Origin of the sequence: Kitasatospora sp. NPDC059599 (assembly GCF_042735125.1) — a bacterium.
GTDB lineage: Bacteria > Actinomycetota > Actinomycetes > Streptomycetales > Streptomycetaceae > Kitasatospora.
Map to the genome: position 1 here is coordinate 1 of NZ_JBHWCL010000028.1, position 57,671 is coordinate 57,671.

General features: G+C 74.3%; 32 protein-coding genes (1 of these 32 running past the window's edge). 15 read left to right on the forward strand and 17 right to left on the reverse strand.

From position 1 onward, the window contains the following. Window positions 1-37: 37 nt before the first annotated feature. Window positions 38-199: a hypothetical protein gene (locus tag ACFV04_RS13000; protein WP_380528856.1), complete on the reverse strand. Its 162-nt coding sequence runs from the start codon at window positions 197-199 to the stop codon at window positions 38-40. A gap of 206 nt (window positions 200-405) precedes the next feature. On the opposite strand from ACFV04_RS13000, the gene ACFV04_RS13005 reads away from it, so the two are divergent. Then, window positions 406-1,473: a YhjD/YihY/BrkB family envelope integrity protein gene (locus ACFV04_RS13005; protein ID WP_380528858.1), complete on the forward strand. Its 1,068-nt coding sequence runs from the start codon at window positions 406-408 to the stop codon at window positions 1,471-1,473. A 19-nt stretch (window positions 1,474-1,492) separates the two neighbouring features. Here the strand turns inward: ACFV04_RS13005 and ACFV04_RS13010 are convergent, their stop codons facing one another. Continuing rightward, window positions 1,493-2,371 (reverse strand): SigB/SigF/SigG family RNA polymerase sigma factor, encoded by an 879-nt coding sequence (locus ACFV04_RS13010; RefSeq protein ID WP_380528860.1) that lies wholly within the window; start codon window positions 2,369-2,371, stop codon window positions 1,493-1,495. Window positions 2,372-2,761: 390 nt separating this feature from the next. On the opposite strand from ACFV04_RS13010, the gene ACFV04_RS13015 reads away from it, so the two are divergent. Then, window positions 2,762-3,085 (forward strand): plasmid stabilization protein, encoded by a 324-nt coding sequence (locus tag ACFV04_RS13015; protein ID WP_380528862.1) that lies wholly within the window; start codon window positions 2,762-2,764, stop codon window positions 3,083-3,085. A 31-nt stretch (window positions 3,086-3,116) separates the two neighbouring features. Here ACFV04_RS13015 and ACFV04_RS13020 read toward each other — a convergent pair whose 3' ends face one another. The 10 genes from ACFV04_RS13020 to ACFV04_RS13065 form a co-directional block, all read right to left on the reverse strand. Next, on the reverse strand, window positions 3,117-3,989 hold the full coding sequence (locus ACFV04_RS13020) for a hypothetical protein (RefSeq protein WP_380528864.1): 873 nt from the start codon (window positions 3,987-3,989) through the stop codon (window positions 3,117-3,119). A gap of 174 nt (window positions 3,990-4,163) precedes the next feature. Further along, a complete protein-coding gene (locus ACFV04_RS13025; RefSeq protein ID WP_380528866.1) occupies window positions 4,164-5,105 on the reverse strand; it encodes a TIGR01777 family oxidoreductase in 942 nt (313 codons plus the stop codon). A 300-nt stretch (window positions 5,106-5,405) separates the two neighbouring features. Next, window positions 5,406-5,606, reverse strand: a complete 201-nt coding sequence (locus ACFV04_RS13030; protein ID WP_380528868.1) for a hypothetical protein — start codon at window positions 5,604-5,606, stop codon at window positions 5,406-5,408. Between the two features lie 7 nt (window positions 5,607-5,613). Beyond that, complete coding sequence (locus tag ACFV04_RS13035) at window positions 5,614-6,357, reverse strand: SRPBCC domain-containing protein (protein ID WP_380528870.1); 744 nt, start codon at window positions 6,355-6,357, stop codon at window positions 5,614-5,616. 33 nt (window positions 6,358-6,390) lie between these two features. Continuing rightward, on the reverse strand, window positions 6,391-7,656 hold the full coding sequence (locus tag ACFV04_RS13040; protein ID WP_380528872.1) for a cytochrome P450: 1,266 nt from the start codon (window positions 7,654-7,656) through the stop codon (window positions 6,391-6,393). A gap of 11 nt (window positions 7,657-7,667) precedes the next feature. Further along, window positions 7,668-7,883: an MbtH family protein gene (locus ACFV04_RS13045; RefSeq protein ID WP_380528874.1), complete on the reverse strand. Its 216-nt coding sequence runs from the start codon at window positions 7,881-7,883 to the stop codon at window positions 7,668-7,670. Window positions 7,884-7,886: 3 nt separating this feature from the next. Further along, on the reverse strand, window positions 7,887-32,063 hold the full coding sequence (locus ACFV04_RS13050) for a non-ribosomal peptide synthase/polyketide synthase (RefSeq protein ID WP_380528876.1): 24,177 nt from the start codon (window positions 32,061-32,063) through the stop codon (window positions 7,887-7,889). Between the two features lie 103 nt (window positions 32,064-32,166). Beyond that, window positions 32,167-34,425: an ATP-binding cassette domain-containing protein gene (locus ACFV04_RS13055; RefSeq protein ID WP_380528878.1), complete on the reverse strand. Its 2,259-nt coding sequence runs from the start codon at window positions 34,423-34,425 to the stop codon at window positions 32,167-32,169. Window positions 34,426-34,676: 251 nt separating this feature from the next. Further along, window positions 34,677-35,042 (reverse strand): DUF5132 domain-containing protein, encoded by a 366-nt coding sequence (locus ACFV04_RS13060; protein ID WP_380528879.1) that lies wholly within the window; start codon window positions 35,040-35,042, stop codon window positions 34,677-34,679. Window positions 35,043-35,356: 314 nt separating this feature from the next. Then, on the reverse strand, window positions 35,357-37,063 hold the full coding sequence (locus tag ACFV04_RS13065; RefSeq protein WP_380528881.1) for a DUF885 domain-containing protein: 1,707 nt from the start codon (window positions 37,061-37,063) through the stop codon (window positions 35,357-35,359). Window positions 37,064-37,281: 218 nt separating this feature from the next. On the opposite strand from ACFV04_RS13065, the gene ACFV04_RS13070 reads away from it, so the two are divergent. The 5 genes from ACFV04_RS13070 to ACFV04_RS13090 are packed head-to-tail and all read left to right on the forward strand — an operon-like array spanning window position 37,282 to window position 43,815. Beyond that, entirely contained in the window at window positions 37,282-38,862 is a 1,581-nt protein-coding gene (locus ACFV04_RS13070; RefSeq protein ID WP_380528883.1) for an ABC transporter substrate-binding protein, read from the forward strand. A 30-nt stretch (window positions 38,863-38,892) separates the two neighbouring features. After that, the gene (locus ACFV04_RS13075) at window positions 38,893-39,861 is read left to right on the forward strand and encodes an ABC transporter permease (RefSeq protein ID WP_380528885.1); all 969 of its coding nucleotides are present in this window, start codon (window positions 38,893-38,895) and stop codon (window positions 39,859-39,861) included. 2 nt (window positions 39,862-39,863) lie between these two features. Further along, complete coding sequence (locus ACFV04_RS13080; protein ID WP_380528887.1) at window positions 39,864-41,747, forward strand: dipeptide/oligopeptide/nickel ABC transporter permease/ATP-binding protein; 1,884 nt, start codon at window positions 39,864-39,866, stop codon at window positions 41,745-41,747. Beyond that, a complete protein-coding gene (locus ACFV04_RS13085) occupies window positions 41,744-42,517 on the forward strand; it encodes an ABC transporter ATP-binding protein (RefSeq protein ID WP_380528889.1) in 774 nt (257 codons plus the stop codon). The genes ACFV04_RS13080 and ACFV04_RS13085 overlap by 4 nt, the downstream gene beginning before the upstream one ends. Continuing rightward, complete coding sequence (locus ACFV04_RS13090; RefSeq protein ID WP_380528891.1) at window positions 42,514-43,815, forward strand: NAD(P)/FAD-dependent oxidoreductase; 1,302 nt, start codon at window positions 42,514-42,516, stop codon at window positions 43,813-43,815. Before ACFV04_RS13085 ends, ACFV04_RS13090 begins: the two co-directional genes overlap by 4 nt. Here ACFV04_RS13090 and ACFV04_RS13095 read toward each other — a convergent pair. Next, window positions 43,805-44,872, reverse strand: a complete 1,068-nt coding sequence (locus ACFV04_RS13095) for an alpha/beta fold hydrolase (RefSeq protein ID WP_380528893.1) — start codon at window positions 44,870-44,872, stop codon at window positions 43,805-43,807. The two genes, ACFV04_RS13090 and ACFV04_RS13095, sit on opposite strands and share 11 nt — an antisense overlap. Window positions 44,873-45,127: 255 nt before the next feature. On the opposite strand from ACFV04_RS13095, the gene ACFV04_RS13100 reads away from it, so the two are divergent. Next, window positions 45,128-46,411 (forward strand): amidohydrolase family protein, encoded by a 1,284-nt coding sequence (locus tag ACFV04_RS13100; RefSeq protein ID WP_380528895.1) that lies wholly within the window; start codon window positions 45,128-45,130, stop codon window positions 46,409-46,411. 200 nt (window positions 46,412-46,611) lie between these two features. Here the strand turns inward: ACFV04_RS13100 and ACFV04_RS13105 are convergent, their stop codons facing one another. After that, window positions 46,612-47,073: a MerR family transcriptional regulator gene (locus ACFV04_RS13105; RefSeq protein ID WP_380528897.1), complete on the reverse strand. Its 462-nt coding sequence runs from the start codon at window positions 47,071-47,073 to the stop codon at window positions 46,612-46,614. Window positions 47,074-47,166: 93 nt separating this feature from the next. Between ACFV04_RS13105 and ACFV04_RS13110 the strand changes: the two genes are divergently transcribed. Continuing rightward, the gene (locus ACFV04_RS13110) at window positions 47,167-48,378 is read left to right on the forward strand and encodes a CynX/NimT family MFS transporter (RefSeq protein WP_380528899.1); all 1,212 of its coding nucleotides are present in this window, start codon (window positions 47,167-47,169) and stop codon (window positions 48,376-48,378) included. Between the two features lie 346 nt (window positions 48,379-48,724). On the opposite strand, the gene ACFV04_RS13115 is transcribed toward ACFV04_RS13110, so the two are convergent. Further along, a complete protein-coding gene (locus ACFV04_RS13115) occupies window positions 48,725-50,110 on the reverse strand; it encodes a rhodanese-like domain-containing protein (RefSeq protein WP_380528901.1) in 1,386 nt (461 codons plus the stop codon). A 384-nt stretch (window positions 50,111-50,494) separates the two neighbouring features. Between ACFV04_RS13115 and ACFV04_RS13120 the strand changes: the two genes are divergently transcribed. The 5 genes from ACFV04_RS13120 to ACFV04_RS13140 all read left to right on the forward strand — a co-directional run bounded on the left by ACFV04_RS13120 (window position 50,495) and on the right by ACFV04_RS13140 (window position 55,765). Next, on the forward strand, window positions 50,495-50,974 hold the full coding sequence (locus ACFV04_RS13120; protein ID WP_380528903.1) for a rhodanese-like domain-containing protein: 480 nt from the start codon (window positions 50,495-50,497) through the stop codon (window positions 50,972-50,974). Beyond that, on the forward strand, window positions 50,971-51,720 hold the full coding sequence (locus ACFV04_RS13125) for a sulfite exporter TauE/SafE family protein (protein ID WP_380528905.1): 750 nt from the start codon (window positions 50,971-50,973) through the stop codon (window positions 51,718-51,720). Before ACFV04_RS13120 ends, ACFV04_RS13125 begins: the two co-directional genes overlap by 4 nt. Window positions 51,721-51,816: 96 nt before the next feature. After that, on the forward strand, window positions 51,817-52,383 hold the full coding sequence (locus tag ACFV04_RS13130) for a rhodanese-like domain-containing protein (RefSeq protein ID WP_380528907.1): 567 nt from the start codon (window positions 51,817-51,819) through the stop codon (window positions 52,381-52,383). Between the two features lie 296 nt (window positions 52,384-52,679). Next, entirely contained in the window at window positions 52,680-55,094 is a 2,415-nt protein-coding gene (locus ACFV04_RS13135) for an RICIN domain-containing protein (RefSeq protein ID WP_380528909.1), read from the forward strand. A gap of 227 nt (window positions 55,095-55,321) precedes the next feature. Then, the gene (locus ACFV04_RS13140; RefSeq protein ID WP_380528911.1) at window positions 55,322-55,765 is read left to right on the forward strand and encodes a hypothetical protein; all 444 of its coding nucleotides are present in this window, start codon (window positions 55,322-55,324) and stop codon (window positions 55,763-55,765) included. Window positions 55,766-55,842: 77 nt separating this feature from the next. On the opposite strand, the gene ACFV04_RS13145 is transcribed toward ACFV04_RS13140, so the two are convergent. Further along, window positions 55,843-56,247, reverse strand: coding sequence for a hypothetical protein (locus tag ACFV04_RS13145; RefSeq protein ID WP_380528913.1), 405 nt, complete (start codon window positions 56,245-56,247; stop codon window positions 55,843-55,845). A gap of 191 nt (window positions 56,248-56,438) precedes the next feature. Between ACFV04_RS13145 and sigJ the strand changes: the two genes are divergently transcribed. Then, a complete protein-coding gene (gene sigJ, locus ACFV04_RS13150) occupies window positions 56,439-57,395 on the forward strand; it encodes an RNA polymerase sigma factor SigJ (protein WP_380528915.1) in 957 nt (318 codons plus the stop codon). A gap of 8 nt (window positions 57,396-57,403) precedes the next feature. Here the strand turns inward: sigJ and ACFV04_RS13155 are convergent, their stop codons facing one another. After that, on the reverse strand, window positions 57,404-57,671 hold the 3' portion of the coding sequence (locus tag ACFV04_RS13155; RefSeq protein WP_380528916.1) for a saccharopine dehydrogenase family protein. 944 nt of this gene lie beyond the right edge of the window; only the last 268 of its 1,212 coding nucleotides appear in the window; its start codon lies beyond the right edge, outside the window; its stop codon occupies window positions 57,404-57,406.

Below are 57,671 nucleotides of genomic sequence, written 5' to 3' on the forward strand. Positions count from 1 at the left end.
CCCTGGGGCCACGCCCGATCACGCCGGACGAGCCGCGTCACGGCGCCTGGCTGTCGGCCGCCGGCGGCTCGGGCTCGTCGTCCTCGGCCCTGTCCCGGACGTCCGGCGGCGTGGGGGCGGTGATGTTCCGCTGCTCGGACGAGCGCTCGCGCGTCTGCTCGTCGGCCTGCGGGGTGTCCTTCTCCTCGGGAACGCTCATGGCGGTCGTCCTTCCGTAGCGGTGTCGGTCAGGGTGCCGGCCCGGCGAGGTGCCGGCCGGGCCGGGTGCGGGGCTCCGCAGCCCTCGCGTATCCCCGCCTCCGGCGAAGTCATGCGGTCGACGGGCGGTGCGCCGTCGGCAGGTGTCGCCCGGTGCCGCGCGGGCAGACGCCGTGTGTGAACCCGATCGAACGAGCCCTTCGGGGCGTGGACCGCTTCCAGCAGCGGCACCGGCCCACCGGTGTGGTGATCGGCGTCGTCCGCAAGTACGGGGACGACCGGGGCGGGCTGCTCTCCGCCCTGATCACCTACTACGGCTTCGTCGCGCTGATCCCGCTCCTGCTCCTGCTCAGCACCGTCCTCGGCTTCGTCCTGCACGGACACCCCGGCGCCCAGCGCTCGGTGGTGGACTCCGCGCTGGCGGACTTCCCGATCATCGGTGACCAACTGCGCCAGAACGTGCACTCCCTGCAGGGCAGCGGCCTGGCCCTGCTCATCGGCGCGCTCGGGATGCTGTACGGCGCGCTCGGCATCGCCCAGGTCCTCCAGCACGCCATGGCCGAGGTCTGGAACGTCCCCGGCGTCCAGCGCCCCGGCTACTGGCCACGCCTGGCCCGCAGCCTCCTGCTGTTCGCCGTGCTCGGCGCCGGGCTGGTGCTGGGCACCGCCGCCGCGTCGCTGGTCGGCACCGCCCTGGGCGGGGTGCCCGCCCGGGTCGGGGGGCTGGTCGTCTCGGCGCTGCTGAACACCGCGCTGTGCCTGGCCTGCTTCCGGGTGCTCACCCCTCGTGAGGTCCCCACCCGGGCTCTGTGGCCGGGCTGCGCGATCGCCGGCCCGCTGTTCACCGCCTTGCAGGCGTTCGGCGCGCTGCTGGTCGCGCACGAGCTGCGCCACGCGGGCCAGGTCTACGGCTTCTTCGCGACCGTGATCGGCCTGCTGTTCTGGCTCTACCTGGCCGCGCAGGTCACCGTGTACGCGGCCGAGACCAATGTGGTGCTCGCCCGTCGGCTGTGGCCGCGCAGCCTGCTGCAGCCGCCGCTCACCGACGCCGACCAGAAGGTGCTGTCCTCCGTCGCCCGCCAGGAGGAGCGTCGGCCCGAACAGCGCGTCGACGTCTCCTTCCGGGCCGATGACGAGCCCGCCGGCGGCCGGCCTGCCGACGGCCCGCCCGCCGACACCCCGCTCCCCGACGGCCGGCCTGACGCCGGGGCCCGGCCGGGGAAGGGCGGCGACCGACGTGACGGCCCCCCGGACACCGACGGGCGGATCCGGTGAGGGCGGCGGCCCGGCGGACTCAGGCCGGGGCCGCCGACACGTCCGGGGCGTCGCCGCCACCGGGGCCGTCAGGGGCGCCGTCAGGGGCGCCGACCGGATCCTCGGCCCATCCGGGGGCTTCCCGGTCCTCCAGCTGTTCGCGCAGGTGGGCGAGGGTGGCACCGAGCAACCGCGAGACGTGCATCTGGGAGACGCCGATCCGTTCGGCGATCTGGGACTGGGTCCGGCCCTCCCAGAAACGGAGCTTCAGGACGGTCTGCTCGCGTCGCGGCAGTCCGGCGATCAGCGGGCGCACGGCGGTGCGGAAGTCGGCGAGGTCGATCCCGGGGTCGCAGCTGCCGAGCCGGTCGAGCAGGGAACTGCCCGTCTCGTCGGCGTCCTGGTCACGCAGGGCGTCCAGGGAGTCGGGGCGGTAGACCCGGCCCGCCAGCAGTCCTTCGGTGGCCTCCTCCACGGTGAGGTGCAGGCCCTCGGCGATCTCCTGGGGTTGCGGAAGCCGGCCGAGCCGCTGTTCGAGGCGGTCGGAGCCGCGGGCGACGGTCAGGTACAGCTCCTGCATGCTGCGCGGCACGCGCACCGGCCAGGAGGTGTCGCGGAAGAACCGCTTGATCTCGCCGGTGATGGTCGGGATCGCATAGGTGGGGAACTCGACGCCGCGCTGCGGGTCGTAGCCGTCGACGGCCTTGATCAGGCCGATCGTGCCGACCTGGAGGATGTCCTCCAGGTCCTCGGCGCGGTGCCGGTAGCGGGCGGCGATGAAGCGCACCAGCGGCATGTTGAGTTCGATGATCGTGCCGCGGACGTAGCTGTAGGCGTGGGTTTCGCGCGCGAGCCCTGCCAGGCGTTCGAACAGCGCGTCGCTGAGTTCGCGTGCCTCGGTCTTCCCCATCGACCGCATGTCGGCCTCCGTCGGTCGCGGCGGGAGGTCGGCGGGCAGGCCGACGGGCAAGTCGGCGGGCAGGTCGGGCGACGTGGCGGCATCGCGGCGGACTGATTCCCGTGAGGTGGACACGTGACTTCTCCTGGGCATCGGGGTGAACGCCCGGCGGGGGTGGCGAGCTGCCGCTCGCGCGCGTCGCGGGCTTCGTTCCCCAGGACCTGTGCCCGGCTTCAAGCGCGGTCCCGGTGGCACCCGGTCGGGTGCTGGAGCGACCGGATCCGATCGTGGTCGCTGCATCGGTGTCCTACCCGACATACGACATTGAATTCATGTTTATATCGTTTTCTTCCGTTTCATCCGGGTATCCGTGCCACGGCAACCACCTCGGCCACGAGAGGAGGGGTCGCCATGCCCCGAGGATCCAGCCCCAAGCGGGAGCGCCAGTACGAGCACATCAAGGAGAGCGCACTCGACCGGGGCGAGAGCGAGAAGCGCGCTGTGGAGATCGCCGCCCGGACGGTGAACAAGGAGCGCGCCCGGCACGGCGAGTCGAGGACCGCGAGCCGCACCTCGATCCAGGACGTGTCCTCCGGCCACCGCGGCAGGAAGCGCTCGCACAGCGGTTCCCGGGGCCCGACCTACGACCAGCTGTACAACGAGGCCAAGCAGCGCAACATCGAGGGCCGCTCAAGGATGAACAAACGTCAGTTGGCCGACGCGCTCGGACGCTGAGCGGCGGCGACCGCGGCCGCGCCCCGGCGGATCAGCGGCCGCGTCGCCGGGCGGAGCTGTCGCGGCGCCACTGCGCGTACTGCTGCCGGACGTACCCGCGAGCGTCGCCCTCAGCAGGCGTGACGCCGTCGTGTTCGGCCAGGTCCCGGGCCGCGATCCGCGCGCTCGACACCTGGCCCGGGTCGGCGTCCGCACTCCCCACCGCCACGCGGTCGCGCAGGGCGGCGAGGCGCAGCAGGAACTCCCGGCGCCGCCGGGGCGGCTCGGTGCTCCGGGACCGGTGCGCGTCGACGTACCGGGTCTCCTCCGCGACGGCGGGCGCGTCCGCGTACGCCTCCTCGGGCGTGGGCACCGGTCCGGTGGGTACGGTCCGGGCCGGCGGGGGCGGCAGCGGCGGAAGTCCGTGCACGGAGAGCACGGCGTTCGCGAACTCCGGCCGGTCGACCGGGAGACCGTGCCGGCCGAACAGGGCGAACAGCTCGGCGAGGGCCCGCGGTTCGACGTCACGCGGCCCGTCGTCGTCCTTGACGGTGAGTTCCCCGAGGAACGGGCCCCAGAACCGGCCGGGCGGGTCGACGAGGCGCAGCCGGAGGCGGACCAGGTGGGCGCCGGTCTCCGTCTCCTCGCCGAACTCCATGGCCAGCCCCCGGATCTCGGCCCAGGTGTAGTGCTTCGGCACGAGCAGGCGCACCACGGTGAGGCCGGTCCCGTGCTCCCGCACCCAGAAGGTGCGCGGCGCGCAGGCCGTCACGGCGACGACGACGGCGGCGCCGGTCAGCATCGTCGTCCCGACGCCCGCGGCGCCGGTCCCGCCCAGCACGATCACCGTGATCAGGGCCGGTATGCAGCCGACCCCGATGATGTCCACCCACCGCCGCATGAACGCCAGTCGTACCGTCGTCATCCCGCACCTCCCCGCGCGTGCTCCCACCCTCGCGGGCGGTGCGCGGCCCGGACAAGCGCGGGCCCACAGCTGTGACGGCCCCGTGACGAACCCGCCGCCCGGGCCGCTGCGGTCCCGCCCTGGGCTCCTGGCTTCGCAGGCTTCCCCGCCTTCGCGGCCTTCCGCCGCCTTCCGCTACCGCCCGCGCAGGCGCCGGACGAGGTCGCGGGCGGCGGCCGGCCAGTGCGGGTGGTCGAAGGTGAAGCCGGCGTCGAGCAGACGGGTCGGGACGACGCGGCGGCTCTTCAGCAGGAGTTCGGACTCGGAGCGCAGGGCGAAGGCGCCGACCTCGGCCATCCAGCGCGCGGCGGGCAGGGCCAGCGGCATGCCCCAGGCGGTGCGCAGGTCGCGCATGAACTCGCGTTGGGGCAGCGGGTTCGGGGCGGCGAGGTTGACCGGGCCGGTCAGCTCGTCGTGGGCGATGAGGAAGTCGACGGCGCGGGCGAAGTCGCGTTCGTGGATCCACGAGACGTACTGCGCACCGCCCGCGATCGGGCCGCCGGCGCCGAGGCGGGCCAGCCAGGAGAGCGAGTCGAGGGCGCCTCCGCGGTCGGGGCCGAGGACGACGGCGGTGCGCAGCGCGACCTTGCGGGTGGCCGGGGTGTCGGCCTCCTCCTGGGTCTCCTCCCAGGCGCGGGCGATGTCGATGCTGTACCGCCAGGAGGCCGGCGCGTCGGGTTCGGTGCCGCCGATCAGGCCGTCGTGTTCGCCGTTCGGGGCGTCGTGGCGGTGGGCGTAGACGGTGGCGGTGCTCATCTGCAGCCAGACGGCGGGTGGGCGCCGGGCGGCCGCGACGGCCTGGCCGACGACACGGGTGGAGCGGACCCGGGAGTCCATCATCTCGCGCCGGTTCTCCTCGGTGTAGCGGCAGTTGACGCTGCGCCCGGCGAGGTTGACCACGACGTCGCTGCCGTCGACCTCCTCCGCCCAGGCGCCGAGCGTCCGCCCGTCCCAGCCGATCTGCCGGGGTCCGGCGGGCCTGCGGCTCAGGGTGACCACCTGGTGCCCGGCGGCGGTCAGGCCGCGGTCGAGCAGCGCGCCGAGGGCTCCGGATCCACCGGGAATGACGACCTTCATGCGTTCCCCCTCTTCTCCGCGCTCCAGCCTAGCCCAGAGTTCTGAACGTGTTCAATTACCTGGGCTCCCCCGCCGTGCGGCCGCCGATCAGGGCGTGGACGCCCGCGCAGTGCAGGACGCTCCGTCGGCGACCGGCATCTCGACCGGGGCGGACTCTGCAGGTGACTCGCCCGACTACTCCCGGCGGCCGATCGGCTCACCGTGCACGAGCTGGTCCTCCGACACGTTCTCCGTGGTGGGGCCGGCACCGTCCGGGTCGCAGCGGCTACCGGACGGTACGGGCCTCGTGCCGGGCTACGTCTACCAACCGCGGCGTGGTGGTACCGGGTTGAGCTTGGCCGTGAGCGTCGAGAGGAAGACGGGGAGCTTGTCGACCACGGTCTTGGGGACCGGCGCGGTCTGGACGCTGCCCCGCCGCACGTCCTCGACGACGAGGGTGTAGGTGCCGTTCTCCTCGACGAGTTCGGCGGCGAAGAGGAGGGTTCGGGTGGTGGTTTCCATCGGGGTCCTAGGCTTGGGTGTCGTTGAGCCAGGCGGTCCACGCCGCGGTGGCCTGCTGCTCGTCGGCGTCCTCGGCGAACAGGTGGTGACCGAGCCAGATCGGCACGTTCCAGGTGCTGCCGTTGAAGAACCGGTAGAGCCCGTCCGGGCCGCGCAGGCCGACGAATTCGGGGCTGAGCCAGTCCACGACCACCTCCGCCGGACGGCCGTCCGTGCCCGGGAGGTGGAGCGACAGCCGGTCGCCGACTGCCGCGTCGGCCGCGAGGCCGAGGCGTCGGCGCAGGGCGGCGAAGTCGTCGGGGTCGGAGGCGGGTTCGGGGCGCCCGGCCTTGACGTAGACGGCGGGGCGGCCGGCGAAGTGCCGCAGGTACTCGGCGAGGCTGTGCTGGTAGAAGTGGACGTGCTTCTCGGCCGCGTCCGCCTTCCTGTCCCAGACCTCGTCCCAGACGCCCTCGTGCACCCAGTGGATTCCCATGCGCAGGTGGGTCGTTCCGCCGTCCACCGGCTCGATCCGGTAGCTGAGCGTGTTGGAGAATTCGTCGCCGAGGGTCGCCCGGGCGGCGAAGTGGTGCGGCGGCTCCCACGCCACGACGGTGCTTTCGGCCCGGGTGATCTTTCCGCCGACGCGCGGCTCGACCTCCATCGGGTACAGCCAGCCCAGGTTGCCGGCGCCGGTCGCGACCGCGGCCCAGACCTGTTCTGGTGACGCGGGCAGGTCCTGTTCCTTGCGGACCTCGAACTCTCGGGCCACGGTCGGTTCTCCTTCGTCGTCATTCATCAGGTGTCAGTGGGTGACCGGGAGGGCGCACAGCCGCCGTTGCAGCGGGTTGGGCCGCCAGTCCAGCGCCGCGCCGTCGGCCAGCCGCAGTTCGGGCAGCCGGCGGACCAGCGTGCCGATCGCCACTTCGGCCTGGAGCTTGGCCAGCGGGCCGCCGAGGCAGAAGTGCGGGCCGTGGCCGAAGCTCAGGTGCCGGTTGCCGGGGCGGGTCAGGTCGAGCCGGTCGGGGTCCTCGAAGCGCTCGGGATCGCGGTTGGTCGCGCCGAGGAACAGGTACGCCAGCTCGCCCTCGCGCAGGGTCCGTCCGCCGATGTCCAGGTCCTCCGCGACGACCCGGACGATCGCCTGGGTCACCGTGTCGTAGCGGGCGAGCTCCTCGACGGCGCCTCGGATCAGCTCCGGGTCCGCGCGCAGCCGGGCCAGTTGGTCCGGGTGGCGCAGCAGGGCGAGCACGCCGTTGCCGATCAGGTGGGTGGTGGTCTCGTCGCCGGCGGTGATCAGGACGAAGCAGGTGGACAGCAGTTCGGAGTCGGTGAGCCGGTCGTCCTGCGTCTGGGTGGCGACCAGGGCGCTGATCAGGTCGTCGCCCGGTTCGCGCCTGCGCTGCCGGATGAGACCGGACAGGTAGTCCTCGTACTGTTCGATCGCCGCCTCGGACCTGTCGATGTCCTCGCTGAGCCGGCCGAAGCGGCGGAACCAGCCCTTGACCCGTGGCCGGTCCTCGTCCGGAATGCCGAAGAGCTCGCAGACGACGGACATCGGCAGCGGGGCGGCGACCGCCTCGATCAGGTCCATGGTCGGGCCGGCCGCGACCGCCTCGTCGACGAGGTGGTCGACGATGCGCTGGACGCCGTCGCGCAGGGCTTCGACCCGCCGGGCGGTGAAGGCCCGGTTGGCCAGCTTGCGCAGCCGGGCGTGGTCCGGCGGGTCGGTGTTGGTCATCACCCGGCCGAGCCGGTCGGTGAGCCGGCTGATGGCCTTGAGGTCACCGCCGAGCCCGACGTAGGCCCGGGTCATCCGGTCCCGGTCGTTGGACAGCCGGAGGTCGCCCAGGGCCGCCTCGACGTCGGCGTGCCGGGTGAGGTACCAGATGCCCTGGGCGCTGCGGTGGACGGGGCTCTCGCGCCGCATGCGGGCGTAGCACGGGTACGGGTCCCGCCGGGCCTCGGGGGTGAGCAGGTCCGCGGCGAGGTCGTGGGGCGGGGCGGGGTCGTGGGGCGGGGCGAGGCCCGCCGTGGGGCGGGCCTCGTCCGTGGTGTCGGTCGGGTTCACTACGGGCCGCGCTACCGCTGGGTGTCCATGGCGTCGGCGAGACTCCTGGGCCGCATGTCGGTCCAGGACTGCTCGACGTACTCCAGGCAGGCGGCGTTGGTGTCGGGGCCGTGGACGATCGTCCAGCCGGCCGGAACGTCCGCGAACTGCGGCCAGAGCGAGTGCTGGTTCTCGTCGTTGACGAGCACGAGGAAGGTGCCGTCCTGGTCGTCGAAGGGGTTGGTCATGGGTCAGTCCTCCTGGTGGGTAGGGGTGGTGGTGCCATCGGTGTCACCGATGGCCTCGGTGAGCCGGGCGGCCAGGATCGGTCCGATCTGGGCCAGTGAGCCGGCTTGGGTCATCCGGTCGTGCCGGGTGGTGATCTCGTGCGATTCGATCCGGCCGGTGACGTAGGGGCGCCAGGTCTCGGGCCCGGCGTCGTCCTCGCCCCGGTCGATCGTGGAGTTGAACAGCAGCAGGTCCCCGTCGAAGCCGCCGGGGACGAAGTCGACCGCCAGCTTCGCGTTGTTGATCATGATCTCGACGATCACCTCGACCTGTCGCTCGTTCAGGCCGGCCAGCGCGCTGCCCCGCCGGTTCAGCACCTCGGCGACCTCGGCGTAGGTGATCTCCCGGTCGCCCAGCTCGTCCGGATCGACGTCGAGCACACCGACGAGGACGTCCCGCACGGTGGGCACCGGAGCCACCTCGAACCGCACGTCCTTCACCGGGTAGGCGTCGAGGATCGCCAGCAGCGCGGTCCGTTCGCCGCGCGACTGCAGTTCGCAGGCCAGCGCGTGGGCGATCAGCCCGCCCGCGGACCAGCCCAGCAGCAGGTACGGGCCCTCCGGCTGGATCTTCTGGATCTGGTCGGCGTAGTCGGCCGCCATCTCCTCGTAGGACGTCGGCAGGGCTTCGGGCCGACCGAGGCCGCGCGCCTGGATCGCGTAGACCGGGTGCTCAGGGCCGACGTGGTTCAGCAGCCCGCTGTACGACCAGCTGATGCCGCCGCCGGGGTGGATGCAGAACAGCGGTGTGCCGGTCCCGGTCGAACGCAGCGGCAGCACCACGTCCAGCGCGTCCTCGGGATCGTCCATGAGCAGACGCTCGGTGAGACCGGCCACCGTCGGTGCCTCGAACAGCATGCGCAGGCCCAGCTCCAGGCCCAGGGTCTCGCGGACCCGGGAGGCCAGGCGGGCGGCCAGCAGCGAGTGCCCGCCGAGGTCGAAGAAGTTGTCGTCGATGCCGACCTGCTCCCGGCCGAGGACCTCGGCGAAGAGGCCGCACAGCAGCTGCTCCTGCGGCGTCCGGGGGCCCCGCCCGGCGTCCGAGGCCCCGTACTCGGGGGCGGGCAGCGCGGCACGGTCGAGCTTTCCGTTGGCGGTCAGCGGCAGTGCGTCCACGGTGACGAACGCCGCCGGCACCATGTAGTCCGGCAGGTCGCGGCGCAGCCGGCCGGACAGCTCGCCCGCGTCCGGCACCCCCTCCCGGGTCGGCACCAGGTAGGCGACCAGCCGCTTGTCGCCCGGCCGGTCCTCGCGGGCGACCACGGCCGCCTGGGCGACGCCCGGGCAGCCCGCCAGGACGGCCTCGATCTCGCCGGGCTCGATCCGCAGGCCGCGCAGCTTGACCTGGTGGTCGGCGCGTCCGGCGAAGTCCAGCGTGCGGTCGGCCCGCCACGACGCGAGGTCGCCGGTGCGGTACATCCGGCTGCCGGACGGCCCGTAGGGGTCGGCGGTGAAGCGCTCCGCCGTCAGGCCGGCCCGGCCGTGGTAACCGCGGGCCACGCCCGTCCCCGCGAGGTACAGCTCGCCCACCATGCCGGTCGGCACCGGGCGCAGCCTGTCGTCGAGCACGTAGGCGCGCATGTTCGCCATCGGTCGGCCGATCGGCACGGTCGCGGCGTGTTCGGGCAGGTCGCCCACCGGGTGCCAGGTGGCCAGGGTGGTGGCCTCGGTGGGCCCGTAGCCGTTGACCACCTCGATGCCGGGGCAGGCCGCCAGCACCCGGGCGACGGCGGCCGGCGAGACCACGTCGCCGCCGGTCCACACCTCGCGCACCCCGGCGAGCAGCCCCGGGCGCTCCTCGGCGACCAGGCGGAACAGTCCGGCCGTGAGCCACAGTCCGGTCACCCCGTGCGAGGCGACCGTGTGCTGGAGCAGGTCGAGGTCGAGTTGCTCCGGCGGTGCGACCACGACCCGGCCGCCGTTGAGCAGCGGCACCCACAGCTCGTAGGTGGAGAGGTCGAAGGCCGTCGGGGAGTGCATCAGCACCCGCTCGTGTCCGCCGCCGCGGAATTCGGGAGTGAGCGCGAGGCCCACCACGTCACGGTGGGTGACGGCCACGCCCTTCGGCCGGCCGGTCGAGCCCGAGGTGTACATGATGTACGCCACCTGCCCGGGTGCACAGGGGACGTCGACCTCGGACGGATCGGCGGCCTCGGACCGCACCAGCGCGGTGAACACCTCCCGGGTGAGCACCAGGGCGGCCCCGCTCTCCCGCAGGATCAGGTCGATCCGGGAGGCGGGGAAGCGCGAGTCCAGCGGCACGTAGACGCCGCCCGCCTTGACGATCGCCAGGATCGCCACGACCAGCTCCGCCGAGCGGTCCAGCATGACCGCGACCGGCGTCTCCGGCCGTACGCCCTGGCGGATCAGCGCCCGCGCCAGGCGGTCGGCCCGCAGGTCGAGTTCCGCGTAGGTCAGCTCGGTGCCGCCCGCCACGACCGCGACGGCCTCCGGGGTGGCCCGCACCTGGCGGGCGAACAGCTCCGGCACCGCGGCCCCGGGCAGCTCGGCCGCGGCACCGCTTGACCCGGCGAGCAGTCGGCGGCGTTCCTCGACGGGCATGATGTCGATCCGGCTGATCGGCCGGTCAGGGTCGGCGGCCGCCGCGCGCAGCAGCCGGGCCAAGCGCTCGAACAGCAGCTCCACGGTGGGCGCGTCGAACAGGTCGGTGGCGTACTCCACCGCGCCGACCAGGCCGTCCGGGCCACCGTCCGGGCGGAACTGCTCGGCCAGGCTGAACGTCAGGTCGACCCGCGCGGTCCCGGTCGGCGCCTCCAGGTGGACGGTCTCCAGCCCCGGCAGTGCGAACTCGCCGACCGGTGCGTTCTGCAGGGCCAGCATGATCTGGAACAGCGGGTGGTGGGCCAGCGACCGCGCGGGGTTGACCACCTCGACCAGGTACTCGAACGGCACGTCCTGGTGGTCGTACGCGGTGAGCGCCTTCTGCCGGACCCGGCCGAGCAGTTCGGCGAAGCCGGGGTCCCCGCCGGTGTCGGTGCGCAGCACCAGGGTGTTGACGAAGAACCCGACGAGTTCGTCCAGCGCCTGGTCGGTTCGGCCGGCGATCGGGCTGCCGATCGTGAGATCCGTGCCGGCTCCGAGCCGGGTGAGCAGGGCGGCGAGGCCGGCCTGGAGCACCATGAACATGCTGGCGCCGCGCGCGGCGGCCAGGTCCCGCAGGGCCTGGTGCAGTTCGGCGTCCAGTCGGACCACGACCCGGTCGCCCCGCTGGGAGGCCACCGGCGGGCGCGGCCGGTCGGCGGGCAGCTGCAGCTGCTGCGGGATGCCGGCCAGCTCCTCCTTCCAGTAGGCCAGTTGCCGGGCGAACAGGCTGTCCGGGTCGGCGGCGTCCCCCAGCAGGTCCCGCTGCCAGGCGGTGTAGTCGGCGTACTGCACCGGCAACGGGGACCACTGCGGGGCGTCGCCCCGGCAACGGGCCGCGTAGGCCGCGGCGAGGTCACCGGAGAGCGGGCCCATCGACCAGCCGTCGGCTGCGATGTGGTGCACCACGACCAGCAGCACGTGCCGGTCGGGGGCGAGGGCGTACAGCTCCGCCCGGACCGGCGGTTCCGCGGCCAGGTCGAAGCCGCGTCGGGCCGTCTCGGCCAGCCGCTCGGGCAGCCCGCTCTCGTCCAGCTCGACCAGCGGCAGCGCCGGGTGCGCCCGGGCGGTGCTCAGCACGACCTGGTACGGCACGCCGGCGATCTCGTGGAAGACCGTCCGCAGGCTCTCGTGCCGGGCGATCACGTCCGCGAGCGCGGCGTGCAGGGCCGGGCGGTCCAGTTCGCCGGTCAGGCTCAGCGCGAGCGGCATGTTGTAGGTGGCGCTCGGTCCGTCCATCCGGTGCAGGAACCACAGGCGGCGCTGGGCGAAGGACAGCGGCACCCTCTCCCGGCCTTGGTGGCCGGGAGGTGCCCCCACGGGCCGTGGCCGGGCGGTGAGCGCGGGCCGCGCCGTTCCGGAGCCGTCCATGCGGGCGGCCAGCCCGGCCACGGTCGGGGTCTCGAACAGTGTCCGGACCTCCAGCTCGGCGCCGAGGGTGGCCCGGACCCGGGACGCCAGCCGGGTCGCCAGCAGGGAGTGTCCCCCGAGGTCGAAGAAGCTGTCGTCGACGCCGACCTGCGCCAGGCCCAGCACCTCGGCGAACAGCTCGGCGAGGAGCTGCTCCTGCGGGGTGCGCGGCGCCCGCCCGGCCGCGACCGGGCCGAGGTCGGGTGCGGGCAGCGCGCGGCGGTCGAGCTTGCCGTTGGCCGTCAGGGGCAGCGCCTCCAGCGCCACGAACGCCGACGGGACCAGGTAGTCGGGCAGCCGGCCCCGCAGCCAGTCACGGAGTTCGCCGAGGAGGGCGCCGGTGCCCCGGCTGCCGGTCGGGCGGTTGGTCAGCGCGGACAGCGCGGACGGCGTCCCGCCCGTGGCCCGGGCCGACCGGTACGCCTCGACCGGGGAGCCGTGGAGCGCCTGCGGGTCGGTGAAGACGACGTCCACGGCGTCCGCCGCGGTGGCCGACCAGGTGACGACCGCCGGGCGGCCGAACTCCGCCCCGAGGGAGCGGAAGTCCTCCGGGTCGGGGAGGGAGTCGGCGTCCTCCGGGGCGTGCAACCGTTCCAGCAGCTCGGCGAGCGAGCCGTCCCCGTTCTGCACCGCCCGGGCCAGGGCGGCCTCCCGCACCACGCGGCGGTTCGGCACCCCGGTGATCCGCAGCAGGTCGGCGGGCGGCTGGGCGAGCAGTGCGCGAAGCTCGGCCGGCCCGGCGACCTGCCGTCCCCACGCCAACTCCACGGACCGCTGCGGGACCGCCGGGGTGACCGGTGACCGGTGCAGCGTCACGTCGTACCGGTAGCGGCTCAGTTCGTTGTGGTGACGGCCGCTCCTGACCTCGACGGCCACCGCGCCGATGTCCGTGCCCATGTCCGTGCCGTGCTCCCGCAGGGCGGTGAAGAAGTCCGGGTCGACCAGGAGTTCCTTCTCCACCCGGACGGCCTGCTCGACGGCCCGGCGCACCGCGCCGAGGTCGGCGCCTTCGCCGATCCGGTGGAGTCGGACGGCGGTGGCCAGCGGGCGCAGCAGCCGGAGGTTGCGGACGTCGCCGACGAACAGCACACCGCCGGGGGCGAGCAGCCCCATCAGCTTCCCGATCACGTCGGCGAGGTACTCGGCGGACGGGAAGTACTGCACCACCGAGTTGATCACGACGGTGTCGAACTGCCCGGCCGGCAGCCCGTCGGTGTCGTGTGCCGGGCGGGTCTGCAGCACCACGCGCCCGGCCAGGTCCTCCTGCCCGGCCACCTGGGCGGTCAGTGCCTCGATCGCGGTGGCGGAGAAGTCGGTCGCCCAGTACGTCTCGCAGTGCGGTGCGACCTGTGAGAGCAGCAGACCGGTGCCGACGCCGATCTCCAGTACCCGGCGGGGGCGCAGGGCCAGGATGCGGGAGACGGTCGCGTCCCGCCACTCCCGCATCTGCTCGACGGGGATCGGGCTCGCGTCGTAACTGCTGTTCCAGCCGACGAAGTTCTGGCCGAAGCCGGCGTCCTCGGGCGCGATGGGCAGGGCGTCGTAGATGTCCTGCCACTCCCCCACGTGGTCCGCTTCGAGGCCGCTGTCCCGGGACCCGTCCCGGCGCGGGACGACGTAGCCGACGAGCCGGTCGTCCTGGGCGAGGACCGCGGCCCGGGCGACGGCGGGGTGCTCGGCCAACGCGGACTCGATCTCGCCGGGTTCGATCCGGAAGCCGCGGACCTTCACCTGCTGGTCGGCTCGGCCGACGTACTCCAGCTCGCTGTCACTGCGCCGGCGCACCAGGTCACCGGTGCGGTACATCAGAGCGCCCGGAGAGCCGAACGGGCAGGCGACGAACCGTCCGGCCGTCAGACCGGGCCGGTTCAGGTAGCCGCGGGCCAGACCCGCGCCCGCGACGTACAGCTCGCCGGGCACGCCGGGCGGCACCGGCCGCAGCCGGTCGTCCAGCACGTACACCCGGGTGTTGGCGATCGGCCGGCCGATCGGCGGTGCGCCGCCCGTTCCCGGGGACAGCGGGTCGCTCATCGTCGCGCACACCGTGGTCTCGGTCGGACCGTACGCGTTGATCATCCGCCGGCCCGTGGCCCAGCGGTCCACCAGCTCCGGCGGGCACGCCTCGCCCGCCACGACCAGCGTGGACACGGTCACCGCGCCCTCCGGCACGGCGGCGAGGACGGACGGGGGCACGGTCACGTGGGTGACCGCGAGGCCGGGGTCGGTCAGTGCGGCGACCGGGTCCGCCGCCGGGGGCAGCACCAGGGTCGCGCCGCGCAGCAGGGCGGTGTAGATCTCCGACACCGAGGCGTCGAAGCTCGGTGAGGCGAACTGGAGCACCCGGCTGCCGGGTTCGATCGCGAACCGCTCGATCTGGGCGGCGACCAGGCTGGCGACCCCGCCGTGGGCGACCACGACGCCCTTGGGGCGGCCGGTCGAACCCGAGGTGTAGATCACGTAGGCGGGGTGCCGGACGTCGAGCGCGACGACCGGATCCGTGCCCGGCCAGTCGCCCTCGCTCACCATGGCGGGGTCGTCGACCATCACCGTCGGCCGGGCGTCCGCCAGCATGAAGTCGATCCGCGCCTGCGGGTACGCCGGATCCACCGGCAGGTACGCCGCCCCGGCCTTCAGCACCCCCAGGACCGCCACCACCGACTCCACCGAACGCGGCAACGCCACCGCCACCAACCGCTCAGGACCCACACCCCGCGCGATCAACGCATGCGCGAACCGGTTCGCCCGAACATCCAACTCTCGGTACGTCAATGCGACATCGCCGCACACCAGCGCCACCGCATCCGGCGTTGCCGCCACCCGGGCGGCGAAGGCCTGCGGCACCGGAACGGCGCCCACCTCGCGGGCGGTCTCGTTGCCCCGTTCCAGCAGCCGGTGCCACTCGTCGCCGTCGAGGAGGTCGATCCTCCCGATCGCCCGGTCCGGGTCGGCGGTGACCGCCTCCAGCAGGAGCGTCCAGCGTCGGACCAGGGCCTCGACCGTCGAGCGGTCGAACAGGTCGGTGGCGTACTCCGCCGCGCCGAGGATCCCGGCCGGCTCCCCGTCCGGACCGAACTGCTCGACCAGGCTCACCCCGAGGTCGAACTTGGCGGTTCCGGTGGCCACCGCGTAGGTGGCGACCTCCAGGCCGGGCAGCGAGAAGCGGCCCATCGGGGCGTTCTGCACGGCCAGGATGGTCTGGAACAGCGGGTGGTGCGACAGCGACCGGGACGGGTTGAGCACCTCCACCAGGTGCTCGAAGGGCACGTCCTGGTGCGCGTACGCCGACAGCGCCGTCTCCCGCACCCGCCCCAGCAACTCGGCGAAGCTCGGATCACCGCTCGTGTCGGTGCGCAGCACCAGCGTGTTCACGAAGAACCCGACCAGCTCGTCCAGCGCCTCGTCGGTCCGCCCGGCGATCGGGCTGCCGATCGGGATGTCCGTGCCCGCACCCAGCCGGGTGTACAGCGCCGCCAGCGCGGCCTGCAGCACCATGAACAGGCTGGTACCGGTGTTCCGCGCCAGCTCGGTCAGTGCGGTGTGCAGCTCGGGGCTCAGCTTCAGGCCGACGTGGTCGCCGTGCCGGCCGGCGACGGCCGGCCTCGGCCGGTCGGCCGGCAGCCGGAGCAGCTCCGGCAGGTCGGACAGCTGGCGCTTCCAGTAGTCGAGCTGCTCGGTGAACCGGCTCTGCGGGTCGGTGGCGTCGCCGAGCAGGTCGCGCTGCCAGAGCGTGTAGTCGGCGTACTGCACCGGCAGGTCCGACCAGCTCGGCGCGCGGCCCTCGCTCCGGGCGGCGTACGCCTCGGCGAGGTCGCGGGCCAGCGGGCCGGTGGACCAGCCGTCACCGGCGATGTGGTGCATGACCAGCAGCAGCACGTGTTCGTCCGGCGCGAGTGCGAACAGCTCCGCCCGCAGCGGCGGCTCCGCCGCCAGGTCGAAGGGCCGCCGGGCGAACTCGGCGAGCCGATCGTGCAGTTCGGGCTGCGAGACCTCGGTCAGCCGGGCCCGGGGCCGGGCCGCGACCGGGCCCAGGACCCGCTGGCAGGGAACGCCGTCCACCTCCGGGAACACCGTCCGCAGGCTCTCGTGCCGGGCCACCACGTCGGCCAGCGCCTCGTCCAGTGCCGACCGGTCGAGCGTTCCGGTCAGCTGGAGGGCCAGCGGGATGTGGTAGGTCGCGGCCGCGCCGTCCATGCGGTGCAGGAACCAGAGCCGGCGCTGGGCGAAGGACAGCGGTACGGCCTCCGGCCGCTCCCGGGCGGCCAGTGTCGGGCGAGTACGGCCGGCCTCCGCCAGTGCCCCGGCCAGACCCGCCACCGTGGGCGCCTGGAACAGCGCGCGCAGCCCCAGCTCCACGCCGAGCACCGAGCGCACCCGAGCGGCCAGCCGGGTGGCGAGCAGGGAGTGCCCGCCGAGGTCGAAGAAGTCCTCGTCGACCCCGACCTGCGGCCGGCCCAGCACCTCGGCGAACAGCTCGCACAGGATCTGCTCCTGCGGGGTGCGCGGGGCCCGGCCCGCCCCCCTGGCCGTGGCCTCGGGCACGGGCAGCGCCGCCCGGTCCAGCTTCCCGTTCGGTGTCAGCGGCAGTACGTCCAGCAGCACGAACGCCGACGGCACCAGGTAGTCCGGCAGTCGCTCGCGCAGGTACGCCGCCAGCTCCGCCGCGATCACCCCGCTTCCCGCCACGGGGACGACGTACGCGACGATCCGGTCCTCCCGGGCCAGGACCGCCGACTGCGCGACGGCGGAGTGACCGGCCAGGGCCGCCTCGATCTCGCCGGGTTCGATCCGGAAGCCGCGCACCTTCACCTGCTGGTCGGCGCGGCCGACGTACTCCAACTCGCCTCCCCCAGCGCCCCCAGCCTGGAGGCTGGGAGGTGCCCCCACCGGCCGGGGGGACCCCCAGGTGCGCCGGCGCACCAGGTCACCGGTGCGGTACATCAGGGCGCCCGGAGAGCCGAACGGGCAGGCGACGAACCGTCCGGCCGTCAGGTCCGGCCGGTTCAGGTAGCCGCGGGCCAGACCCGCGCCCGCGACGTACAGCTCCCCCGTCACCCCCGGCGGCACCACGCGCAGCCGCTCGTCGAGCACGTACACCCGGAAGCCTGCGACCGCACGGCCGATCGGCGGCAGGCCGCCCGTTCCCGGGGACAGCGGGTCGCTCATCGTCGCGCACACCGTGGTCTCGGTCGGACCGTACGCGTTGATCATCCGCCGGCCCGTGGCCCAGCGGTCCACCAGCTCCGGCGGGCACGCCTCGCCCGCCACCACCAGGGTGGTGGCCGTGACGTCGGTACTGTCCACCGCTGCCAGGGCCGACGGCGGCAGCGTCACATGGGTGACGCCGAGCCGCTGGTCCGTCAGGGCCTCCAGCGGGGCGTCCGCCGGGGCCAGGACGAGGGCGGCACCGCTGAGCAGGGCGCTGCACAGGTCCCAGAAGGACGCGTCGAAGCTGGGCGAGGCGAACTGGAGCACCCGGCTGCCGGGCGCCACGCCGAGCCGCTCGACCTGCGCCGCCACCAGGCCCGACACGCCGGAGTGGCTGACCACGACGCCCTTGGGGCGGCCGGTCGAACCCGAGGTGTAGATCACGTACGCCGGGTGCCGGACGTCGAGCGCGACCACCGGATCCGTGCCCGGCCACTCGCCCTCGACCACCACGGCGGGGTCGTCGACCACCAGCACGGGCCGGGCGTCCGCCAGCATGAAGTCGATCCGCGCCTGCGGGTACGCCGGATCCACCGGCAGGTACGCCGCCCCGGCCTTCAGCACCCCCAGGACCGCCACCACCGACTCCACCGAACGCGGCAACGCCACCGCCACCAACCGCTCAGGACCCACACCCCGCGCGATCAACGCATGCGCGAACCGGTTCACCCGAACGTCCAACTCGCGATACGTCAACTCCGCATCACCACACACCAACGCCACCGCGTCCGGCGCCACCGCCACCCGGGCGGCGAACAGCTCCGGAAGGCTCACCCCGACCGCCCCGCCCTCGACGGCGGGCAGCAGCTCGCGGCGCTCCTCGGCCGACAGCAGGTCGATCCCGCCGATCGGCTGGTCGGGCGCGGCGGCGACCGCGGCCAGCAGCCTGGTCCACCGGGCGACCAGGTCCTCGACCGTCGAGCGGTCGAACAGATCGGTGCTGTACTCGACCGCACCGCTGAGCCCGGCCGGCACGCCACCGGGCCCGTGCTCCTCTGCGAACCCGAAGGTCAGGTCGAGCCGGGCGGTCCCGGTGAGCACGCTCATCCCGGAGACCCGCAGACCCGGCAGCTCGAAGTCACCGGTCGGCGCGTTCTGCACGACCAGCCCGGTCTGGTACAGCGGGTGGTGGGACAGCGAGCGGGACGGGTTCACCGCCTCCACCAGGTGCTCGAACGGCACGTCCTGGTGCGCGTACGCCGACAGTGCCGTCTCCCGCACCCGCCCCAGCAACTCGGCGAAGCTCGGATCACCGCTCGTGTCGGTGCGCAGCACCAGGGTGTTGATGAAGAACCCGACCAGGTCCTCCAGTGCCTCGTCGGTCCGCCCCGCGATCGGGCTCCCGATCGGAATGTCCGTCCCCGCACCCAGCCGGGTGTACAGCGCCGCCAATGCCGCCTGCAGCACCATGAACAGGGTCGCACCCGAGCGGCGCGCCAACTCCACCAGAGCCGCGTGCAGTTCGGCTTCGATCCGGAGCTCCAGCAGGTCACCGCCGTACGACATGGCGGCCGGGCGCGGCCGGTCGGCGGGCAGCTGCAGCTGCTCGGGCAGCCCGGCCAGCGCCTGCGTCCAGTAGGCGACCTGGCGGGCGAACACGCTGTCCCCGTCGTGCTCGTCGCCCAAGACCTCGTGCTGCCACAGCGTGTAGTCGCCGTACGTCACCGGCAGCGGCGGCCAGGCGGGTGCCCCGCCATCCCGCCGGGTGGCGTAGGCGGTGGCCAGGTCGCGGGCCAGCGGGCCCATGGACCAGCCGTCACCGGCGATGTGGTGCATCACCACCAGCAGCACGTGCTCGTCCGGCGCGAGTGCGAACAGCTCCGCCCGCAGCGGCACTTCCGAGGTCAGGTCGAAGCCGCGCACCGCCGCCTCGCGCAGCAGGGCGGGCACCTCCGCCTCGCCGGCCGCGCGCACGGCCAGCGGGACCGGCACCTCGGCGGGGTCCAGCACCCGCTGGTGCGGGACGCCCGCGATGTGCGGGAACACCGTCCGCAGGGTCTCGTGCCGGGTCAGCACGTCGGTGAGCGCGGCGCTCAGCGCGGCCCGGTCGAGGTCGCCGGACAGCCTCAGCGCCAACGGCATGTGGTAGGTGGCGCTCGGCGCCCCGAACTGCTGGAGGAACCAGAGCCGGCGCTGGGAGAACGACAACGGCATGGGCTCGCGGCGGGGCCTGGGCACCAGGGCCTGCCGTGCGGTGCCGGCGCCGGGCAGCCCGGTCGCCAGCCCGGCGGGGGTCGGGGTCCGGAACAGGCTTCGCAGCTCCAGCTCGACCCCGAGGGTCGCACGGATCCGCGAGACCAGCCGGGTGGCGAGCAGGGAGTGCCCGCCGAGGTCGAAGAAGTCCTCGTCGACCCCGACCCGTGGACGGCCCAGCACCTCGGCGAACAGCTCGCACAGGATCTGCTCCTGCGGGGTGCGCGGCGCCCGGCCCGCCCCCCTGGCCGTGGCCTCGGGCACCGGCAGCGCCGCCCGGTCCAGCTTCCCGTTCGGCGTCAGCGGCAGTACGTCCAGCAGCACGAACGCCGACGGCACCAGGTAGTCCGGCACCCGGTCGCGCAGGTACGCCGCCAGCTCCACCGCGGTCACCCCGCTTCCCGCCACGGGGACGACGTACGCGACGATCCGGTCCTCCCGGGCCAGGACCGCGACCTGGGCGACGCCCGGGTGCGCGGTCAGCTCGGCCTCGATCTCGCCCGGCTCGACCCGGAAGCCGCGCACCTTCACCTGGTGGTCGACCCGGCCGGCGAACTCCAGCTCCCCTTCGGCACGCCAGCGGGCCAGGTCGCCGGTGCGGTACATCAGCGCGCCCGCCGGACCGTACGGGTCGGCGACGAAGCGCCCGGCGGTGAGCCCGGGCCGGTTCAGGTAGCCGCGGGCCAGGCCCGTCCCGGCCAGGTACAGCTCACCCAGCACACCGGGGGCCACCGGTCGCAGCGCCGAATCCAGCACATACACCCGGCAGTTGGCGATCGGACGGCCGATCGGCACCGGCAGCGGGCAGTCGGCGGGGTCGGCCGGCAGCGGGTAGGCGGTGATCACATGGGTCTCGGCGGGCCCGTAGTGGTTGTGCAGCACCCGGCCCGGCCGGCGGGCCTGGAAGCGGCGCACCGCACCGCTCAGCCGCATCGCCTCGCCGGCCTGCGCGACCAGCCGCAGGCTCGGCAGCGCCAGCCCGGCCTCCTCGGCGGCCTCGGCCAGCGCCTCGACCACCAGGTTGGGCGCGAACAGCTCCTCGACCCGGTGCCGGTCCAGCCAGTGCGCGAACAGCTCGGCGCTGCGCCGCTGTTCCTCGGTCGGCACCACCAGGGTCTTGCCGTACAGCAGCGCGGAGAGCACCTCCTGCACCGAGACGTCGAAGCTGATCGCGGTGAACTGCGCGGTGCGCGTGCCGGGTTCCCCGCCGACGGCCCGGTGGTGCCACTCCAGCAGGTTCAGCAGCCCGGCGGCGGGCATCACCACGGCCTTGGGCCGACCGGTCGAGCCGGAGGTGTAGATGACGTAGGCCGGGTGCCGTGCGTCCACGGGGACGGCCGGATCGTGCTCCGGCTGCACGTCGGACGGTGTGACGGCCGCGAGGTCGTCGAGCACCACGGCCGGGCGCGCGTCCTCCAGCATGTACGCGATGCGGGCGGCCGGGTAGTCCGGGTCGACCGGCAGGTACGCCGCGCCCGTCTTGAGCACGGCGAGGACGGCGACCACCAGCTCGGCCGAGCGCGGCAGCCGCAGGGCGACGGTCCGCTCCGGTCCGACCCCGCGCGCGATCAGCGCGTGGGCCAGGCGGTTGGCCCGGCGGTTCAGCTCGCGGTAGGTCAGCGCGGTGTCCTCGAACACCACGGCCGGGGCCTCCGGGGTCGCCCGGACCCGCGCCTCGAACAGCGCGGGCAGATCAGCCGTGGCGACCGGGCGGGCGGTGTCGTTGCGGGCGACCAGCAGCTCGTGCCGCTCCTCGGCGGTGAGGACGTCGATCCGGCTCAGCGGCCGGTCCGGCTCGGCGGCCACCGCGGCCAGCAGCCGCAGCCACCGGTCGACCAGCGTCTCCACCGTGGTGTGGTCGAACAGGTCGGTGCTGTACTCGACCCGCCCGACGATGCCCTCGGCCGGCCCGCCGGTGCCGCCGCGTTCCAGCAGGTGGAAGCCGAGATCGAACATCGCGGTGGGCGTGCGCACCAGGAGGATCTCGGAGCCCAGGCCGTCCAGCGCGAACTCGGTGCGGGGCACGTTCTGCAGCGCCAGCAGCACCTGGAACAGCGGCTGCCGGGCGAGTGACCGGGACGGGTTGAGGGCCTCGACGACGTGCTCGAACGGCAGGTCCTGGTGGGCGTAGGCGGCCAACGCGGCCTCCCGGACCCGGGCCAGCAGCTCCGCGAAGGTCGGGTCGCCCGAGGTGTCGGTGCGCAGCACCAGGGTGTTGACGAAGAAGCCGACGAGTTCGTCCAGGGCCTGGTCCGTCCGCCCGGCGATCAGGCTGCCGACCGGGATGTCCGTGCCCGCGCCGAGCTTGTCGAGCAGCGATGCCAGGGCGGCCTGCAGCACCATGTACACGCTGGCGCCGTGCTCCCGGCCCAGCCGGACCAGGCCGGCGTGCAGGTCGGGGTCCAGTTCGACGTCGAGGTGCGCGCCGGCGTAGGTGGGGGTCGCGGGGCGGTGGCGGTCCGCGGGGAGCCGGAGCTGCTCCGGCAGGTCGGCCAGCGTCCGCGTCCAGTGGTCCGTCTGGCGGGCGAACAGGCTGTCCGGGTCGGCCGCGTCGCCGAGCAGCCGGTGCTGCCACAGGGTGTAGTCGGCGTACTGCACGGGCAGGGGCGCCCACTGCGGCTCCTCGCCCCGGCGGCGCGCCGCGTACGCGGTGGCCAGGTCGGTGGACAACGGGCCCAGCGACCAGCCGTCACCGGCGATGTGGTGCATCACCACCAGCAGCACGTGCTCGTCCGACGCCGCCTCGAACAGCTCTGCGCGCAGCGGCGGTTCGGTCGCGAGGTCGAATCCGCGCGCCGCCGCTGCCGTCAGCAGCTCCGGCAGGTCGGCCTCGCCCACCCGGGTGACGACCAGCCGGGGTGGGGCCGTTCCGGCGTCCAGCACCTCCTGGCGGGGGACCCCGTCGACCTGGGGGTAGATCGTGCGCAGGCTCTCGTGCCGGGCGACGAGGTCGCCGAGCGCGGCCTGCAGGGCGGTCCGGTCGAGTTCGCCGGTCAGCCGCCACGCCAGCGGCATGTTGTAGACCGGGCCGGCGTCCTCCAGCTGGTGCAGGAACCACAGCCGTCGCTGCGCGAAGGACAGCGGGACCGTCTCCCGGCGCCCGCGGCCCGGCGGCCGGGAGGCGCCCCCGTCGGCCGGGGTCGCGCCCAGGGGCCGCTCCGCGCGGCGCAGCGCGGGCCTCGCCCGGCCGGCCCCGCCGATCCCGGCGGCCAGCCCGGCCACCGTCGGCGTCTCGAAGAGGGCGCGCAGCTCCAGTTCCACCCCGAGGGCGGCACGCGCCCGGGCGACCAGCCGGGTGGCGAGCAGGGAGTGCCCGCCGAGGGCGAAGAAGTCGTCGTCGGCCCCGACCTCGGCCACGCCCAGCACCTCGGCGAACAGCTCCGCGAGGACCTGTTCCTGCGGGGTGCGCGGGGCCCGGCCGGTCCGCGGTGCGGTGTGGACGGGTGCGGGCAGCGCGCGCCGGTCCAGCTTGCCGGTGGGTGTCAGCGGCAGGCCGTCCAGGGGCACGAAGGCCGCTGGGACCATGTGGTCCGGCAGTCGCTCGCGCAGGTGTGCCCGCAGTTCGTCCGGCCGGAGTTCCGCCCCGGCGACGGCGACCGGGTAGGCGACCAGCCGTGCGTCCCCTGCGCGGTCCTCCCGGACGGCCACCGCGGCCTGGGCGACCTGCGGGTGTGCCGCCAACGCCGCCTCGATCTCGCCGAGTTCGATCCGGAAGCCGCGCACCTTGACTTGGTCGTCGGTCCGGCCGAGGAACTCCAGGTTGCCGGACGCGTCCCAGCGCACCAGGTCTCCGGTGCGGTACATCCGCGTGCCGCTCGGACCGAACGGGTCCGCCACGAACCGTGCCGCGGTGAGCCCCGGCCGGTTCAGGTAGCCGCGGGCCAGGCCCGCTCCGGCGAGGTACAGCTCGCCCGCCACGCCCGCGGGCACGGGCTGCAGCGTGCCGTCGAGGACGTGCAGCCGGATGCCCCCGAGCGGCCGGCCGATCACCGGGCGCGGACTCGATTCCAGCGGTGCCACCACGGCGTCCACCGTGCATTCGGACGGCCCGTAGTAGTTCAGGCAGGACACGCCCTCGACGGCCCGCAGCCGCTCCCACAGCTGGTCCGGAACGGCCTCCCCGCCCATCGAGACCACCGCGGGACGGCGCTCCGGGTCGTCCAGGAGCCCCCGTGCGACGAGCACGTGCAGGTAGGAAGGGGTGGCGTTGACGTAGTCCAGTCCGGCGCGCGCGACGTAGTCGACGAAGGCGTCCGGGTCGGACCAGGTCGCCTCGTCCAGGACGTGCAGTTCGTGGCCCGCGTACAGGCCGGACAGCTGGTCGCAGGAGGCGTCGAACGACACCGAGGTGGTCAGCCCGATGCGCAGCCGCTCCTTCGTCCGCCGGGGGAACAGCAGCGGACGCTGGCTGACGAACAGGTTGAGCAGGCCGGCGTGGGTGGACACCACGCCCTTGGGCCGGCCGGTGGAGCCGGAGGTGTAGATCACGTAGGCCGGGTGCCCCGGGGAGACGGCCACCAGGGGGTCCGTCGCCGGGCCGTCGGCCACCGGGGCGGCCGTCGCCGGGTCGTCGAGCACCAGCCACCCGGCCGGACCGGCCTCCGGCAGTCGGCCCCGGGTCCGGGCGTCGGTCACCGCCAGGACCGGGCCGGCGTCGTCGAGCATGTGCCCGATCCGCGCGGCCGGGTACGCGGGATCGACCGGGACGTAGGCCGCCCCGGCCTTGAGCACCGCGAGGATCGCCACCACCAGCTCGGCGGACCTCGGCAGGGCCACCGCCACCAGCCGTTCCGGCCCCGCGCCCCGCGCGATCAGGGCGTGCGCCAGCCGGTTCGCCCGTGCGTCCAGCTCCGCGTAGGTCAGCGAGACGTCCCCGCAGACCAGCGCCACCAGGTCCGGCGTCGCCCGCACCTGCGCCCGGAACAGCTCGGACACGCTCGCGGCCGGAAGCTCCACCTCCGGTCCGGTGCCCAGGGCCGTCAGGTCCTCGCGCTCCTCCGCGGAGAGCAGGCCGTACCGGCTGAGCCGCCTCCGCGGGTCGGCGACCGCGGCCCGGAGCAGCCGCTCCCAGCGGCCGATCATCGTCTCGACGGTGGCCGGGTCGTAGAGGTCGTCGGCGTACTCGACGAGCCCGTCGATCCCCTCCGGGGAACCGTCCTGCCCCTGCCGCTCGGACATGGTGAAGATCAGGTCGAGCTTGGCGGTGGTCGTCGTCAGCGGCATGTCGTCGACACGCAACCCGGGCGGCGCGAAGTCGGCCCGGGGCGCGTTCTGCAGCACCAGCATGACCTGGAACAGCGGGTGGTGCGCCAGCGAGCGCACCGGGTTGAGGGCTTCGACCAGGTGCTCGAACGGCAGGTCCTGGTGGGCGTAGCCGGCCAGCGAGGTGTCCCGGACCCGCTCCAGCAGCTCGGCGAAGGTCGGGTCGCCCGAGGTGTCGGTACGGAACACCAGGGTGTTGACGAAGTAGCCGACCAGCTCGTCCAGTGCCTGGTCGGTCCGGCCGGCGACCGGGCTGCCGACCGGGATGTCGTCGCCCGCGCCGAGCTTGCTCAGCAACGCCGCCAGCCCCGCCTGGAGGACCATGAACAGACTGGTGCCGTGCTCGCGGGCGAGCTCGCGCAGGCCGCGGTGCAGTTCGGCGTCCATTCCGGCACGCACGAAGCCGCCCCGGTGCGAGGCGGCCGCCGGGCGGGGCCGGTCGGCGGGCAGCTGGATCCGCTCCGGGAGACCGGCCAACTGCTCCGTCCAGTAGGCCGCCTGGCGGGCCAACGGGCTGTCCCGGTCGGTGGAGTCGCCGAGCAGCTCGTGCTGCCACAGGGTGTAGTCGGCGTACTGGACCGGCAGTTCCTCCCACTGCGGCTCCTCGCCGCGGCAGCGCGCCGCGTAGGCGGCGGTCAGGCCCTGCGCGAGCGGGCCCAGCGACCAGCCGTCACCCGCGATGTGGTGGAGCACCAGCTGGACCACGTGCTCGTCGGGCGCCAGCTCGAACAGCGCGACCCGCAACGGCACGTCGGCCGCCAGGTCGAACGGCCGGTCCTTCGCCGCCGCCATCAGGGCGGGCAGCTCGGCCTCGGTGGCCCGGCTCACGAGCAGCCGCGGGCGGGCCGCGACGACGTCCAGCACCTGCTGGTACGGGACACCGTCGACAGCCGGGAAGACGGTGCGCAGGCTCTCGTGCCGCCCGACCACGTCCGCCACCGCGGCCTCCAGGGCCCGCCGGTCCAGGTCCCCGGACAGCCGCCAGGAGAGGGAGATGTGGTAGTTCGGGCCGGCGCCCTCCAGCTGGTGCAGGAACCACAGCCGCCGCTGCGCGAACGACAGCGGGATCACCTCGGGGCGCTCGCGCCGTACCAGGGCGGCCTGCGCCGGTCCGGCCGCCACCAGGGCGGCGGCCAGGCCGGCCGGGGTCGGCGCCTCGAACAGGGCGCGCAGGGGCATCTCCACGCCGAGCGTCGCGCGGATCCGGGCGGCCAGGCGGGTGGCGAGCAGGGAGTGCCCGCCCAGGTCGAAGAAGCCGTCCTCGACGCCGGCCGACGCGACGCCGAGGACCTCGGCGAACAGCTCGCAGAGCACCTGCTCCTGCGGAGTGCGCGGCGAGCGGCCGGCAGCAGCAGCCGGGGCCTGGTCGGGGGCGGGCAGGGCCCGGTGGTCCAGCTTGCCGTTGGCCGTCAGCGGCAGCGCGTCCAGCACGACGAACGCCGACGGCACCATGTGCTCCGGCAGCCGCTCGACCAGGTGCTCGCGCAGGTCGGCCGGACGCGGTCCGGCGCCGGCGACCGGGACCAGGTAGGCGACCAGCCGGGTGTCGTCGGCGCGGTCCTGCCGGGCCAGGACGGCGACCTGGGCGACGCCGGGGTGCGCGGCCAGCGCCGCCTCGATCTCGCCGAGCTCGATCCGGAAGCCGCGCACCTTCACCTGCTGGTCGGCCCGGCCGACGTAGCGCAGGCTGCCTCCCCCGGCGCCCCCGGCCCGGAGGCTGGGAGGTGCCCCCACCGGCCGGGGGGACCCCCATGCGGCCCGGCGCACCACGTCCCCGCTGCGGTACATCCGCGATCCCGGCGGTCCGAACGGGTCCGCCACGAACCGCCCGGCGGTCAGGCCCGGACGGTTCAGGTAGCCGCGCGCCAGGCCGGGGCCCGCGACGTACAGCTCGCCGGGCACGCCCGGGGGCACCGGTCGCAGGCCGTCGTCGAGCACGTAGGTCCGCAGGTCCGGCAGGGCGGCGCCGATCTGCCCGGCGGCGGCGCCGGAACGGTCGAGCGCCGCGTACGTGACGTGCACCGTGGTCTCGGTGATGCCGTACATGTTGACCAGGCGCGGCGCGTCCTCCGGGTGCCGTTCGTACCAGCTCGCGAGCCGGGCGTGCTCCAGCGCCTCGCCGCCGAACACCACCGTGCGCAGGGCGAGTTCACGCGGCTGCTCGGCGTCCGCCTGCATCAGCTGGTAGAAGGCGGACGGCGTCTGGTTGAGCACCGTCACCCGCTCGCGGGCGAGGAGTTCCAGGAACCGCCCGGGCGAGCGGCTGGTCTCGTGGTCCACGACCACCAGGCGGCCGCCGTGCAGCAGCGCGCCCCACAGCTCCCACACGGAGAAGTCGAAGGCGTAGGAGTGGAAGAGCGTCCACACGTCCTCGGCGGTGAAGCCGAACAGCTCCTCCGTCGTCCGGAACAGGCGCACCACGTTGCGGTGCGGGACCACCACGCCCTTGGGGTTGCCGGTGGAGCCGGAGGTGTGGATGACGTAGGCGGCGTGGCCGGGATCGACGGCGGCCTCCGGGTCCGTGTCCGGCAGCCCGTCCGGGCCGGCGGTGTCCAGGAGCAGCCGGTCCAGGTGGTCCGCCCCCGGCAGCTCGCCGGTCCGGCTCGTGGTCACGAGCAGCGCGGGCCGGGTGTCCCGGAGCAGGTAGGAGATCCGGGCCGGCGGGTACGCCGGGTCGATCGGCACGTAGGCCCCGCCGGCCTTGAGCACCGCGAGGACGGCCACGACCAGCTCGGCCGAGCGCGGCAGGGCCAGCGCCACCAGCTGCTCCGGGCCGACCCCGCGGGCGATCAGGGCGTGCGCGAGCCGGTTGGCGCGGGCGTTCAACTCTCCGTACGTCAGGGTGACTTCGCCGTCCGTGAGGGCGACCGCGGCCGGGTCGGCCCGCACCTGCCGCTCGAACAGCGCGGTCAGGCTGTGCTCGGGCAGCTCCCCGCTCCGGTCGGCGGCGGCCGGCAGCAGCGCGCGGAGCTCGTCCGCGGACAGCACGTCCACCCGGCCGATCCGTCGGCCGGGGTCGGCGACGACGGCGCGCAGCAGCCGCAGCCACCGCTCGACGATCCCCGCCGCGGTGGACTCGTCGAACAGGTCGGTGCTGTACTCCAGGACGCCCGAGAGCCCCTCGGGCCGCTCGGCCAGGATGAAGGTCAGGTCGCACTTGGCCGTCCCGGTGTGCACCAGGTCGGTCGTCACCCGCAGCCCGGGCAGGTCGAAGGCGCCGAGCGGCGCGTTCTGCAGGGCGAGCATGGTCTGGAACAGCGGGTGGTGCGCCAGCGTCCGGGTCGGGTTCAGCGCCTCCACCAGGTGCTCGAACGGCACGTCCTGGTGCGCGTACGCGGCCAGCGCGTCGGAGCGCACCCGGCCCAGCAGTTCGGTGAACGACGGGTCGCCGGACAGGTCGGTGCGCAGCACCAGGGTGTTGACGAAGAAGCCGACCAGCTCGTCCAGGGCCTCGTCGGTGCGTCCGGCGATCGGGGTGCCGATCGGGACGTCGCTGCCCGCGCCGAGCTTGCCCAGCAGGGCGGCCAGTCCGGCCTGCAGCACCATGAAGAGGCTGGCGCCGCCGTCCCGGGCGAGTTCGCGCAGGCCCTGGTACAGCTCGGCGTCGACGTGCACCGGCAGGTGGGCGCCCCGGTAGGACATCGCGGCCGGCCGGGGCCGGTCGAAGGGCAGCTCGACCTGCTCGGGCAGGTCCGCCAGCTGCTCCCGCCAGTACGCGAGTTGGCCGTTCAGCAGGCTGTCCGGGTCCGCGCCGTCGCCCAGCAGCTCCTGCTGCCACAGGGCGTAGTCGGCGTACTGGACAGGCAGCGGCTCCCACTCCGGCTTCGCCCCCTCGCAGCGGGCCGCGTAGGCGGTCCTCAGGTCCCGCAGGAGCGGCCCGGCCGACCAGCCGTCACCGGCGATGTGGTGCACCACCAGCAGCAGCACGTGTTCCTCGGTGCCGGGCCGGAACAGCTCGGCACGCAGCGGCGACTCCTCGGCGAGCTCGAAGCCGTACCGGGCCGCCTCCGCCAGCAGGTCCGGCAGGTCGCACGCACCGACGTCGGTCACCCGCAGCCGCGGCCGTGCCTCGTCCGGGTCCAGCACCCGCTGGCACGGCACGCCGTCGACCACCGGGAAGACGGTGCGCAGGCTCTCGTGCCGCCCGACCACGTCCGCCAGGGCGGCTTCCAGGGCCCGTTGGTCGAGGGTCCCGGAGAGCCGGAGCGTCAGCGGGATGTTGTACGTGGCACTCGGGCCCTCCATGCGGTGCAGGAACCAGAGCCGGCGCTGCGCGAAGGACAGCGGGACGGCCTCGGGCCGCTCGCGCCGCCCCAGCGCCGGGCGCGCCCGGCTCGCGACGTCCACCGCCGCGGCCAGTTCCGCCACCGTCGGCGCGTCGAACAGGTCGCGCAGCCTCAGCTCCACGCCGAGCACCGACCGGGCCCGGGCGACCAGCCGGGTGGCCAGCAGGGAGTGCCCGCCGAGGTCGAAGAAGCCGTCGTCGGCCCCGACCTCCGGCACACCGAGGACCTCGGCGAACAGTCCGGCGAGCAGGTGCTCGGTCGCGGTGCGCGGAGCGCGGCCCGGGTCGGCGGGCTGCCGGTCGGGCGCGGGGAGCGCCCGCCGGTCGAGTTTGCCGTTCGGGGTCAGGGGCAGGGCGTCCAGCACGACGAAGGCCGACGGCACCATGTGCTTGGGCAGCCGCTCCCGCAGGTGTTCGCGCAGGGCGGTGTCGGTCACCGTGGCGCCGGGCCCGGAGACCGCGTAGGCGACCAGCCGGGGCTCCTCCTCGGTGCGCACCACGACGGCGGCCCGGGCGACCTGCGGGTGCTCGGTGAGGACGGCCTCGATCTCGCCGAGCTCCACCCGGAAGCCGCGGATCTTGACCTGGTCGTCGGTGCGCCCGAGGAACTCCAGGTTTCCGTCCGGGTTCCACCGCACCAGGTCACCGGTGCGGTACATGCGGTCGCCGTCCGCGCCGAAGGGGCTGGCCACGAACCGTCCGGCCGTCGCCCCCGGCCGGTTCAGGTAACCGCGGGCGAGGCACGCGCCGGCGATGTACAGCTCACCCGGTGTGCCGGCCGGCAGCGGTCGCAGCGCGCCGTCGAGCACGTACAGCCGGGCGTCGGTGGCGGGCCGGCCGATGACCGGGCGCGGGCTCGAACCCACCGTCGCAATCACCGGGTTGACGGTGCACTCGGACGGCCCGTAGAGGTTGAGGCAGGACACCCCCTCGGCGGCCCGCAGCTGTTCCCACAGCCGCTCCGGGACGGCCTCGCCGCCCGCTGCGACCAGCGCCGGCCGCCAGCCGCGGTGGCCCAACAGCCCGTGGGCGACGAGGACCTGGAGGTAGGACGGAGTCGCTTCGATGTAGTCCAGCCCGCAGCGCGCCGCGTGGCTCACGAAGGCCTCGGGGTCGGTCCAGGTCGCGTGGTCCAGGACGTGCAGTTCGTGGCCCGCGAACAGGGCGAGCAGCTGGTTCCAGGAGGCGTCGAACGACACCGACGTGGTGAGGGCCACCCGCAGCCGCTGCCGTTCCCCGAGCACCGCCCGAAAGTGCACATCCCGGAGGTCGGTGAGCAGGTTGAGCAGGCCGCCGTGGGTCGGCGCCACGCCCTTGGGCCGGCCGGTGGAGCCCGAGGTGTGGATGACGTACGCCGGGTGGCTCGGCTCGACGGCCACCATCGGGTCGGCCGCCGGGCAGCCCGCCACCAGGGCGGCCGTCTCCGGGGCGTCGAGCACCAGCCGGTCGGCAGGACCGGCCTCGGGCAGCCGCTCCCCGCTCCGGGAGTCGGTCACCACCAGGGCCGGGCGGGCGTCGTCGAGGAGGTACGCGATCCGGGCGGCCGGGTACTCGGGGTCGACCGGGACGAAGGCTGCCCCGGTCTTCAGCACCGCGAGGACCGCCACCACCAGCTCGGCCGACCTCGGCAGGGCCACCGCCACCAGCCGCTCCGGTCCCGCACCCCGGGCGATCAGGGCGTGCGCCAGCCGGTTCGCCCGAACGTCCAGCTCCGCGTAGGTCAGCGAGACCTCCCCGCAGACCAGTGCGACCGACTCCGGGGTCGCCCGCACGTGCTCCCGGAACAGCTCCGGCAGACTCGCCGCTGGTGCGCACGCCACCGGCCCGGCACCGAGCGCCGCCACCTCGCGGTGCTCCTCGGCCGTGAGCAGGTCGATCCGGCCCACCGCCTCGTCCGGGTCGCAGTCCGCGACGGTGTCGAGCAGGGTGAGCAGCCGCTGCCGGTGCGCGGCGAGATCGTCGTCGCCGTACGCGTCCGGCGCGCCGTGCAGCCGGAGGAGCGGGGGGTTGCCGTCCCGGTAGTCGAACACCCAGACGGCGAGGTCGGTGGTCGAACCGGACACGAAGTGGTGCACGGAGGCGGGGTGCCCGGCGAAGCTCGGCCTGGAGTTGAAGGCCATGATGTTGACGATCAGCGGGAACGCCGTCCCGATGCTGCCGGACGCGCCGAGGTCCCGCAGCAGGTCCTCACTGCGGTAGCGCTCGTGCGTGACGGCCGACGCGACCTCCCGCGCCACCTGGGAGACGAGCTCACGCCACGGCATGTCCGGTCGCACGGTCAGCCGGAGCGGCACCACGTTGGACATCGTGCCCGGCACCGACATCAGGTCGCGGTCGGTGCCCCGGCGGGCGGTGACGGGCATGGCGAGCACCACGTCCTGCGTGCCGGTCAGCCGGTGCGCGTAGAGTGCCGCCGCCGCGATGACCAGGCGGGACCACCGGACACCGGTCCTCCCCGCCGCCGCCCGCAGCGCCTCCGGACTCCGCAGTGCCCGCTCCTCGGCCAGCCGCAGGGCGCGGTGCGGATCGGTGACGGGGGTGTCGGTGAGCCGGGTCGGGGCGGGCAGGTCGGCGAAGCGCTCGGTCCAGTAGGAGCGGTCGGCGGTGAGGTCGGCGGACGAGCGGTAGGCGGCGTCGCTGTCGACCAGGTCCCGTAGCGAGCCGAACGGGCACGGCGGCACGGCACCGTCCTCGGCGAGCGCCGAGTACACCTCCCCGACCCGCTGACGGACCATGGAGCTGCTGATCGCGTCCAGCACCACGTGGTGGTAGTTCAGGTACCAGAGGAACTCGGTGGGCGACAGCCGGATCAGCGCGTGCCCGAACAGCGGGTCGCGCGTGAGGTCCAGCGGGCGCATCAGGTCCCGCTCCATCCACGCCACGGCCGCCGCCCGGGGGTCGGACTCCCCGCCGAGGTCCAGGTGCGCCGGCGCCCAGTCCCAGCTCTCCCGGAGGATCTGGCGCGGGCCCTCGCCGTCGTCGGCGAAGGTCACGTGCAGGGCGTCGACCTCGTCGACCACCCGGCGCAGCGCGGTCTCGAACAGCTCCCGGTCCACCGGCCCGTGGATCTCCAGGCACTCGCCGACGCGGTAGCCCGGGATCGCCGTGCGGGAGCTCTGCTCGGCGAGCCAGATCTCGCGCTGGGCCGCTGTCAGGGGAAGGGCGTCACCGTCACGACGGGACATGGGGGTACCTCCGAGGGTGTGGGCAGGCGTGCTGGCAGGGCGCACCGGACCGCGCCGACCGCGGTGGCGTCACGAGGTCGGCGGGTGGGCGCGGGTGCTGCGGTCAGGCGGCGAGTTCGCCGGCCTGGAGCTGCCAGAGGGATGCGTAGAGTCCGTGCCGGGCGACGAGTTCGTCGTGGGTGCCCTGTTCGGCGACGATGCCGCCCTTGTCCAGGACGTAGATCCGGTCGGCGTGGCGGACGGTGGAGAGCCGGTGGGCGATGATGACCATCGTCCGGTCGGCCGCGAAGCCGCGGAGCGTGCGTTGGATGGCGGCCTCGGTCTCGTTGTCCACGGCGGAGGTGGCCTCGTCCAGGATCACGACCGGTGCGTCCTTGAGGATCGCCCGTGCCAGGGCGATCCGTTGCCGCTGGCCGCCGGAGAGCGCGGCGCCGCGTTCGCCGATCAGGGTGTCGTAGCCGTCCGGCAGCGTCGAGATGAAGGTGTGCGCCTCGGCCATCGTGGCCGCTTCGACCACGGCCTCGTCCGAGGCTCCGAAGCGGCCGTAGCGGATGTTGTCGGCGATGCTGCCGTCGAAGAGGAACGGGTCCTGGGCGACGAACCCGATCGCGTGGCGCAGGTCGTGCCGGGGCAGGTCGCGCATGTCCCGCCCGTCGAGGAGCACGCTGCCGGATTCCGCGTCCTGGAAGCGCATCAGCAGCTTGGCGACCGTCGTCTTGCCGGAGCCGGTGGCGCCGACGAGGGCAGTGGTCCGCCCGGCGGGGATGGTCAGCGAGAGGTCGTCGAGCGCCGGCGGCCGACCCGGGTAGGCGAAGGTCACCCCGTCGAGGACGATCTCGCCCTGGACCTTCTCGACGTCGAGCGGTCCGCCGGTGCCCTCGGCCTCGACGGGCAGGGCCCGCAGCCGCTGGACCCGGTCGTGGGCGGCGAGGGTGCGCTGGTACTGGTCGACGATGCCGCCGAGCCGGTTCATCCGGAACAGCACCATCTGCGGCAGCCCGATCAACGGGCTGAACACCTCGAAGCGCAGGGTGCCGTTGAGCACCGCGCGGCCGCCGACCAGCAGGGTGCCGGCCATGGAGGCGGTCGTGCAGGCCCGGACGGTCTCGGCGTGGCGGATCGTGCTCCGGGCGGTCTGCTGGTTGCTCGCCTGGACTTCCTCGCTCAACCGGTCGATGCGTTCGGCCTCGTAGTCCTCGGTGCAGAAGCTCTTGACGGTGGCACCGGCCTCCAGCGTGTTGACCAGCTGGCTGTGCAGCCTGGCCCGGTTCTCGCCGGAGACGGCGTAGTCGCCCGCGACCTTGTCCTGGTAGTGGAGCGACAGCCAAGCGATGACGGGGATGGGCAGGAAGGCGATCCAGGCGATCTGCGGCGCCATCAGCAGGAACACCGGTACCAGGATGGCCAGGCTGGTGCCCAGGTGCAGCACGTCGTTGGCCGAGGTGGCGAAGAACGTGCCCAGCTGGCTGACGTCCTCGGTGAGCGCACCGGCGACCCGGCTGGTCCGCTCGCCCTCCAGGTGCCGCAGTTCGAGGTGCTGCACGTGGGCGTACGTCCGGCTGCGCCAGTCGTGCTCGATGTCCTGGCCGAGCCCGCGCCACTGGAGGTTCGACGCGTACGACAGGCCCGCTACGGCGGCGCAGGCGGCCGCCACCAGCCCGGCCAGTCCCCAGAGCTGGGCGGATGCGGTGGTCAGGCCGAGGCGGACCAGCGGCGCTGCCTCGCCCTTGATGAGCACCAGTCCCGTCCAGCCGAGGAAGGTGCCCAGCGCCATCTCCGAGACCTGGCAGGCGACCGAGAGCGCGGAGGCGCGGTAGAGCCGCTTCCGGTGCGGTCCGACGATCTCCAGCAGGGGGTGGCGTGCGGCTTCGGCCCCGGACAGGTCCCGGGTCGTCCCGACCGTTCTGCGCCAGGACTTCCGGACGACGGCCGCGGTCGCGGCCGCGACCCCGCCGAGTGCCACCAGCTGCCTGCTCAGCGCCGACCCGCGGATCAGTGCGATGCCGGCCGCCACACCGCCGCCGACGGCGAGGACGGGGCGCACGACGAGGCCGCGGTCCGGACGTCCGGCCGGTTCGCCGGCCGGGCGGGCGGGTGCCGGGGGTCGTGTCCTGGCCGGTCCTTCCGCGACCAGGGCGACCGCCCTGCGCACGATCCGGCCGATGTCCGCGGCGGGTACCCGTACGTCATGTCGGACGAGGACGCCGCCGGTGACGGGGTTGGCCTGGGCGGCGGTGATCCCGGGGACGCGGCGCAGGGCCGCGGCGAGGACTTCGGCCGTCCTGGGCCGCCCGATAATCAGCTTGACGTCCCAGCGCTGGCGGCCCGGAATGACCGAGCGCGGGCTCGCGTCCGAATCCACGGGGCCGAATCTGGCTGCGGCACCCAGCAGAGATGGCATGTGTACGATCACCTGTTTGCGGAGGTCGCGGGTAATCCGTCGACGGGCACGGCGGAATCGTGCGCACGGCGGAGTTACTGCGACGGAGTGGAAAGTCCGGAGGAGGGCGGGGATTCGGCCGAAAGGCCCACGGCCGGCCGCCGCGAGGGCTCGTCATCCGAGACCGGTCGGAGGACTCGCCCGGGCGGCGGGCCGGGCCGCGTATCAGGGGGTCATGACGTCTTGCCGGCGCCTGCGCCGGCGGTCGCGCGGATCTTCGGCGTCCTGGGCTCGCCCTCGACCCGGTCGGCGACCTCTTCCTTCTCGTGGTTGGAGGGTGTGGTCTTCTCGCCGTAGGGGCCCGTGGTCTCGGTGGGCCGGTGACCGTCACCGGAGGCGATCTGCGCCGCCACCATGTCGGCGGCCACCTCGGCCGCGAGGTCGTGGATGTTCTCCCCGGCCTCGTGGGCCGCCTTCTTCACCTCCATGACAACACCGACGGACGTCTTGACGACACCCCGCACCAGCGGCTTGAGGAGACGCTTCGCCAGCGGCGCGACGATGAGACCGATCAGGAACGGCGGAACTACGGGCGGCATGATGCTCCAACCTCTCTACGCAGACGTATGACAGGGGACTCCGGGTACTGCGGACTCCGGAGCGCGCACAGCGGGACGGACGGAGGCACCCGTTTCCGGAATTCTCGATTCCCGTGCCGGATTTCCAGCCGGGTCGAATTCCTCGTCGAGAGGGGTGCACCGCCCGTTCCCCGATCACCGTAGTCCAGTCCTGTCCATCGAGACCAAACAGTCCTCGCCGGTTTCACTCGTGCGAGTGCCATCCGACGTTCGGGCCGCAACGAATTGGCCGGAGGGCACACATCAAGCGAAGCGCTATTCATATGAACCGACTTCTAGAGATCGCCGTCGTGCCGCGTTCCGAGTTCTCTCGCCACCCGTCGGCGCAGGGCGGGGAACGGCAGCGCCCCGCCTCCCAGCACCGCCTCGTGGAAGGCCCGCACGTCGAACCCGGCACCCAGGTCCGCCTCGGCCCGCGCCCGCAGCCCGCCGAACTCCAGGTAGCCCGCGCGGTAGGACAGCGCCTGCCCCGGCAGGTCCGTCGAGTACCGCAACAGGTCGGAGGCGATCTGGCCGTCCGCCTCGGTGGAGTTGGCCCGCATGAAGTCCCGGGCCTGCGCGAAGCTCATCGTCCCGAGGTTGAGCCCGGTGTCCACCACGAGCCGCTGCGCGGTGAACCGCTCCTGCGCGAGGCGCCCGTACGCGTCCCACGGGTCGTCGTAGAGCCCCATCTCCCAGCCGAGCCCCGCCGCGTACTCGGCCCAGCCCTCGCCGAACGCACCGAACTCGGCGGCCTCACGCCGCAGTCGCGGCAGTGAGCGGTCCTCCGCCTGACGGGCGAGGTGGAAGTGGTGCCCCGGCGCCAGCTCGTGATAGATCAGGGAGGCCGAGCCGATCAGCGATCTGCCGTCCAGACCCGACCCGTTGTAGCGGTAACGCCCGACCGGACTCGCCGCGGTCGGCAGCTCGTAGTACCCGAAGGTCATCCCCGACTCCAGCGCCGGGTCCAACCGGGCCAACCCGTACGGGGCGGCCGGCACGGTGGCGAACCATCTCGGCAGCAGTGGGGCCAGCCGGTCGAGGTGGCCGCGGAACCGGGCCTCGACCTCCTCGGGCGTCCGGGCGTACAGCCGGGGCTCGGACCTGAGCCGCTCGTGGAACTCGGCCTCGGAGCCGTGGAAGCCCAGGGTCGCGCGCACCTCCCGCATCCGCTCGGCGAGTTCGCGGCACTGGCCGCGGCCGAGCTCGTGCAGCCGCTCGGGCGGGGTGTCGCCCCCGGTGCCGGTCCGGACGAAGTCCCGGTACGCCTCCTCGCCGCCCTCGTAGCGCGCCCAGCCGACCTCCTGCGGCGCCGTGCCCGGATCGGCCGGGTCGTCGACGAGGCCGAGCAGCCGGTCGAAGGCCGGCGTCAACTCCGTCTCCACCAGCCGCCGTACGCCGTCCCGGAGGCGTCCGCGCTCGGCCGGCCCCAGGCCGCCGAGCCGGTCGTCCGCCACCGTCACCCTGCGCGCCGCGGAGGACCGCAGGCCCTCGACCGTGGCCCGCACTCCGGCCAGGGCGGGTGCGGGCACCCGGAAACCGCGCGCGGCCTGTCCGACCACCTTGTCGCCGATCGAGCCGACCACACCCGCCAGTTCGCGCACCAGCGCCAGGTAGCGCCCGGTGTCGGCCCGTTCGGCGAACCGGAACGGGCCCAGGACCGCGTCGACGTACAGCGACAGCGGGAACAGCCGGTACGGCGTGACGGCGGGCGTCAGCCAGTACCACCGGCGGGAGCGCAGCTCCTGCTCCGCCAGTGCCGCGAGGACGGCCGCGGTGTCGGCGTCGGCACCGGACAGCTCCGCACCGTCGAGCCCCCGGACCCGCTCCAGCACGCCCGCCGCGAGCCGCGCCCGTTCCTCGGCCTCGGCGAGCGACACCCCCGGCAGCGTCTCGACCGGGAGCCCCTGGCGGACTCGCAGCAAAGGATCCCGCTCCAGCAGGAACTCCCAGTAGCGGTCCGCCAGGTGACCGACCTCACGACCCGGTTCGTTCGTCCTCATGCCGACATCCTGGCCGTGCCGGACCGTCAGGTCACCCGGTCGGCGACACACGGGCGGCGACACCCCTCGAACGAGTGAATCAGGAACTCCGCCCCCACCGTCACGCGCCGTCGCCGACCGCTCCCACCCTGGCCGGCGGCGACTCCCCTGATTCGAACACTGCTTCCCCGCAGGCGAGTTGAATCGCCACCGCCAATTCCCGGTGGCACCATGACGGCATGCCCCGTCGCCCCCTGCCGGTCGCCCTGACCGGCGCCATGACCGCTGCGGCCGTCGCGCTGAGCGGCTGCGGCGGAGCCGCACCGTCCTCGACGACCACACCGCTCGTGGACCGCGGGACCGTCCGGATCGCGGCGGCCGCCGAGACCCCGAGCTTCAACCCGTACACCGCCTTCGGCGCCGCGCAGGCCCGCTACGCCTACGACTCGCTGGTCGACATCACCACCGACGGCACCGTGGTCACCGGCCTCGCCTCGTCCTGGCAGGCCACGACCACCACCGCCACCTTCACCCTCCGCCCGGGCGTCACCTGCTCCGACGGCACTCCCCTCACCGCCTCGGCGGTGGCCCGGGCGCTCACCTACGCGGCCGACCCGGCCAACCAGCTCCCCGGCGCCCGGACCGTCCTCCCGAACGTCCCGTTCACCGTCGGCGCCGACGACCGGACCGGCACGGTGTCGGCGACCACCACCGCTCCCTTCCCGTTCCTCACCCGCACCCTCGGACTGCTGCCGATCGTCTGCCCCGCCGGACTCGACCGGCCCGAGGCGCTGGACCGCACCACCCGGGGCACCGGCCCCTACCTGCTGACCCGCTACACCCCCGGCGGACCGTACGAGTTCACCGTCCGCGAGGGGTACGCCTGGGGCCCGGACGGTGCGACCACCGCAGAGCCCGGCCTTCCGGCCCGCATCGTCCTCTCGGTGGTGCCCCAGGCCTCCACCGCGGCCAACCTGCTGCTCACCGGCGGTGTCGACATCGCGAACGTGAACGGGCCGGACCGCGCCCGTCTCACCGGCCACGGCCTGGCCACCACCGACGTGGCGACCGTGGTCGGGCTGACCTTCTTCAACCAGCGCCCCGGCCGGGCCCTCGCCGACCCGGCGCTGCGCCGCGCCCTGGTCTCCGGACTCGACCGCCAGGGGCTCGCCAACGTCGCCGTCGGCGGCACCGGCCGGCCCGCCACCGACTTCGGCGCCGAGGGCGCCGTCTGCCACGCCGACCTCGCCGCCGACCTGCCCGCACAGGACGCCGCCGGGGCGCTGCGGGCCGCCGGCTGGACCCGCACCGGCCACGGCCCGCTCACCAAGGACGGCCGACCGCTCCGCCTCCGCCTGATCACCAGCCCCGACCTCGGACCGACCCTGCCGTCCGTCGCCGAGCTGATGTCCCGGGAATGGACGGCGCTCGGCGCACAGGTCGACCTCGTCACCGAGAGCCTGCCCGCACTCGTCAACGCCATGTACCGGAGCGGTGAGTTCGACGTGGTGGTCGGCACCTCGCCGGGCTTCGCCCTGCCGGTCGGCTTCATCCCGTTCTTCTCCGGCCCCGCCCCCGCCCAGGGCCTCAACTTCGCGGGCGTGACCGACCCCGAGTACGACGCGCTGGTCGCCCAGGCGCTCCAGGAGACCGACACGACCGGCTGCGCCACCTGGAACCGGGCCTCCGCCGCGCTCCTCCGCTCGGCCGACGGCCTGCCGATCGCCGACGGGCGGAGCAGCGTGTACGGCTACCGCACCACGTTCTCCACGACCTTCGGCGGCCAGATCGTCCCCACCAGCATCCGCCTCCACCAGTGACCGCCTCCACCCGTGATCAGAGGGCCCACCGTGTCCGTACCCCAGCTGCTGCGGCACCCGTGGACGGCGTTCCTCGGCCGCCGCACCGCCCGGCTGCTGCTCTCCCTCGGGGTCGTGCTCACCGCGTCGTTCGCGATGATCCGCCTCATCCCCGGGGACCCGGTCCGCGCCGCGCTCGGTGTCGACGCCGCCCCCGGCCTGGTGGCCGCCCGCAGGCACGGCCTCGGCCTCGACGCGCCCTTCCTGTCCCAGTACCGGCACTACCTCGGTGGCCTCCTGCACGGCGACCTCGGCACCTCCCTGGTCACCGGGACACCGGTCGCCGAGCTGGTCCGCACCCGGCTGCCGGCCACCCTGGAGATCGCCGGCCTGGCCTTCCTGGTCACCCTCGCCGTCGCCCTGCCCTGCGGTCTGCTGGCTGCCGTCCATACCCGCGACGGACGGCATCCGCGCACCGAGCTGGCGTTCACCGCGGTCACCGCCGCCCTGGCCGGGGTACCGGACTTCGTGCTGGCCGCCGGGCTCACCGCGCTGCTGGCCGTCGGCCTGCAACTGCTCCCGGTGGCGGGCGCGGCGGGCGTCGAGTCCTTCGTCCTGCCGGTCCTCGCGCTCTCCCTCGCGCCCACCGTCGTCCTGGTGCGCATCGTCCGGGTGGAGACGCTGAAGGTGCTGAACGAGGACTACATGCGCACCGCCCGGAGCAAACGGCTGTCCCCCGCCCGCCGTTACCTGCGGCACGCCGCGCCGAACACCGCGACCGCCGCACTCACCGTCGCCGGGAGCCTGCTGCCCGCCCTGATCGCCGGCACCGTGCTGGTGGAGAAGGTGTTCGCCTGGCCCGGCATCGGTTCGGCGATGGCACAGTCCGTCGTCGCGCAGGACTACCCGGTCGTCCAGGCGATGGTGCTGGTGCTGGGTACCACCGTGCTGCTCGCCGGCCTCCTGGTCGACGTGCTGCTGGCCGTGCTCGACCCCCGTTCGACGATCCGGGAGATGTGACCATGCCCCTGACCCTCGGACGCCGACGCTCACTCATGGCCCGGATCACGGCGGCCATGCTGGCCTCGCTGGTCGTGCTCGCGCTGGTCGGCCCGCTCGTCCGGGGCGAGTCGGCGGACCTCCCGGACCCCTCCGCGGTGCTCCAGGGCCCCTCGGTGGCGCACCCGTTCGGCACCGACAACCTCGGCCGGGACCTGCTGGCCAGGGTCCTGACGGCCACCCGGCCCTCCCTGCTGCTCGCGCTGACGGCGGTCCTGCTCGGCGCCGCCGGGGGCATCCTCCTCGGGGCGTCCACCGCCGTGGTCGGCCCCCGTGCCCGTCGGCTGCTCGCCGGGCTGATCAACCTCCTTCTCGCCTTCCCGGCGCTCCTGGTCGCGATGTTCCTCGCGGTCGTGTTCGGCGCGGGCGCCGACGGGGCGGTACTCGCCCTCGCCGTCGCGGGCATCCCCGGATTCGCCCGGCTCGCCCAGACCCTCGCCGCCGGCGTGGCGGGCACCGACCACCTGGCCGCCGCCCGGGTCCTCGGCCTGCGCCGACACCGGCTGCTGTGGCGGCACGTCCTGCCCAACATCGCCGAGCCACTGCTGCTGAGCACCACCACGGCGGCGGGCACCGCCCTCGTCGCGCTCTCCGGGCTGAGCTTCCTCGGCCTCGGCGTCCAGCCGCCCGACTACGACTGGGGGCAGCTGCTCAACCAGGGGCTCGACCGCATCTACGTCGAGCCCCTGCCCGCACTCGCCCCGGGCCTGGCCATCCTGTACGCGGCCCTGACCTTCCAACTGCTCGGCGAGGTCCTCGCCGCAGGCGTCGCCCGGCGGAGCCCAACCCGCCGTACGCCCGCGCCACCGTCTGCCCCATGGGGGTCCCCCCGGCCGAAGGCTGGGGGAGGGCCGGCCGGGGACGGCCCGGTGCTCCAGGTCGAGGACCTCCACGTCGAACTCCCCACGCCGGACGGGGTGATCCGGCCGGTGCGCGGTGTGAGCCTGTCGCTCCGGCCGGGCGAGATCGTCGGGCTCGTAGGCGAGTCGGGCTCGGGCAAGTCACTCACCGCGCTCGCCATCGCCGACCTGCTCCCGGACGATGCCCGGGTGTCCCGACGCACCCTCCGCGTGCTCGGCGCCGACCTTGCCGCCATGACCCCCGGGGAGCGCGACCACCACCTCGCGACGGGCCTCGCCATGATCTTCCAGAACCCGGCCTCGGCGCTCAACCCGTCCCTGCGGGTCGCCACCCAGCTCACTGAGTCCGTCCGGGCGCATCGCGGCGCGAGCCGCACTCAGGCCCTCGCGGAAGCCGCGGACGCCCTGCACCGGGTCGCGCTCCCTCCGGCACTGCTGCACTCGCGCCCCCACCAGCTCTCCGGCGGCCAGCGCCAGCGCGTGATGATCGCGGCCGCACTGATGGTCCGGCCGGGCCTGATCATCGCCGACGAGCCGACCACCGCGCTCGACGTCACCGTGCAGCGGCAGATCACCCGGCTGCTGTCCGAGATCCGGCAGGCCACCTCCGCCGCGGTCCTGTTCATCAGCCACGACATCGCGCTCGTGAGCGAGTTCTGCGAACGGGTCCTGGTGATGTACGCGGGCACGATCGTCGAGGCGCTACCCGCCGACCGCCTCGCCACCGGCGCCCGGCACCCCTACACCCGCGCGTTGGTCGCCTCGGTGCCGGACCTCGGCGCGGACCGCGACCGGCCGCTGCCGACCGTGGAGGGCGCCCCGCCCGACCCGCTCGCGCCCTCCCCGGGCTGCCCGTTCGAACCCCGCTGCCCGAGCCGCCGGAGCCGCTGCGCCGAGCAGGCCCCGCCACTGGACGACCTCGACGCGGCGCACCGGCTCGCCTGCTGGAACCCGGTGCCGGTGACGGTCGAGGCGGTGAAGCCGTGACCACCCTTCAGCTCCGCGACCTCACCGTCCGCCACCACGGCCCGCGCGGCCCGGTCACCGCCGTGGACGGCGTCTGCCTGGACGTACCGTCCGGCAGCACCCTCGGGCTGGTCGGCGAGTCCGGCTCGGGAAAGTCCAGCCTGGCCCGGGCCGTCGTCGGTCTCACCCCGGTGCACGGGGGCCGGGTCCTGCTCGACGGCCGGGAGGTCCGTGTCCGCACCGTACGCGACCGGCGACGGCTCGGCCGGCTGGTCCAGGTCGTCCTCCAGGACCCGGACACCGCACTGGACCCGAGGATGACGGTCCGTCAGACCCTGGTCGAGGCGGCCACCGTCTTCCACCGGCTCGACCGGCCGGCCCGCATCGAGCGCGTCACCGCCCTGCTCGAACTCGTCGGCCTGGACCCCCGGTTCGCGGACCGCCTGCCCCGCCGGTTGTCCGGCGGCCAGCGCCAGCGGGTCGCCGTCGCCCGCGCCCTGGCCGTCGGACCGCGCCTGCTGATCGCCGACGAGATCACCTCGGCCCTCGACGTCTCGGTGCAGGCGGCCGTCCTCAACACGATCCGCGACCTCCAGCGGCGGCTCGGCCTGTCGATGCTGTTCATCGGCCACAACCTGCCCGCGGTCTGCCACGTCTCCGACGCGGTGGCGGTGATGCGGCACGGCCGGATCGTCGAGACCGCCCCCACCGACGCCATCCTGTGCACCCCGCAACACCCCTACACCCGGACGCTGCTCGACTCCGTACCCAGCCTGAGGAGGGTCCGATGACCACCCGCCAACCGGACGCCGTCGTGGTCGGAGCCGGGGTGATCGGTTCGGCCGTCGCCCTCGAACTCGCCCGCACCGGGCGGCAGGTGGTCGTCGTGGACAAGGCGGGCGCGGCCGGACACGGCTCCACCAGCGCTTCCAGTGCGATCGTCCGGTTCAACTACTCCACCTTCGACGGCGTCGCCACGGCCTGGGAGGCCCGGCACCTCTGGACGTCCTGGACCGACCACCTGCGGCTCCCCGGCCGCAGCCCGCTCGCCGCCTTCCACCGCACCGGCGCCGTACTGCTCGACTCCCCCCTCGCCGCGCCCTCCGACGTCGCCGCCCTGTTCGACCGCGCCGGCGTCCCGTACGAACGCTGGGACGCCTCCGCGCTGCGCCGTCACCTGCCCGGGATCGACCCCGGCCGGTACTGGCCGCCGAAGCCGGTGGACGACGACGCCTTCTTCGCCGGCCCGTCCGGCGAGCTCGGCGCCCTGTTCACCCCGGACGCCGGGTACGTCGACGACCCGCAGCTCGCCGCGCAGAACCTCGCGGACGCGGCGGGCGAACTCGGCACGCGCTTCCTGTTCCACCGCACCGTGGTGGCCGTCGACCGGTACGCGGACCGGGTGGCGGGCATCCGCCTGGCCGACGGCGAGCGGATCGCCGCGCCGGTCGTGGTCAACGCCGCCGGCCCGTGGTCGGGCGGCCTCAACCGACTGGCGGGGGTCGGCGGCGACTTCACGATCGGCGTGCGTCCACTGCGCGAGGAGGTCCACCAGGTCGCCGTGGGCGGCCACGCCGCCGGCCCCGGTCCCGTGGTCGCCGACCTCGACCTCGGCACCTACCTGCGCCCCGCCCCCGACGGGCGCCTCCTGGTCGGCGGGACCGAGCCGGACTGCGACCCGCACGAGTGGATCGACGATCCGGACGAGGCCGACCCCCGCCCCACCGCCCAGCGGTTCCGGGCCCAGGTCACCCGGGCCGCACGCCGCTTCCCGGAGATCGGCGTCCCCAACCGGCCGCTCGGGGTCGCGGGGGTGTACGACGCCGCCGACGACTGGACCCCGATCTACGACCGCACCGCCCTCGGCGGCTACTACGTCGCCATGGGCACCAGCGGCAACCAGTTCAAGAACGCCCCACTGGTGGGCCGCTTCCTCGCGGCCCTGATCGACCTGGTCGAAGCCGGCCACGACCATGACGGCGACCCGGTCCGCTACCGCTGCGAGCACACCGGCAACACCGTGGACCTGGGCTCCTTCTCCCGGCGACGCGCGGTCCGAGCGGACTCCGCGCGGACGGTCATGGGCTGATCACCCGCAGCTCCCGCACCAGGTCCCCGACCACGCCGACGACGAACTCAGGCGCCTCGTGCGGGAAGTCGTGGCCCGTCCCCTCCGGCGTGTGCACCAGTCGCGACGCCGTCGACGCCGCCAGGTACCGGACCCTGCTGCGGAGGTAGAAGCGGCTGATCCGCTCGGCCTCGACCGCGTCCCGGGCGCCGGCCAGCACCGCCTCACCGCCGATGAGGTCCCGCGGTATCACCAGCACCAGCGGCAGGTCTCCGAGATCCCCGTCGTACACCACGGTCTCCCAGCCCACCCGCGCCAAGCCGGCCGGCGTGAGCTCCCCGAAGGCCGACGCAGCGGCGCACAGCTGCCCGGTCCGCCCGCGGCCGGGGCCCCGGTGCGCACCGAACAGCTGCCGCACCGCAGCCAGCAGCATCCCGCGGCGCATCGCCGCGAGCTGCCCGCCGGCCGGCGCGAAGGCGATGACCTCCAGCGGCGTCGGATCCAGCAGCACGAGCCCGGCCACCAGCTCCGGCCGACGCCTGGCCACGTTCGCGACCAGTAACCCGCCGAAGGAATGACCGACGAACACGAACGGAGCCCGCTCGCCCGCCGCCGCCAGCGCGGCCGGCAGCTCCTCCGCCTCGGCCGCCGTCGTCCGCGGGAAGGGCCCGACGTCGCTCCAGCCCGTCCCGAGGCGGTCGACCAGCACCGACCGGGCCCGGGCCGACAGCATCGTGTGCAGTTCCCGGAAGTCCTCGCCTGGGGTGTGCCCGCCGGGCATCCAGACCACCGTCGGCCCGGCCCCGGCCTCCCCCTCGGCGAGGACGTGCATCCGGTGCCCGCCCACGTCGACCAGCCGCCCCGGCGGCGGGTTCTCCCGCGCCTCCCGGGCCACCAGCACCACGTGTCGCACGGCTCCCACCGCCAGCAGCACACCGCCGGCCAACGCCAGGCCACCGAGCGCCACCGCCCATGCCGCCCCCACCCCGACGAGGCCACCGCCCACTCCCACCACCACCAGCGCGACCGGCACCCCCAGCCAGTCCCGGCTCAGCAGCGCGAGAAAGGAGTTCGCCACCTGCCCGTTCCGTCGCATCGGTCCTCCGCGACAGCAGCGTCCGCCGACTGCCCCCTGCCCGTCTCTTTCCCGCGCGCTCGCCCCCTCACGCGGCCGCTCTCCCCGTCACCCGGAAGAAGTCCCCCACAGCCCACCAGCCCCGGGTGCCCGGACGCACCCGGGGCTGGGCCGGTCGGCTGACGGCCGGGCACCGCCGGACCGACCGGCCCGACCGGTCCCCTGGTCCCGGCTCCGTGACCGGCCGAAGATGGCGACATGGGAGCTGACGTCGTGGGTACCGGACTGCTGGTGACGAACGTGCGCGTCTTCGACGGGACCGGCACGGAGCCGGTGCCGGGGCACGTCCGAGTGGAAGGGGACAGGATCGCGGAGGTGGTGCCGGGCGGCGACCTCCCACGCGGCCTCCCCGGCGGCACGGCGGTGCTCGACGGCGGAGGCCGCACCCTCCTCCCCGGCCTCACCGACGCGCACGTCCACCTGTTCGCGATCGGCGGCACCATGGCGGAACTCCAGCTCGCACCGACCGGCACCGTCTACTACCGGGCGCTGGCCGCGGCCCGCGACATGCTGATGCGCGGCTTCACCACCGTGCGGGACATGGCCGGCGACACCGAACCGCTCCGGCGCGTGCTGGACCTCGGGCTGTTCCCCGGCCCACGGATCTACCCGAGCCAGGCGGCCGTCTCCCAGACCGCCGGCCACGGCGACTTCGGGACGGTCCACGACGCCCCCACCGCCCTGGGCGGGCCACCGGCCCGGAGCGAACAGATCGGGTTCACCCGGGTGGCCGACGGTCCGGAACGGGTGCTCGCCGCAGTACGCGAACAGCTCAAGAAGGGCGCCACCCAGATCAAGCTGATGGCCGGCGGCGGCGTCATCTCCGAGTTCGACCCGCTGGACGTCCTCCAGTTCACCACGGCCGAACTGGAGGCCGCCGTCGCCGCGGCCTCCGACTGGGGCACCTACGTGACCGTGCACGTCTACACCTCCGAAGGGGTCCGCCGCGCGGTGCAGGCCGGAGTGCGCTGCATCGAGCACGGGCACCTCGTCGACGAGGACACCATCCGCTACCTCGCGGAGCAGGGCGTGTGGCTGAGCACCCAGCCGTTCGCGGTCGACGACCACCACTACGCCTCCGTGGACAGCGACCGCAAGAACCGCGAGGTGTGCGAAGGCGTCGCCCGCACCATCGGCTGGGCGGTGAAACACGGTGTACGGCTGGCCTTCGGCACCGACCTGGTCCTCGACCCCGGGAAGGCCCACCGGCAGAACGAGATGCTCGTCCGGCTCGCCACCCACCTCAGCCCGGCCGAAGCCCTGCGGACGGCCACCTCCGGCAACGCCGAACTCTTCCGCCTGTCCGGCCGCCGCGACCCCTACCGCGCCGCGCCGCTCGGCGTCATCGCGCCGGGAGCATGGGCCGACCTCCTGGTCGTCGACGGCGACCCGACCACCGACCTCTCCGTCCTCGCCGACCCCGAACGCAACCTCCGACTGATCGTCAAGAACGGCGTCGTCCACAAGAACGAACTCGGCTGAGCAGAACGGGCTTCCGCCTCCCCGCGGCGGCCCGGTGGCACGGTCCGCCACACCGGAGTCCCATCGGCTGGATCCACAGCGGCACCGCACGGACACCGACTCGGGCTCCGGGTTCGAGGAAGCCGACGGTTCAGCGGTGCTCCGGGTCGTCGCGGACATCGGGGGTCGGAGTGTTCGGCGTCTCGGGTACGGGGTGGGCGTCAGGTGTCCGAGTTCTGTGCGGGTGAGTCGGGGAAGGCCGGTTCGGGGGGTTCCTCGCCGACGAGGGCGGCGTCGACACGGGAGCGGATGTAGGCGCCGGTCACGGGACAGCTGAGCGGATGGTCGGCCGGGCACTGCAGCATGTGCCGCATCGCGGTGGCGGCGCGGGTGAGCCGGTCGATCCGCTCCTGCACGGCGTCGTGCTGGGCGGTGATGAGGGCGTGACGCTCGCGCGCGCGTGCGCTGGTCATGATGGCGGCGGTGTCGGCGAGGGGCATCATGCCGTCGTCGTGCCACAGCTGGGCATAGGCGAGCCGTTCCAGAGCGGCGCGGTCGTACTGGCGCACCCGGCCGCGCCGGGCGGTGGACTGGATCAGTCCGCATTCCTCGTAGTAGCGCAGGGTCGGCACCGAGACCCCGAAGGCGCGGGCGACCTCGCTGATCGAGTACAGCTGCTCCATCGGATCCTCCGGAAGCGGGCACTTGCGCTCAAGTGGACTTGAGCGCGCAGGGTTGGGGCAAGCCTAACCACCGAGTGTCCGGAGAGCCCTGCCATGCCTATGTCCCCGCCGCCGGCGACCGCCGCCGTCCCCCGTGACCGCACCGCACCGCCGCCCGTCCCGGGCACGGGCGCGCTGCTCGTCGTCGGCTTCGTGCTGATGAGCCTGAACACCCGGGTCTCCTTCGGGCAGATCGGTCCGCTCGCCCCGGTCGCGGGCTTCAGCCCCGTCACCGTCTCCGTGCTGGGGCTGCTGCCGCCGCTGTGCATGGGCGCCTTCGCCCCGCTCGCGGCCGGGATCCGGCGGCGGCTCGGCGAGGAGCGCGGACTGTGGTGGGCGGGCCTGGTCCTGGTGGCCGGCGCGGTACTGCGCATGCTGGGAATGCCGGGCCTGTTCGCGGGCACCGTCGTGGTCAGCGCGGCCACCGCCGTCGTCAACGTGCTCATCCCCGTCCTGGTCCGCAAGCGGTTCCCCCGCGAGCGCGTCGGCACCATGATGGGTGTCTACGCCCTGTCGATGGGCGCCGGCTCGGCGCTCGTCGCCGCCGTGGTCGTCCCCATCGCCCAGGCCACCGGAAGCTGGCAGCCGGCCATCGGCCTGGCCGTGATCCCCGCTGTCCTCGCCGCCGCCGGCATGACCCCACAGCTGCGTCAGCCGCCGCGGCCCGCCGCGGGCGCCGGCCCCGAGCGGACCGGGCACCCGCACGTGGCCCGCACCGCCCTCGCCTGGAGCCTGACCGCCTTCTTCGGCATCCAGACCCTCGCCTTCTACACCACCCTCGCCTGGCTGCCCTCGATCCTCGTCCAGGCCGGCGTCGGCCGCAGCGCCGCCGGAACCGGCCAGGCCCTGCTCATCTGCGGCGTCGCCGTCGGCGGCTTCGCCGCCCCCGTCCTGGCCGCCAAGCGGGCCGACCAGCGGCCCCACATCCTGGTGACCGTCCTGGTCTGCGTGATCGGCTTCGCCGGGCTCCTGCTCGCACCGGCCGGTGCCCCGATGGTGTGGGTCGTCATCCTGGGCATGGGACTGGGCGCCGGGCAGGCACTGCCCGGCGTGCTCTACGCCCACCGGGGACGCGACCACGACCATGTGGCCGCCCTGTCCACCATGGCGCAGACCTGCGGTTTCCTGCTCGCCGCCACCGGCCCCGTCCTCGCCGCCGCCCTGCACACCGCAACGGGCACCTGGACCGCACCACTGACCGCGCTCACCGCCGTCCTGCTCGTGTGCGCAGCGGCGAGCCTGCCGGCCGGCCACGACCCCGAGTGAGCGGCCACCCGGCCCCCCGAGCACGCCGCGACGCCGGGGCGGACCGCAGGACGCACGGGCGCGGTCGGCGCTGTCGAAACCCGGGCCTCGGCGGCCTCGGCCGGCCTCGCCAGGACGGCACCGGGACGGCAGGGACGGCGGGGACGGCACCGGGCTGAATACTCCGGTCCCGGTGCCCCGGCCCGACGGAAGCGCACTGTGGTCTCCGGCTTCGGCGGACAGCCCGACACACCGGCTTCCGGCCAGGAGGACACGGCCCGTGACGTCGGGGCCGGGATGGTGTCCCTGGTCCCCGGGCGGGCGCCGGCTTCGAGAACGCCCGCGGCCCGGACAGCGAGAGCCGGATTCAGGCTCGGGCGGGGTGGGTGAGGGTGTGCCAGGCGTCGTAGCCGCCGAGGAGGTCGGAGACGTCGGTGCGGCCGTGGTGGCGCAGCAGGCTGGCGGCGATGGACGAGCGGTGACCGCCGGCGCAGTGGACGACCAGGGGGCGGTCGGTGGGGATCTCGTTCAGGCGGTGGGGAAGGTCGGTCAGGGCGATGTGCAGGGATCCTTCGATGGAGCCTGCTTCGCGTTCGCCGCAGGTGCGGACGTCCAGGACGGTGGGGGGTTGCTCGCCGGCGAGGGCGGTGCGGAGCCGGTCGGCGGTGAGGCGGCCGGCGGTGGTGAGCTCGTCGGCGAGGGCGGGCAGGGCGTTGGCGGGGTTGCGCAGGTAGCCGGCGATGTGGTCGAAGCCGATGCGGGCGAGGCGGGTGATGACTTCGTCCTCGCGGTCCTGCGGGGCGATGATCGCGATGGTGCGGTCGGGGGTGAGGACGGTGCCGGCCTGTTCGGCGAAGCGGCCGTCGAGGGGGACGTTGACGGCGCCGCGGATGTGTCCCGCGCCGAAGTCCTGGGGGCTGCGGGCGTCGAGGACGACGGCGCCCGCGGTGCGGGCCTCCTGGAAGCCTTCGGGGCACAGGGGCCGGGCGGCGTTGGTGCGGTCGAGCAGCGGGCGGTCCTGCCGGTTGAGGGCGGCGTCGTGGCCGAAGTAGGCGGGCGCGGTGGACTGGCCTGCGGTGACGATGCGGACGAAAATCTCCTGGTCCATGGGCTGGCAGGCGTAGTTGGTCCGTCGCTGCGCGCCGATGGTGGAGTGCCGGTCGGTGGAGAGGTTCTTGCCGCAGGCGGAGCCGGCGCCGTGGGCGGGGAAGACCAGGGTCTCGTCGGGCAGGGCCATCAGCTTGCGGTGGACGCTGTCGTAGAGCATCGCGCCGAGTTCGGCGGCGGTGACGCCGGTGGAGGCGAGCAGGTCGGGGCGGCCGACGTCGCCGATGAACAGCGCGTCCCCGGTGAGCACGCCGTACGGGACGGTGTCGTCGGGCTGTTCGAAGACCAGGATGCTGATGGACTCGGGGGTGTGGCCCGGGGTTTCCAGGATCTGCAGGGTGACGTCGCCGAGTTCGATCCGCTCACCGTCGGCGAGCTTGCGGATGGGGTACTCGGTCTCGGCACGCTGCCCGTACCCGATCCAGGCGCCGGTGCGGTCGGCCAGTTCGAGGTGACCGGCCAGGAAGTCGGCATGGAAGTGGGTGTTGATGACGCCGACGACGGTCAGGCCACGCGCCATGGCGTCGGCGAGGTACTCGTCGACGTCCCGGCGGGGGTCGACGATCACGGCCTGGCCGGTGCGCTCGTCGGCGATCAGGTAGGACGCCTGGGAGAGGCAGTCGAGGTAGTACTGGCTGAAGATCATGGGGGGTTCCTCCTGGTTGGGGCCTGACGAGCCGGCCAGACATGCTCAAACATACCCCGGGGGGTAATTTTTCGACGGACGCACCTACTCGGATGCGGCGCGAAGCGAATACCCCCCTCGGTATGTATACAGGCATGCGGCCACCGGCGACCGATACCGGCGGGGGTATCGCCGAACGATTTCGATAATACCCCCGGGGGTACTATGGTGGGCATCGAGGGGGACCGGCCGCCGCCACCGATCCAGGGACGAGCGGGGCCGAGGAAGCACCGACACCGCCGCTGCACCACCGCCGCACCGAGCCGTCCGGCCCGTACGGGCGGCCGCGGCAACCCCCGATCCGCCGGACCGCCCGCCGTCCGGCCCGTACCACCGGAGAGTCCCTTGCCCCAGCTGCCGCCTGCCCCTGACCAGCACTTCCCCGAACAGCGCCGCCCCGAACAGCGCTCCCCCCACCGGGGCGTTCCCGACCTACCCGGCCTACCCGGCCTGCCCGACCGGGGCGACCGGGGCGACCGGGGCGCGCCCGGGCAGACCACGCCCGCCCGGGCCCGGGAGCTCGCCCGTACCGGCACCGCCGTCCTGCTCGACGTCCGAGAGGCCGGCGAGTTCGCCGCCGGCCACGCCCCCGGCGCGCTGCACCAGCCGCTGATCGCCTTGGTCGCGGGCGTCCCGCTGCCGCCCGCGGCGGCCGGGCGGACCGTCCTGGCGATCTGCCGCTCCGGCCACCGGTCGCAGCGCGCCGCGGAGTTGCTCGCGCAGCGCGGCGTCGAGGTACTGAACGTGACCGGCGGCATGGGCGCCTGGGCCGGGGCCGGCCTGCCGGTCACCACGCCCGGCGGCGGCCCCGGGCGCGTCATATGACCACGCTGCTGCTGGCGCTCGCCGCCGGCGCGATCGTCGGGCTGGCATTGGGCGGGCTCGGCGGAGGCGGCAGCATGCTCGCCGTGCCCGCCCTGGTCTACCTGCTCGGCTTCAGCCCGGCGACGGCCACCACGGCCAGCCTGGTGATCGTCGCCGCGACCTCGCTGACCGGACTGTTCGCCCACGCCCGGGCGGGCCGGGTTCGCTGGCGGACGGGGGCGCTGTTCGCCGCCGCCGGTCTGCCCGCGGCGGCGGCGGCCGGAGCGCTGTCCGCGCACCTGCCGGGCGGGCTGCTGACCGGCGCCTTCGCGGTACTGGCGGCGCTCGCGGCCTGGCGGATGCTGGTGCCGCCCAAGGCGGCAGCGGAGGAACGTTCCGCCGCCGGCACCGGACGCTCCACCGCGGCGGGCGCCGGCCTCGGCGCCGTCACCGGGCTGCTCGGCGTCGGCGGCGGGTTCCTCGCCGTCCCCGCCCTGGTCTCGGTGCTCGCCTTCACCATGGCCGAGGCGGTCGGCACCAGCCTGTTGGTCATCACCGCCAACTCCCTCGCCGCCCTGCTCCCCCGGCTCGGCGCGACCGGCGCGATCGACTGGGCCGTGGCCGCACCCTTCACCGGCGCCGCGATCCTCGGCGCCTGGGACGGCAAGCGGCTCGCCGACAAGCTCAGCGGGCGGACCCTGCGGAAGTCCTTCGCCATCGCCCTGCTCGCCGTCGCCGCGCTGATGCTGGTCACCGCGCTCGGCTGACCACCGACTCCCCCGACGGCCCACCGGAACCGATCCTCGACACCCCGCCGGCCGGGCCGGTCACGCCGAATCCCCCACCACCCCGAGAGGACCCCCATGACCACGCCGCTGACCGTCGAGCAGCTCAAGCCCCGCCTCGGGCAGCTCACCCTCATCGACGTCCGCTCCCCCGGCGAGTACGCCGTCGGCCACATCCCCGGCGCACTGAACATCCCGCTCGACCAGCTCGACCGCGCCCTGCCCGCGCTGCGCGACGCCGCCGAACAGAACGAGCTCGCCGTCGTCTGCGCCGCCGGACCGCGCGCCGACGACGCCTGCCGCCGACTCGCCGCCGCCGGGATCCCGACCCTCACCCTGACCGGCGGCACCAACGCCTGGTCCGGCGCCGGACAGCAGCTGGACCGGGCCGCCGGCGCCCGCGCGGTGTGGTCGATGGACCGCCAAATCCGGTTCGTGGCAGGTTCGCTCGTCCTCGCCGGGGTGCTGGTCGGCCTCGCCCGGCCCCGCGCCCGCTGGGTCTCCGCCGCGGTCGGCGCCGGGCTGTCGTCGTCCGCGCTGACCGACACCTGCGCGATGGGCTCGATGCTCGCCAAGCTCCCGCACAACCGCCCGCGCCCCGGCGGGCCCACACTCGACGACACGCTCGCGGCGCTCGGGCGCTGAGCCCCCGGCTGCGACCCCGCACCGCGGGGCCCCTGCCCACCCCCGTCGGGCAGGGGCCCCGCAGCTCCGGGCGGACCGCCGCCACACGGCCGCCCCGGACGGACCGGCGCCACACAGCCGCCGCCACACAGCCGCTGCCGGACCGGACGACCGTCGGCATGCGGCCGCTGACGCGCGGCCGTTGACGCGGCTTGTCTGAACATGTGAAATGTCACCCATCACATGCGATGCCTCCCGCATTGATTTGAACGTTCAAACGCTCACTCGTCAACCACCCGACCGGAAGAGGACCCGCCATGCCGCCCCGTGCCCGCACCCGCGCCTTACCGTCCGGTCTCCTGCTCCTGGCCGTCCTCGCCGCTCAAGCCCTCGGCGGCGCACCGGCGTTCGCCGACGACCGGGCACCGCTCGTGGACGGCGGCAGCTACCTCCTCGGCTCCGCGCTGGACGGCAGCTGCCTCGGCCCGCAGTTCGCGCAGCCCACCCCCGGTGCCCCGGTCACCGGTGCGGACTGCCGCCGGCTGCTCAGCCAGCGCTGGCAGCTGCGCCGCACCGACGGCGACTACCGGCTCGTCAACGCCGCGACCGGCCGCTGCCTCACCCTCGACGGCCCCGGCCACCGGCCCGCCACGGCGGACTGCGGCACCTCCCCCGACGCCGAACGCTTCACCGTCTCCCGTGCCCCGCAGGGCACGTACACCCTCGCCGTACGCGGCACCGGCGCCTGCCTGACCGCCGACCCGACGCCCGGCCGGGCCACGCCCCCGGCGCAGGCCGGGTCCCCGCCGGCCGCGCACGGCCGCTGCGACGCCCGGCCGGCGCACCGCTGGACGCTCACCCGCACCGAGCCCCTCGTACTCGCCAACCCCGGCTTCGAACAGGGCGCCGACGGCTGGACGCTCACCGCGCACACCGGCATCGCGACCAACAACCCGCACGGCGGCGCCCGCCTCGCCTACCTCGACGCGGGGACCGGTTACGCGGTCAGCCACCGGGCGACGGCCGTCACCGCCGGCGGCTACGACCTGTCCGCGTGGATCGCGACCGGCGGGGCCGGCGGCAGCTTCTCGGTCAGCGTCAACGGCACCGTGGTGCGCTCCCTCGACCTCCCCGAGCAGCCCACCTACGCGAAGTACACCCTCCCCCGGATCCGGGTCGCCGCCGGTGACCGCATCGTCCTCACCATCGGCTCCTCGCCCACCGGTTGGGTCAACGTGGACGACGCCGCCGTCGCCCCGGCCGCCCCCGACGACCCGGTCGCCAGCTCCTCCGACCCGGAGGTGGCCGCCCTGTTCGACTGGGCCAAGACCAAGGCCAACAGCTGGGTCCAGCAGGCCGGCACGACCGGTGTCCTCGACATGGACGAGAACCACCCCGGCGGCACCGGAAGCACCGTCTACGACACCACGTACTGGGCCGGCTACCCGTTCCGGTCCGCCTTCTACAGCCGGGACTTCGCCCACCAGCTGGTCGGCGCCCACCTGCTCGGCCTGGACGCCGAGAACAAGACCATGCTGCGCGGCTTCGCCGCCTCCGCCACCGAGGTGAACGGGCTCTACCCGGTCTGGGCGCTCGACTTCGACGCCCGGACGTACGGCGCCATCGACTACCGCGGTCCGGACCGCTTCGTCCGGGAGCTGCCCGCACCCTTCGAACTGGTCCAGAAGGCCGGTGAGGCCTACCGCTGGACCGGCGACCACGACTACGCCGACGACCCCGCGTTCGGCACGTACGTCCGCAACACCCTCGGCCCGTTCATCGCCCGGCACCCCGGCCCGATCGACAACGGCGGCCTCCCGATCCCGCAGGCCACCAGCCGGAGCATCTTCGCCGGCACGGCCGGCTACGCCGAGAACGCCACCGGCACGTACGCCGAGTCCGGTGACGCGCTGGGCTCCCAGTACCAGGCCTACCTCGCCGCCGCCACGCTGGCCGACGCCCGGGGCGACACCGCCTCCGCCACCGGGTACCGCCAGACCGCCGGGGCGCTGCGGTCCTACGTCAACTCCACCTGGAGCGTCGACGCCCGGCAGCCCGGCGAGGTCGTGCACGGCTACGACACCACCGGCGCACCGGTCACCGGCTGGGGCTACGAGGCGAGCGTGCTGATGCCGGTCAAGCAGCTCCTCGACCCCGGGCCGCGCCGGGACGGCCTCCTCGCTGCCATCGACGCCGCCGACTCCGGGCCCGACCGCTCGGCCAACCTGGAGGCCTACACCTACCTGCCGGACGCCTTCTTCGCCGCCGACGACGGCACCACCGCCTGGAAGTGGATGCGGTACGTCTACGAGAACGTCGGCGCCCTGCACGCGAGCGGGCGGATGCTCAACGGCGACTACCCCGAGGTGCCGTTCACCCTGCTCGCCCAGACCGTCCAGGGCCTGCTCGGCGTCGAACCGGACGCCGCGAACGGCACGCTCGCCACCACCTCCCGGCTGCCCGCCTCGATGGGCTGGCTGCAGGTCGCGTCGATCCCCGTCGGCAGCGGCACGGTGACCGTCCGCCACGACGGCGAGCGGAGCAGCACCGTCACCAACACCGGGACCGAGCCGCTCACCTGGGAGGCGCGCTTCCGGGGGGAGCACGCCCGCACCACCGTCGACGGAGGGCCGCGGGCCGCCCGCACCGCAGTCGTCGACGGCGTCACCTACACCTGTGTCACCGTCACCCTCGCGCCCGGCCGCTCCGCGACCGCGGCCGTCACCGACTGACCCCGCACCGCACCACCACACCGCCGGTCCCCGCACCGCACCACCACACCCTTGACCCCCGCACCGCACCCACCCGCGGCCGGCCGGCCCACCCGGCCGGCCGCGGCCCGTCCGCGGGCGGGCGACGCGTCCCGGCGGACGCCCGACGCGCCGGAGGCCGCCCGTGCGGCTGGTCCGGATGCCACTGTGCGGGTGCAGCCGGTCCGCCCCGGGGAGACGTTGGTGAGATGGACACCGTCATCGTGCTGGAACGCGACACCCCGACCAACGTCCGCCTCCTGGGGTCGGACCACTCCCCGGCGGACCCCGACTACCCCGTGCGCCGGGCCCACACCGCGCTCGCGGAGGCGTCTGGCCTCTGCGGGCCCCTCACCCTGTGTGGCCTGGACACCTCCGAGATGACCCTGGCCCCGCTCCGCGCGGGCGACCCCGGCCGGGCGTCGGTCCTCCCCCACTGGAACACCTGCGGGACCTGCCGACACGCCGGGGAACGCACCGCACCCCGCACCACCGGACGGTCCGTCGCGAGCACCGCGCAGCACGCCGCACGGAGCGCCGCGCAGCACGACGCCCCGGACGACACCCCGAACGCCGCACCGAACGCCGCGCCGGGGGACGCTCCTGACGACACGCCGGAGACGACCGGCGTCGCGGAGACCCAGGCCTCCTGAGCCGCGTTCCGGAACCACCGACGCCGCCTCCGGCGGTCCCCGGGCGGGGATCCGCCGGACGCGGCCGCGGGCCGCCGCTACCGGGCGTCGGACGGCCGCACGGCGCGGGCGGCCGGGGCCCGGACCAGGTCCGCCACGCTCAGGCCGAAGATCAGCACGCCCAGCGGGACGTGGACCGCCGGAACGTGCGCGATGCCTAGGACGACCTGCGCCGAGGCCAGCACCAGGAAGCCGGCCGCGTGCAGGACCGGCCGGGGCGATCCGCCGCCCGGCCGCCACGCCAGGACCGCGGCGAGCACGTACAGCATCGACGCCCCGTACATCACGCGCGCCCCGACGCCGTGCAGCACCTCCCCGGCGGAGGTGGACAGCAGCAGGCCGGCCGTGACCGCCTGGAAGAGGACGGCCGCCGTCTGCAGGGCGATCGCGGCCCGCAGGAAGCCGGTGCTGCGGTGTACTGCTGCCGTCGTCGGTGTGGCCATGACGCGGTCCCCTCTTCTGCCTCGCGGCGGTGATCGACAGTGTCCCGGTGGTCCGACGACGCGGGCCCGCGAAGTGTGAGGCGGGTTCCGTCGCGGATCCGCCTCACAGTCCGGTGCGCCGTTTCGTCGAAAGGGTGGCAGCGGCGGCACGGACGCCGGCGGACGAGCGGAACCAGGGAGCGGCCCCGATCATGAACACCCCATCCGAGCCGGGGCACGACCGGACCGAACCGGACCTGAGCGCGGTCGTCGGCGAGCGGCGGCAACTGATCAACCTCGCCTACCGGCTGCTCGGTTCGCTGGCCGAGGCCGAGGACGCCGTGCAGGAGACGTACGCTCGCTGGTACGCGATGGCGCCGGGGCAGCGGGCGGACATCGTCTCGCCCGGCGCTTGGCTGACCACGGTGGCCACCCGGGTCTGCCTGGACCTGCTCGGGTCGGCGCGGGTGCGCCGGGAGCGCTACGTCGGCGAGTGGATCCCCGAGCCGCTGCCCGACCGCACGGAGTGGATCGGCGGGCCGGGCGGCGGCCGGGAGGAGCCGGCGGATCCGGCCGACTGGGTCACCCTCGACGAGTCGGTGAACATGGCCCTGCTCGTCGTCCTGGAGGCGATGACACCGGCCGAGCGGGTGGCGTTCGTCCTGCACGACGTCTTCCGGTACCCCTTCCCCGAGGTCGCCGGGATCGTCGGCCGCACCCCGGCGGCCTGCCGGCAGCTGGCCTCCTCGGCCCGTCGGCGGGTCCGCGCCGCGCAGGTGCCGACGGCGCCCCGAGCGGGACAGGCCGCGCTGGTGCGGCACTTCAAGGAGGCGTGGGAGGCCGGGGACATCGCGGCCCTGGTCGGTCTGCTCGCCCCCGACGCCGTGATGGCCGCCGACGGCGGCGGGGCGGTCGGCACCGCCCTGCGCCCGGTCGTGGGCGGCGAGCGGATCGCCCGATACCTGATCCACTTCGCCGGCCGGGCCCCCGGGCTCGTCCTCCTCGAACGGACCGTCAACGGCCGACCCGGTCTGGTGGCCCGGTACGCCGGGGTCACCGCGACCGTGGCGGCCTTCGACGTGGACGGCGGGCGCGTCACCCGGATCTGGGCGGTCCGCAACCCGGAGAAGCTGCGCCCCTGGACGGAGGACCGGCCGCTCCCCCGCTGAGGCCCCATCTACAGTTCCTCCACCACCTCCACCCCCGGGCACTCCCGCGCCAGGTCGCGGAAGAACCGCTCCACGTCGACGGCCGCCTCCGGCGGGTGCACCCCCGCCGGCCCCAGCGTCCCGTCCAGCAGTTGGGCCAGCGCCAGCCCGGCGGGCACACCCGTCGCCTCGGCCATGTCCGCCAGCAGCCCGTCCGCGCCGGTGAGCCGCGCCAGGGCCGCCGCCGGCCGGCCGTCCCGCGTCCCGGTGGCGGCGGCGAAGAACGGCGGGAGGGTG

Coding starts and splice junctions, on each gene's coding strand:
- ACFV04_RS13000 (WP_380528856.1), bottom strand. CDS start 199: ATGAGCGTTCCCGAGGAGAAGGACACCCCGCAGGCCGACGAGCAGACG.
- ACFV04_RS13010 (WP_380528860.1), bottom strand. CDS start 2,371: ATGCGGTCGATGGGGAAGACCGAGGCACGCGAACTCAGCGACGCGCTG.
- ACFV04_RS13015 (WP_380528862.1), top strand. CDS start 2,762: ATGCCCCGAGGATCCAGCCCCAAGCGGGAGCGCCAGTACGAGCACATC.
- ACFV04_RS13020 (WP_380528864.1), bottom strand. CDS start 3,989: ATGACGACGGTACGACTGGCGTTCATGCGGCGGTGGGTGGACATCATC.
- ACFV04_RS13025 (WP_380528866.1), bottom strand. CDS start 5,105: ATGAAGGTCGTCATTCCCGGTGGATCCGGAGCCCTCGGCGCGCTGCTC.
- ACFV04_RS13030 (WP_380528868.1), bottom strand. CDS start 5,606: ATGGAAACCACCACCCGAACCCTCCTCTTCGCCGCCGAACTCGTCGAG.
- ACFV04_RS13045 (WP_380528874.1), bottom strand. CDS start 7,883: ATGACCAACCCCTTCGACGACCAGGACGGCACCTTCCTCGTGCTCGTC.
- ACFV04_RS13050 (WP_380528876.1), bottom strand. CDS start 32,063: ATGTCCCGTCGTGACGGTGACGCCCTTCCCCTGACAGCGGCCCAGCGC.
- ACFV04_RS13060 (WP_380528879.1), bottom strand. CDS start 35,042: ATGCCGCCCGTAGTTCCGCCGTTCCTGATCGGTCTCATCGTCGCGCCG.
- ACFV04_RS13065 (WP_380528881.1), bottom strand. CDS start 37,063: ATGAGGACGAACGAACCGGGTCGTGAGGTCGGTCACCTGGCGGACCGC.
- ACFV04_RS13070 (WP_380528883.1), top strand. CDS start 37,282: ATGCCCCGTCGCCCCCTGCCGGTCGCCCTGACCGGCGCCATGACCGCT.
- ACFV04_RS13080 (WP_380528887.1), top strand. CDS start 39,864: ATGCCCCTGACCCTCGGACGCCGACGCTCACTCATGGCCCGGATCACG.
- ACFV04_RS13090 (WP_380528891.1), top strand. CDS start 42,514: ATGACCACCCGCCAACCGGACGCCGTCGTGGTCGGAGCCGGGGTGATC.
- ACFV04_RS13100 (WP_380528895.1), top strand. CDS start 45,128: ATGGGAGCTGACGTCGTGGGTACCGGACTGCTGGTGACGAACGTGCGC.
- ACFV04_RS13105 (WP_380528897.1), bottom strand. CDS start 47,073: ATGGAGCAGCTGTACTCGATCAGCGAGGTCGCCCGCGCCTTCGGGGTC.
- ACFV04_RS13110 (WP_380528899.1), top strand. CDS start 47,167: ATGCCTATGTCCCCGCCGCCGGCGACCGCCGCCGTCCCCCGTGACCGC.
- ACFV04_RS13115 (WP_380528901.1), bottom strand. CDS start 50,110: ATGATCTTCAGCCAGTACTACCTCGACTGCCTCTCCCAGGCGTCCTAC.
- ACFV04_RS13125 (WP_380528905.1), top strand. CDS start 50,971: ATGACCACGCTGCTGCTGGCGCTCGCCGCCGGCGCGATCGTCGGGCTG.
- ACFV04_RS13130 (WP_380528907.1), top strand. CDS start 51,817: ATGACCACGCCGCTGACCGTCGAGCAGCTCAAGCCCCGCCTCGGGCAG.
- ACFV04_RS13135 (WP_380528909.1), top strand. CDS start 52,680: ATGCCGCCCCGTGCCCGCACCCGCGCCTTACCGTCCGGTCTCCTGCTC.
- ACFV04_RS13140 (WP_380528911.1), top strand. CDS start 55,322: ATGGACACCGTCATCGTGCTGGAACGCGACACCCCGACCAACGTCCGC.
- ACFV04_RS13145 (WP_380528913.1), bottom strand. CDS start 56,247: ATGGCCACACCGACGACGGCAGCAGTACACCGCAGCACCGGCTTCCTG.
- sigJ (WP_380528915.1), top strand. CDS start 56,439: ATGAACACCCCATCCGAGCCGGGGCACGACCGGACCGAACCGGACCTG.